Raw genomic sequence first — 57,671 nt, forward strand, 5'->3', positions numbered from 1 at the left:
GCGCGGGCGGCAGCCCGAACCGGGACGGCACGCCCAGGAGGGTGCGGGCCGCCCGCACCCGGACGGGCCGCAGACCCCGGTAGGAAAGGAGCGCCGCGGCGGTAACGGCGGGGTGTCCGCGGGGGATCAGGATCGTAGGCCGTGCGGCCGAGGGGACCACCCAGTAGTCCTCGGCGTCCTCCCATCCGCTGTCCGGTCCGGGATCGAGGACAATCCGGACGGATCCGGTGGCGACGGGCTCCCGCCACAGCTGCTCCACGAGGGAGTCGAGCGGGGAGTCCCCCCGCCCGGTGATGATGCGGCCGCTGGCGCCCTTCCCCATAAGTCCCCTCTGCGTTGGGTTTCCTGCCGATGTCGGCAGCCGGTGCTCCGGTAGTGCCATTGTGCCGGAAGTTGAAGCCGAGCGGGGGGATCCGCGGAAAAGATGCGGGAGCTTCACTGCTCCGAAGGTCCGGTGGGCAGTGCGCGCCCCTTCCCGGCGGCCGCGTCCGGGCCGGAGACCGGACAGATCGGAGTGCTCCAGCTGTGGACAAAGGCGGAGAAGGCAACTACATAATGGAGTCCGATTCCCGGCCACCGGGAACCCTTTGCCTGGGGAAGGGAAAGTGCATGCTCTCACGACTACGCCCGACGCGAGGGCGCACGGTCCGTCACCTGACTCCCATCGCTTTGGTCGCCGGCAGCGCCGTCCTCGCAGCGGACCTGCTGCTGGTCGCGGCGAGCGTCCTCCGCAACTACGTCGACGCCGGCGGAGCCTTTGGGTTCCTCCACCTTGAGCTCTTCGACGGCAACAAGGACCGGACCCTGGCTGAGCTCTTCGGCGATCTCCAGCTCCTCTTCGCCTCCGTCCTGCTGCTGTGCATCGCTGCGGCTCCGGCGCGCAAGGCGGAACAGTTCCGGGACACGGCCGTATACGGGGCGTGGGCGCTGGTGCTGCTTGCCATGAGCGCCGATGACTTCTTCCGCATCCACGAGGAGGTCGGCCGCGCCATCGACACCCGGCTCGAGCTTCCCGCGCTGTTCGGGCTGCGCTCGCAGGACCTCGGAGAGCTCCTGGTCTGGGCGGGAGTCGCCGCGGCGCTGGGCGCCCCGCTGCTCATCGCCCACCTGATCAGCCGCGGACGGCCCCGCCGGGACTCCTACGTCTTCATCGGCCTGGCCGTCCTCCTCGCCCTCTTCGCAGTCGGGATGGACATGCTTCACTTCATCCTGGGTGACCTCCTGCCCAGCCTGGCGCTGAGCGCAATGAACCAACTGGAGATCGCCGGGGAGCTGGGAGCGATGACGCTGATGATGATCTGGGCGGTCCACATCTTCACCCGGCCCGCCAACCCTGCCGGGGACGATGGGTGGCTCTGAGGCCCCGCGCAGCGCCGGCGGTGGCGCCGTGCGAGAATTAGGATAGATCCGTGTGATCTAACTGGCCCATGCCGGGCCGGCGCCTGCCGTTCCTAAGGAGCTTCCGCTTTGGCCGTGGTTTCCCCGCCCGTCACCCTGCTGCCCGCCGAGGCGCCGCTCGCCAACGCCGAAGTGCTGCGCATCCGCAATGACTTCCCGATCCTCGGCACCGAGGTCAACGGCCGGCCCCTGGTCTACCTCGACTCGGGAGCGACCTCCCAGAACCCCGTCTCCGTGCTCGAGGCGGAACAGGAGTTCTACGAACAGCGCAACGCCGCAGTGCACCGCGGGGCGCACACCCTCGCCGTCGAGGCGACCGACGCCTACGAGGCGGCACGCGCCGCCGTCGCCGGACTGATCAACGCGCGCCCGGACGAACTGGTCTGGACGTCGAACGCCACCGAGGCGATCAACCTTGTCGCCTACGCCATGTCCAACGCCGCCGCGGGGCGCGGGGGAGCGGAGGCCGAACGCTTCCGCGTGGGACCGGGCGACACCATCGTCGTCACCGAGATGGAACACCACGCCAACCTCATCCCCTGGCAGGAACTGGCGGCCCGCACCGGCGCCGAACTCCGGTTCCTCCCCGTGGACGACGACGGCGCCCTCCGGCTCGAGGACGCCGCCGGCGTGATCACTCCGGCGACGAAGATCCTCGCCTTCACCCACGCCTCGAACGTGCTCGGCACCATCAACCCCGTGGCGGACCTGGTGCGGCTGGCCCGGGAGGCCGGGGCGCTGACGCTGCTCGACGCGTGCCAGTCCGTACCCCACCTTCCCGTCGACGTGAAGGCACTCGACGTGGACTTCCTGGTGCTCTCCGGGCACAAGATGCTCGGCCCCACCGGCATCGGAGCGCTCTACGGCCGCTCGGAACTGCTCAATGCGATGCCGCCCTTCCTCACCGGCGGCTCGATGATCACCACCGTGACGATGGAGCGGGCCGAGTACCTCCCGGCCCCGAACCGCTTCGAGGCCGGAACCCAGCGCATCTCGCAGGCCATCGCCCTCGGCGCCGCGGCGAACTACCTCTCCGAGACCGGCATGCACCGCATCGACGCGTGGGAAAGCGAGCTCGGGGCGCGCCTGGTGGAGGGGCTGTCTGCCGTCGAGGGGATCCGCGTCCTCGGACCGCAGGCCGGCCAGCCCCGGATCGGCCTGGCCGCATTCGACGTCGCCGGTGTCCACGCCCACGACGTCGGGCAGTTCCTTGACGAGCAGGGCATCGCCGTCCGGGTGGGCCACCACTGCGCCCAGCCCCTGCACCGGCGCCTGGGGCTGACGGCCACCACCCGCGCCAGCACCTACCTTTACAACACCACGGACGAGGTTGACTTCTTCCTGGAGGCCGTCGCCGGCGTCCGTCCCTTCTTTGGAGCGCGCTGACATGGCAACCAACCTCGAACAGCTTTACCAGCAGATCATCCTCGACCACGCCCGCGAGCGTCACGGTTCGGGGCTGCTCGAGAAGACCGGCCCCGGGTCGGTCGGGGAGTCGCACCAGCTCAACCCCGTGTGCGGGGACGAGATCACCCTGCGCACCGTCGTCGACGGCGGCACGGTGGCCTCCCTCAGCTGGGACGGCGCCGGCTGCGCCATCTCCATGGCCTCCGCCTCGGTGCTGACCGACCTGATGGAGGGGCTCGAGCGGGATGAAGCGGTCCGGCTCATCGACGCCTTCCGGGAGGTGATGCGCTCGCGCGGGACCATCCCGGCCGACGAGGAGGTACTCGGCGATGCCGCGGCCTTCTCGGGCGTCTCCCGCTATCCGGCCCGGGTGAAGTGCGCGATGCTCGCCTGGGTCGCACTCGAGGAATCGCTCCTGGCGGCCAACAGCTAGCGGCCCGACGCCCCTGCGGAGCCCGGGTCGGCCGCTCAGCTGGGCTGCGGCAGGGCCATGGTGAAGGTGCTGCCCTGGCCGGGCTCGCTGACCGCGCTGATCGTGCCGCCGTGTTCGGTGACGATGCTCTTGGTGATCAGCAGGCCGAGGCCTACGCCCTGCACGGTCGAGACGCGCACTGCGGGGGACCGGAAGAACCGGTCGAACACCTGGCTGAGCTCTTCGGCCTCGATGCCGATGCCGGTGTCCTCGACCCCCAGCCGGAGCAGCCCATCGGTAAGTTCGGCGCCCACGGTGATCGTGCCGCCCCGGCGGTTGTACTTCACGGCGTTCGACACAAGGTTGTCGAGCGCCTGACCCAGCCGGACGGGGTCGGCGACGGCGGGCAGGGCGGCAGGGGCGGTGTTGATCAGCCGGACCCCCGCGGCGTTGGCCGCCGGCTGCGCCGAGGCGATGCACGCACCGATCAGCTCGCCGACATCGCACGGCACCGGCCTCACCCGGAAGGTGCCCGCGTTGATGGCGAGGAGGTCGTCCACCAGGGCCTCGAGCTGCAGCGCGTTGCGCCGCGCCACCGAGAGGTAGCGCACCACATCGGGCTCAAGGGAGTCCCTGCGGTCAAGGATCAGGTCGAGGAATCCCAGGACCGAGGTCAGCGGTGTGCGGAATTCATGGGAGACGTTCGAAAGGAAGTCATCCTTCGCATGCAGCGCCCTCAGCAGCGAGGTGATGTCCGTGAAGGACACGACCGTTCCGGCGAACGCGCCGTCGTCGTCGGTCATGGCGCGCGCCGACACCGACACCGCCTGCTGCGCACGGCCGCTGCCCAGCCAGATCTGGACATCGTCAAAGCTCTCGCCCTGCACCGCACGCCGCACCGGGCGATCCTCGGCCGGGATCGGGGTTTCCCGGTCGGGGCCGAAAATCAGCAGCTGCCCTTCGTTGGGGTCGTCATTGCCGGGCGGGGCGGCCAACCCGTGGGAGATCCGCTGGCGGGCGTTCATCAGCACGTCGTGCCCGTCCCGGTCCACCACCACCAGGCCGACCCCCGCCGTGTCGAGGACGGTGGCCAGGAGCCGTTCGCGTTCGACCCCCTCTGCCGCCGCCCTGCGCAGGGCGGCCTGGGACCGGCTGACCGCCTCCTGCTGGGCGCGGCGCTCCGTGGTGAGGATCGAAATGAATGCCGCAAGTCCCGTCAGCACCACCGGCAGCAGGAACGGCCCGAGGAATTCGGCCGGGCCGGGCCTGCCCTCGGCGAACAGCAGGGGCCCCCAGACGATGCACAGGGATCCGCCGGCGGTCAGGGCCGCCGCCGCGGCCGTCGGGATGCGGGAGGCGGCAATCCAGGCGGCCGGAAAGGCGGCGAGCAACCCTACCCCGGAGAGGTAGTCACCGGCCCCGGCCCGCAGTAGCCCCAGTGCGGCGAAATTCAGCAGCGGAACCGCGAGCGCCGCCGAGGCTGGCAGGCGCTGCCACGGCACGACAAAGCACAGCAGGAGCAGGCCCGCCTCAAGGAGGATGCCCGCCGGGAAGAGGGGATTGGCGAAGAGGGAATTCGGGTCGAGCAGCCACAGGACCGCCACGACAAGCACGACGACGATCGACAGGGCGCCCTGGCTGAGTATGACCTTCCGCCGCCGGTCACCGCGGCGCAGCAGCGGGACCTCGGGTCCGCGCGGTCCGGTGCCCGCCGTCCTGCCCGCCGTGCCTGTGCCTGCCGCCGCACCCGCCGCTGTCCCTGCCGTTTCGGCAGCTGTGCCCGTTGCCATGCCTGCCCCCATGTCTGTCATTGACGCTAGTGGTTCCGGTCCTCGAACACGTCGGGAATTCCGTCCCGGTCCCGATCGAGCTTCTCCTCCGCCTCGATGGCCCGGTAGCGTCGATTGCGCAGCCGCAGCACCACCGTGGCCAGCAGCGCCGAGGTGAGGGACGCCGTAAGGATCGCCACCTTGGCATGGTCATTGGACGGGCTGCCGGCGTCGAAGCTGAGGTCGTTCACCAGCAGGGAGACAGTGAAGCCCACCCCGGCGAGGATTCCGACCCCCAGGACGTCCCACCAGCTGAGCCCGGGATCGAGGCTCGCCTTCGTGGTTTTCGTGACCGCCCAGGTGGTGAGCAGGATCCCCGCAGGCTTTCCCAGCACGAGGGCTGCGAGGATGCCGAGAGTCACCGGGTCGCCCAGCGCCGAGACGAACCCCTCGGCGCCGCCGACCGCAACGCCTGCCGAGAAGAAGGCGAACAGGGGGATCGCCACCCCGGTGGACAGCGGCCGGAACCGGTGCTCGAAGATCTCGGCAAGGCCCGGCTTCCCCGGCCGGGGAGGCTTCACGGAGCCATCCCTGCGGCGTCGCAGGACCGGAACGAGGAAGCCCAGCAGGACGCCGGCCACCGTGGCATGGACGCCGGAGGCGTGCATCAGGGCCCAGGCGGCGATGCCCAGGGGCAGCAGGATCAGCCAGGCCGCTGTAACGCGCCGGCCGAAGAATTTCGGGTTGCGCTGGGCGAGGAAGCCGAAGAGGCCAAGCGGCAGCAGCATCCACAGCAGGTACTCAACGTGCACGTCGGTGGAGTAGAAGAAGGCGATGATGGCGATCGCGATGAGGTCGTCCACCACGGCGAGGGTGAGCAGGAAGATCCGCAGGGCGCCGGGAAGATGGGAACTGATCACCGCGAGCACGGCAAGGGCGAACGCGATGTCTGTCGCCGTCGGGATGGCCCAGCCGCGCAGGGTCTCGGGCGAGGAGAGGTTGATCGCCGTGTAGACCAGGGCCGGAACGACGACGCCGCCGGCGGCTGCGGCGACCGGGACGATGGCCCTGCTGGGCCGGCGCAGGTCGCCGGCGACAAACTCCCGTTTGAGTTCGAGGCCGGTGAGGAAGAAGAAGATGGCGAGGAGCCCGTCGGCGGCCCACTCACCGACGGTCAGCTTCAGGTGCCAGGGTTCATAGCCGAACTCGAAGTCGCGCAGCGCGAAGTAGCTGTCGGCGAAGGGTGAGTTGGCCCAGATGAGGGCGGCGACGGTGACGACGAGGAGGATGATTCCGCCGACAGTCTCTTTGCGCAGGATTTCGTGGATGCGCAGCCACTCGGGATAGCTTGAGCGCTGCAGCACCCGGTTCGCCGCAGTGCTTCCGCTGCGTTCGCTGCTCATGTGCTGCTCCTCTGGCGTTGACGCTGCCGGGATGCGGTTCTCCGCTGTCCGGACAATCGGAGTCGAAGGCTGAAAGGTTGGGCGCCGGCCCGGACCGGGCCGGCGCAACGGGACCGGCGGGCTTAGCCGGCCAGCGCCCGGACCCCGATGATCGCGGTGGCCAGGCCGAGGATCATCGAGGTGGAAATGAGCATGAAGTGAACCGTCAGGAAGCGGGTCGGCGCTCCCTTCTCATCCCGGGCGCGCGGATCCTTGAGGATGCGGCGCAGGAACGGCGGCCAGACGATGAGGGTCCAGACGCCGGCGAGGATCAGGACGAGGGCAAGTGGTGCAGGCAGTGACACGGAGAAGTCTTTCGGGGTGGGGGTGCGGGGGCTTAGTGGGTTTCCAGCCAGCGCTGGGCTTCGGCGGCCTGGATGTTCAGCGCCTTGCCGATCATGGGTTCGGCTGCGCCGGCGATCTTTCCGCCGAGGAAGGGAATCGATGAACTGACGGACCCCTGGAGGTCGACCCGGGTCTTCTCGCCGTCAACGACCAGGCGCTGGATGGCGGTGACGCTCAGCGGAACTCCTGCCACGGCCATCTCGACCCGCGCCTCACGCGAACCGTCGGCCGCCGGAGCGGCCCAGCGCTCGGTCTGGGTGACCGTCAGCGTCTCCCCAACGAACTTGCGGGCCATCTCCGGCAGCCGCGTCGTGGGCATTGTCCGCACAGCGGTGAGGGTGAAGGGCCCGGTGATCTCGCCGTCGACGGTGAGCGATTCGAGCGCTCCCCCGACGTGGCGGCTCATGTGCTGAAGGAAGCCTTCGTCGGTGAACACGCGGGTCACCGCCGCGGCGTCGTAGGGCAGAGTGGTCGAGGCGTTCAGTGCCATAGTTCCTCCGGGTGTTGTAGGTCGGGGTTGCAGATCGGGGGTCGTGGGTCGCTTGTGCCATCCTACGTGCCCGCGGCCGGTCCAACCCGTCCCGGGAAGCGCCGGGCCCGGCCGGGGAAGCCGGTAAACTGGGGAACTGTCACCGGGATCCGCAGCGGATTCCGGCCTTTTGTGCTGTCCTGCGGCTCCAACCGGCCGCAGCCGACGCCGGATCCCCAGCGGCGGCCGCGGCACCAGAGGACGTCCAGCGCCGGACGGTCATCATCCAACGCGTCACCGATGTGAGGAACCAGATACCCATGAGCCTCAATGGACTGCGGGCCGCACTGGCCGAGGACCCGTCCTACGCGCGGGTGCGGGCAAACGCCGCGCGCCCGGTGGGCCAGCGCAGCACCGACCTGCAGATCGGCGCCCCGGCCGGAATGCGGGCGGCGCTGCTTGCCGAAATGGTCGACGGCCTGCGCCGGGACGGCGACGCCGGATCCGTTTCGGCCGTGCCGGTGGTCCTCGCGGTCACCGCCACCGGCAGGGAAACCGAGGATCTTGCGGCCGCGCTGCGCAGCTACCTTCCGGCGGCCGAGGTCGAGGAATTCCCCAGTTGGGAGACCCTCCCGCACGAACGCCTCTCCCCGCGCTCCGACACCGTGGGGCGCCGGCTCTCCGTCCTGCGCCGCCTCGCCCACCCCGAAGGCTCCCCGGTGCGCGTCATCGCGGCGCCGATCCGCGCCGTCGTGCAGCCGCTCGTGGCGGGCCTGGGGGAGCTGCAGCCGGTCTCGGTCAAGGTCGGCGACGAGGTGGCCTTCACCGAGGTGGTGAAGTCCCTGGCCGACGCCGCCTACGCCCGGGTGGACATGGTCACCCACCGCGGGGAGTTCGCGGTGCGCGGCGGCATCATCGACGTGTTCCCGCCCACGGAGGACCACCCGGTGCGCGTCGAGTTCTTCGGCGACGAGATCGACTCGATGCGCTGGTTCGCCGTGGCCGACCAGCGCTCCCTGAACGCCGATGAGCACCCCACGGTGCTGTACGCGCCGCCGTGCCGGGAGATCCTCATCACCCCCTCGGTGATGTCCCGTGCGGCGGAGCTGCTGCCCGAGCTGCCAGCCGCGGCCGGGATGCTCGAGAAGATCGCCGGCGGGATCGCCGTCGAGGGAATGGAGTCGCTGGCTCCGGTGCTCGTTGACGCCATGGTGCCCTTCGCCGGTGAGCTTCCGGCCGGTTCGATCGCCGTCGTGATCGAACCCGAGAAGGTTCGCACCCGCGCCCACGACCTGGCCGCCACCAACGAGGAGTTCCTTGCCGCGGCCTGGTCCACGGCCTCTGACGGCGGAGCCGCGCCCCTTGACCTCAGCGGTGGCCTCGGCACGGACCTGCAGGCCGCGAGCTTCCGCTCCCTCACCGACACCCGTGCCACGGCCCTGGGGCACGACGTCGCCTGGTGGGGCATCACCTCCCTCGGCGCCGGGGAGGACCTCCTCGCCGACGTCGACAGCTTCTCCCTGCACGCCCGCGAACCGCGCGGCTACCAGGGCGACGTCGCGGAGATGATGGACTTCATCGGCGGGCGGGTGCGCGACTCCTGGCGCGTCGTCGTCGCCACCGAGGGCCCCGGCCCGGCCAAGCGCCTGGCAGAACTGTTCTCCGACTCGAACATCCCGGCCCGGCGGGTCGACTCCCTGGACTCCGAGCCGCAGCCGGGCATCATCGAGATCACCACGGCCCGGGCCGGGCGCGGGTTCGTCCTCGACGGCCTGAAGCTGGGGCTGCTCACCGAGGCGGACCTGCTGGGGCGCACCAGCGCCCAGGGCACCCGGGACATGCGCAAGATGCCCTCCCGCCGGCGCAACGCCGTGGACCCCCTGCAGCTCAAAGAGGGCGACTTCGTGGTGCACGAGCAGCACGGCGTGGCCCGCTTCGTCGAACTGATGCAGCGCTCCACCGGTGCCGGGCCCACCCGGACCACCCGGGAATACCTTGTCCTCGAGTACGCCCCCTCCAAGCGCGGCGCCCCCGGGGACCGGCTCTTCGTGCCCACCGACCAGCTCGACCAGGTGACGCGCTATGTCGGCGGGGACACCCCGGCGCTGAGCAAGATGGGCGGCTCGGACTGGGCCAAGACCAAGAACTCCGCCCGGAAGGCCGTCAAGGAGATCGCCGGGGAACTGATCCGGCTGTACTCGGCGCGGATGGCATCGCGCGGGCACTCCTTCGCCCCGGATACGCCCTGGCAGCGCGAGCTCGAGGAGGCCTTCCCTTACGTGGAGACCCCCGACCAGCTCACCACGATCAACGAGGTCAAGGCCGATATGGAGCGCGAGGTCCCGATGGACCGCCTCGTCTCCGGCGACGTCGGCTACGGCAAGACCGAGATCGCCGTCCGCGCCGCCTTCAAGGCGGTCCAGGACGGCAAACAGGTCGCCGTGCTGGTGCCGACGACGCTGCTGGTGCAGCAGCACTTCGAGACCTTCTCCGAGCGCTTCTCCGGCTTCCCGGTCACGGTCCGGCCGATGTCCCGGTTCCAGACCGCCAAGGAGACCCGGGAGACGGCGGAGGGGCTTGCCTCCGGCGCCGTCGACGTCGTCATCGGCACGCACCGGCTGCTCTCCAAGGAGATCGCGTTCCGGGACCTCGGGCTGGTGATCGTCGACGAGGAGCAGCGCTTCGGCGTCGAGCACAAGGAGGCGCTCAAGAAGATGCGCACCAATGTCGACGTGCTCGCCATGAGCGCCACCCCGATCCCGCGGACCCTCGAGATGTCACTGACGGGCATCCGGGAAACCTCCACGCTGGCGACCCCGCCGGAGGAGCGCCACCCGGTGCTCACCTACGTCGGCCCGTACACGGACAAGCAGGCCTCCGCGGCGATCCGGCGGGAGCTCATGCGCGAGGGCCAGGTGTTCTTCGTGCACAACCGGGTCTCCTCCATCGACCGCACCGCCGCGCAGCTGCGCGAACTGGTGCCGGAGGCGCGGGTCGCCGTCGCGCACGGGCAGATGAGCGAGTCCCGCCTGGAGCAGATCATCGTTGACTTCTGGGAGAAGCGCTTCGACGTGCTGGTGTGCACCACGATCATCGAGACCGGCCTGGACATCTCCAACGCCAACACCCTCATCGTGGACCGCGCCGACAACTACGGGCTCTCGCAGCTGCACCAGCTGCGCGGGCGGGTCGGCCGCGGCCGGGAACGGGCCTACGCCTACTTCCTCTACCCCACGGAGAAGCCGCTGGGCGAGGTGGCCCTGGAACGCCTCAAGGCCGTGGCCTCACACAACGAGCTCGGCGCGGGCATGCAGCTGGCCCTGAAGGACCTCGAGATCCGCGGGGCGGGCAACATGCTCGGCGGGGAGCAGTCGGGCCACATCCAGGGCGTCGGCTTCGACCTGTACATCCGGCTGGTCGGCGAGGCGGTGGCCAGCTTCAGGGGCGAGGCCGAGGAGAAGGCCGCCGAAATGAAGATCGAGCTGCCGGTCAATGCGCACCTGCCGCACGACTACGTGCCGGGGGAGCGGCTGCGCCTCGAGGCGTACCGCAAGCTCGCCGGAGCGGCGACGACCGAGGCCATCGACGGCGTCGTCGAGGAGCTCACCGACCGCTACGGGGAGCTGCCGCCGCCGGTGGCGAACCTCATCGCCGTCGCCCGCTTCCGCGTCTCGGCCCGGGCGGCCGGACTGACCGACGTCGCGCTGCAGGGCAACTTCATCAAGTTCGCGCCGGCCGAGCTGCCGGAGTCGAAGCAGATGCGCCTGAACCGCATGTACCCGGGGGCCTCGGTCAAGCCGGCGCTGAACGCGGTGCTCGTGCCGAAGCCGAAGACCGCCCGGATCGGCGGACGGGACCTCGTCGACGCCGAGATTCTCGAGTGGGCCCAGAACGTCGTCGACGCGGTGTTCGCGGCCTAGGGGGAGCGCGCTCCGGGGCGGCCAGCGCGCCTCACAGCGACCAGCGCGCCTCACAGCGACCAGCGCGCCTCACAGCGACCAGCCGGCCACAAAACGACGAATGGACCCCGGAAATGCTGCGCGTTTGTCGTTTCCGGGTGCGTCGGTCGTGAAGTGGCGCGGGGAAGCTCGGCGGACTGCGCTGGGGCGGTAGGTAGCGTCGAGCGCACCCCGGACGCAGCAGAGGCCGCCCCGATCCGGGGGCGGCCTCTGAGGATACTGCGGGTGACCGGAGGCCCGGTCACGGGCGGACCTTAGGAGTCGACGGCCGCCGAGCGCTTCTTCGCCTTGGTGCGGTTGCCGGCGGCGAGGTCGGCGCCGGTATCCGAACGGCCGATCACTCCCTGCGGGATGAAGAACGCAATGAAGGCCAGGCCGATGCACACGGCGAAGGGCCAGACGTTGTCTCCATTGGAGAAGCTGATGGCCCACAGGCCGAGGAGGAACAGCACGAACATGATCGTGAAGACCAGGATGTTCTCGCCGAGGTGGCCGACGCCGGCGTGGGCCGGCTGCTTGCCGGCGGGGCGGTGCGCGCGGTCGCTGTCCGCCTGCTCGTGCTGCGCCTGCTCACGGTCGGACGGGAGGCTGCCCGGATCTACCGGATGTGACATTAGTACTCCTTCGAGAGGGAAATCGTGGGTGTCGCGCTGTCCGTCAGTACCCTGAGGCGCCCTGTTCACCCTTAAGGATAGCGACTCCGGAGCTGGCACCGATCCGGGTTGCTCCGGCGTCGATCATGGCGCGGGCGTCGGCCAGGGTGCGCACCCCGCCGGAGGCCTTCACGCCGATGTCCGGGCCGACGGTGCGGCGCATCAGGGCGATGTCCTCGACGGTGGCGCCGCCTCCGTTGAACCCGGTCGAGGTCTTCACGAAGTCGGCGCCGGCCTCGACCGAGGCCCTGCAGGCGAGGACCTTCTGGTCGTCGTTCAGCTGCGAGGTCTCAAGGATGACCTTCAGGATCGCCCCGCCCTCGTGGACGGCCTCGGCCACCGCACGGATATCGAGCACCAGCGCCTCGTAGTTCCCGGCACGGGCCGCGGCGAGGTCGATGACCATGTCGACCTCGTCGGCGCCGTCGGCCACGGCGCCCCGGGCCTCGAAGACCTTCACCTCGGTGGGGGTGGCGCCGAAGGGGAAGCCGACGACGGAGCAGGTCAGCACGCCGCTGTCCTTGACGGCGGTGTGGACGGTGCTGACCCAGATCGGGTTCACGCAGACCGACTTGAAGGAGTGTTCGACGGCCTCGGCGCAGACCGCGAGGATCTGCACGCGGCTGGCTTCGGGCTTCAGGAGGGTGTGGTCGATATAGGAGGCAAGGGAGACGTCGCTAGGCATAGGGCTATCTTTTCACGAGATGGGGAACGGGCGGCGCGGCCGGGGCCGGGGAGGGGCTTTCAGAGCCCGAGGGCGGCGCCGACGTCGGCCCGGACCGCCTGGAGGCGGACACGGGCCGTGGCCTTCGCGTCGGGGAGTCCCTCGGCGGAGGCGACCGGCTCGATCACCTCGAGGTAGCACTTGAGCTTGGGCTCGGTGCCGCTCGGACGGATGATCACCCGGGTCGAGTCCGCGGTGAGGTAGAGCAGGCCGTCGGTCGGCGGCAGGTTCTCGAAGCCCTGGGAGAGGTCGACGGCGGTGGCCACCGGCGACCCGGCGAACGCCTGCGGCGGGTTCGAGCGCAGCCGGGCCATCATCTCGCCCAGCAGCGGGAGGCTGGCGACCCGGACGGAAAGCTGGTCCGCGGCGTGCAGCCCGTGGGCGAGGAAGGCGTCATCGAGCAGGTCGAACAGCGTGCGGCCCGCGGCTTTGGTAGCCGCGGCGAGCTCGGCGAGCAGGAGCCCGGCGGAGATGCCGTCCTTGTCGCGGACCGCCGCGGGTGCGACGCAGTAGCCGAGGGCTTCCTCGTAACCGTAGCTGAGGCCGGGCACCCGGGCGATCCACTTGAACCCGGTGAGGGTCTGCACGTGGGCAATGCCCGCCGCGGCCGCCACCCGGCCCAGCAGGCGGGAGGAGACGATCGAGTTGGCGAATACCGCGCCGCCCGTCGACCCTCCGGCCGTGGCACGGGCGGCAAGGTGGGCTCCGAGGAGGGTTCCCACCTCGTCGCCGCGCAGCATCCGCCAGGCGCCGGTGGCGGGGTCCTTGGCAGCCAGCGCGACGCGGTCGGCGTCGGGGTCGTTGGCGATCACCAGGTCCGCGTCGGTCTCCTGCGCCGTTTCCAGGGCGAGGTCAAGGGCTCCCGGCTCCTCCGGGTTGGGGAAGGCGACGGTTGGAAAGTCGGGGTCCGGTTCGGCCTGGCGCTCCACCATCGTCACGCTGCCGAAACCGGCCGCCTCCAGCACCGCCCGCGCGGTGCGCCCGCCCACCCCGTGCATCGGGGTGAGGACGATGTTTAGGTCCCGGTCCGTGAACGCGGGGTCGGCGAGGGCCGCCACGGCGGTGACGTAGTCCTTTTCGATGCTTTCGGGCAGGACAGTCCATCCCTCCGCGGCCAGCGGGATTGAATCGACGCTGCCCACCGCCGCGATGTGCGCGGCGATCCCGGCGTCGTGGGGTGCGACGATCTGCACCCCGCGGGCCTCCGGGGCGACCGCGCGGCCGCCGAGGTAGACCTTGTACCCGTTGTCCTGCGGCGGATTGTGGCTGGCGGTCACCATGATGCCCACCTCACACTCGAGGGCGCGCACGGCGTAGGCGAGGACCGGGGTGGGAAGCTCCGAGGGCATCAGGAAGGTTTGAAGGCCCGCCGCGGTGAAGATGGCGGCGGTTTCCTCGGCGAAGACCCGCGAGTTGTGGCGTGCGTCGTAGCCGATGACGGCGCGCGGCACATAGGCGCCGCCGGCCCCTGCCGCGGCCAGGTCGAGGGCGTGCGCCGCGACGCCGGCGGCGGCGCGCCGGACCACGACCCGGTTCATGCGGTTCGGCCCGGCGCCGAGTGCGGCCCGCAGCCCGGCGGTGCCGAACAGCAGCGGCCCGGAGAACCGGTCGCGCAGCTCCGCTTCGGCCGCGGCATCGCCCTGCCGCACGGCGTCGAGAAGGGCCTCAAGTTCGGCGGCGGTCTGAGGATCCGGGTCGGCCTGCGCCCAGGCCGCGGCCGAGGACAGAAGGAGCTGCTGTTCGGGGGAAGTCATGGGGAGAACCTGCCTGGGTGAGTCGGGAGGGGGGTGTTTAGAGCTTCGCGACGATGTCGGCAAGCAGGCGGGAGATGCGCGGTCCGGCCGCCTGTCCGGCCTCAAGGACTTCGGTGTGGCTCAGCGGGACCGGGCTGATGCCGGCGGCGAGGTTGGTCACCAGGGACAGCCCGAAGACCTCCATGCCGGCGTGGCGGGCGGCGATCGCCTCAAGTGCGGTGGACATGCCCACGAGGTCGGCGCCGATCCGCTTGGCGTACTGCACCTCGGCGGGGGTCTCGTAGTGCGGGCCGGTGAACTGGGCGTAGACGCCCTCATCCAGGGTCGGGTCGACCTCAAGGGCGATCTTGCGGATCCGGGCCGAGTACAGGTCGGTGAGGTCGACGAAGGTCGCCCCCTCGAGGGGGGAGGTGGCGGTGAGGTTGATGTGGTCGCTGATGAGCACCGGGGTGCCCGGAGTCCACCGCTCCTGCAGCCCGCCGCAGCCGTTGGTCAGCACCAGGGTCTTCGCGCCGGTGGCCGCCGCGGTGCGGACCCCGTGGACGACGGCGCGGACGCCCTTGCCCTCGTAGAAGTGGGTGCGCGCGCCAAGGACCAGGGCACGCTTCCCCGCCGGGGTCAGCACCGAAGTGATTGTGCCCACGTGTCCGACGACGGCGGGTGCCGAGAAGCCGGGGATGTCGGAGGCGTCGACGGAGGCTGTCGTTTCCCCGATCAGGCCGGCGGCGCCGCCCCACCCGGAGCCCAGGACGAGGGCGGTGTCATGCCGCTCCACCCCGGTCTTTTCGGCGATGTAGTCGGCGGCACTGCGGGCAAGGTCAAAAGGATCATTCGTCACCGCACAAACCTACCGCGTGGATTGGGGCCGTTCCAGCGGGCAGCCCTCTGCGGGCCGAGCACCGCGGGGAGTCCCAGTGTGCGGGGCGGTGAAGGGCGGCGCCGGGCCCGAAGGCGTCCTGTGGAACCGAAAGCGACTGGTTTGCCCGCTTTATCCGGTCCGCCCGTCGTTTTGTGGCCCGCTCGTCGTGTTGTGGTGCCGCCGTCGGCGTCTGGTGTGCTGGTCGCGGGCGTCCGTGCCGCTTGTGGTGTGCGGCCGTCCCGGCGTGCGGGGATGGCTGCGCCGGACCCGAAGGCGTCCTGTGGACCCGAAAGCGACGGATGTGCCCGCTTTATCCGGTCCGCACGTCGTTTTGTGGCCCGCTCGTCGTGTTGTGGTGCCGCCGTCGGCGGGCTGCACCGCGGTGTTGGGTGGAGATCCTGCCGTCCGACGCGCGCCGGCTGAAGCCCGCCAAATCGTTTGGGCCGCCGCCCGGGATGGGGGACAATAAGGTGCTGTGACCAATCAACTTGATTTCAGCTCCCTGCGTATTGCCATCCTCGGCGGCGGCCCGGGCGGATACGAGGCGGCGATGGTCGCTTCCTCCCTCGGCGCCAACGTCACGATCGTCGAACGGCAGGGGCTGGGCGGCTCGGCGGTGCTGACAGATGTGGTGCCATCAAAGACCCTCATCGCCACCGCGGACACCATGACCCGCTTCACCGACGCCCACAGCCTCGGCGTCAACTTCACGGACACCTCCGTCGCGGCCGACCTGCACAAGGTCAACCAGCGGCTCCTGAACCTCGCGGTCGAGCAGTCGGCCGACATCCGCGCCACCCTTGAGCGCAACGGCGTGCAGATCATCATCGGCACCGGCAAGCTTCTGGACAACCGCCGCATCGAGGTCGTGTCCGAGGGGGAAACCTCAGTGATCGAGGCCGACGCCCTGCTGATCGCCGTCGGATCCCACCCCCGCGAGCTCTCCACCGCAGTGCCGGACGGGGAGCGGATCTTCAACTGGACCCAGGTCTACAACCTCACGGAGGTCCCCGAGCACCTGATCGTCGTGGGCTCCGGCGTCACCGGCGCCGAGTTCGCCTCCGCCTACAACGGCCTGGGTGCCAAGGTCACGCTCGTCTCCAGCCGCGACCAGGTGCTTCCCGGTGAGGACGCCGACGCCGCCGCCGTCCTTGAGGACGTCTTCCTCAACCGGGGCATGACGGTCCTCTCGAAGACCCGCGCCGACAAGGTCAAGCGCACCTCGACCGGCGTCGAGGTCCACCTCTCCGACGGTAAGGTCATCGAGGGCAGCCACTGCCTCATGGCCGTCGGCGCGGTGCCGAACACCGCCGACATCGGACTTGAAGAGGCCGGGGTGGCCGTCACCGAGTCGGGCCACATCGTCGTGGACGGGGTCTCCCGCACGACGGCACCGAACGTTTACGCGGCCGGCGACTGCACCGGGGTGTTCGCCCTCGCCTCGGTCGCCGCCATGCAGGGCCGGATCGCCATCGCGCACCTGCTGGGGGACACCGTCACCCCGCTCAAGCTCAAGCAGGTCGCCTCGAACATCTTCACTACGCCGGAGATCGCCACGGTCGGTGTCACCGAGGCCGACATCGCCTCGGGCAAGTACCAGGGCGACGTCATCAAACTTTCCCTCCACACCAACGCGCGGGCGAAGATGATGAACGTCAAGGACGGCTTCGTGAAGGTCATCTCCCGCGCCGGCTCGGGCACGGTGATCGGCGGGGTGGTCGTCGGTCCACGCGCCTCCGAGCTGATCTTCCCGCTGGCGATCGCGGTGACCAAGAAGCTCCACGTCGACGACGTCGCCAACACTTTCACCGTGTACCCCTCGCTGACCGGATCGATCTCCGAGGCGGCCCGCCGGCTCCACGTGCGGCTGTAACGGCGGCGGTCGGGGCCGCGGAGGAGGACACAGCAGCGGGTTGGCGGGAGATCGACACCGGATACCGTGTCCACGGATTGGACACGGCTCTCCACGGGGTGGACGCAAGTGGTCCAATATGTGGATTCACCGAACGGATCGGCCGCCGGGATCGTTTAGGAGCCCCGGCCGGTCCTGAAGCCCCGCAAGAGAAAGCCGATCTCATGTCCTCTTCGTCACCCGCAGCACTGGGCGGGGCCACCAAGCCGCTGAATCCGCGCGGCCGCGTCATCTTCGCAAGCCTCATCGGCACCACCATCGAGTTCTACGACTTCTATATCTACGCCACGGCGTCGGTGCTGGTGTTCCCGGCCCTGTTCTTCCCCAACGCCACCCCGGCGAACCAGCTCCTGAGCTCCTTCGCCGTCTTCGGCGTCGCCTTCGTCGCCCGCCCGCTCGGCTCGATCATCTTCGGCCACTACGGCGACAAGATCGGCCGCAAGGCCACCCTGGTGGCCTCCCTGCTCACCATGGGCATCGCCACCTTCCTGATCGGGCTGCTCCCGACGGCGGAAAACGCCGGCTGGATCATCCTCGCCCCGCTGCTCCTCGTCGTGCTGCGCTTCTTCCAGGGCCTCGCACTTGGCGGCGAGTGGAGCGGTGCTGCCCTGCTGGCCACCGAGAACGCCCCCGAGGGCAAGCGTGCCGTCTTCGGGACCTTCCCGCAGCTTGGCGCACCCATCGGTTTCATCCTCGCCAACCTCCTGTTCGTCGTCCTCAACACCACGCTGACCGATGAGCAGTTCCTGAGCTGGGGCTGGCGCGTGCCGTTCCTGCTCAGCGCCGTCCTGGTGATCGTCGGGCTGTACGTGCGCCTGAAGCTCATCGAGAGCTCGTCCTTCCAGAAGGTCCAGGAGGAGGGCAAGGTCGTCAAGCTTCCCCTCGGCGAGGTCGTCCGCCGGCACTGGCGCCCGCTGTTGCTGGGCACCTTCATCATGTTCGCCACCTACGTGCTGTTCTACCTGATGACCTCCTTCACCCTCACGTTCGGGACCAGCCCTGCGACGGTTGAGCAGGCCCAGGCCGCCGCCGAGACGGCGGGCAAGCCGTTCAGCGCGGAAGGATTCGTGCCGGGACTCGGCATTGCCCGCGGCGACTTCCTCTGGATGCTCATCCTGGGCGTCGTGTTCTTCGGGATCTTCACCCTGGTTTCGGGTCCGCTGGCCGAACGGTTCGGCCGCCGCAAGATGCTCCTGGCAGTGACGGCGGGTATCGCCGTCTTCGGCTTCACCTGGGTTCCGCTGTTCGGTGCCGGCGGCACCGGTGCCATGGCGCTGCTGATCATAGGGTTCATCCTCATGGGCCTGACCTTCGGGCCGATGGCCGCCGTCCTGCCTGAACTCTTTCCGGCAAACGTCCGGTACACCGGGTCCGCCGTGGCCTACAACCTTTCAAGCGTGATCGGTGCGGCGCCGGCGTCCTTCGTGGCCATTGCGCTGTGGAAGGTCGCCGACGGAAGCACCTTCCTGGTGGGGCTCTACCTCAGCATTGCGGCGGTCCTGACCTTCATCGCACTGTGGATCTCCCGCGAGACCCGCGACCGGGACTACGAAAACCACACCGCCTGATTCCTGCCCAACCAACGACGCCGGCGCGGTTCCCCTCGGGGGCCGCGCCGGCGTCGTTTAATCCCCGGCGGGCCGTTCTCCGGGTGGTATCAGCGTTCCCGCAGGTGCCGCGCCGGCGCCGGGTTGCCCGTACAATCGACTAAACGAAGCGTACTTACGATTACTGGATGCGGAGCGATGGCGGTTTCTACACTTGCGGGCGGGCGCTACGCGCTGGGCCGGCGCGTGGGCGCCGGCGGCATGGCCGAGGTGTATCTGAGCCGGGATACCCGGCTCGAGCGCGACGTCGCCATTAAGGTATTCCGGCCGGGCACCGCCGACGGCATCGAACGCGGATCCGTCGAGGCGCGGCTCCTCGCAGGGCTCGACCACCCCGGGCTGGTCCGGGTGCTCGACATGGACACCGAACACGCCTCCGGCGACGGCGCCTACCTCGTGATGGAGTACATCCCGGGGCCCGACCTGGGAGCTGTGCTCCGCACCGGCCCGCTCACTCCCGCCGGTGCCCGCCACGCGGGCCTCGACCTCTCGCGTGCGCTCCACCATATCCACCACCGCGGCGTCATCCACCGCGACATCAAACCCTCGAACATCCTCACCCGCGACGCCGAGCCCGGAAGCGGTGTGTTCACCTACCTGCTGACCGACTTCGGCATTGCCCGGTTCTTCGACGGCGGCGGCATGACGGCCACCGGGCAGGTCATCGGCAGCGCCGCCTACTTCAGCCCCGAGCAGGCCCGCGGCGAAATGGTGGGAACGCCCACCGACATTTACTCCCTGGGCCTGGTCCTGATCGAGTGCCTGACCGGTGAACGGGCCTTCCCCGGGACCGGGGTCGAAAGCGCCCTGGCCCGGCTGCACCGCAGCCCCTCCATCCCGGCACGCGCCGGCGCCCGAATGGGCGAACTCCTGGCCGCCATGACCCTCGACGATCCCGGTGCCCGCCCCGACGCCCGTGCCGTCGCGACGGCGCTGGCCGAGCTCGACGGCGGCGCGCCGGGTGCCGCTGTGAACGCCGCCCCGGCGCCCCTCGAACCCACGCAGGCAGTGCCCACGGCAGAAGGCCCGGTTTCGGGCCCGGGCGCGGCGCCCGATGCTGCGGCGGAGAGCCCGACGGCGCCGGTGCCGCGGGTGGATGCGCCCACGGCTGCCGTGCCGGTAGCGGCGGCACACACGGTGGCCCTGCCTGCGGCAGCAGCCACGGCGGCGACAGCCTCCACGACGGCGACACCTGCGGCGGTATCGACCGCGGCAGCTGCCCCGACGAGGGCCATCCCCGCCGGTGCCGCCCCGGCGGCCCCGCCCACCACCGGGGGTCCCGGCCGGGACCCGGAGCCCGCAGAGGTTCCCGGACCGGTGGGCGCCTCCCCGGTCGTCGATCCGGACCGGCCTCCTCTGCCCGGCGGCAACCGCGGAACGCGGCGCAGGCGCGTTCCGGGCTGGCTGATCGTTGGAGCGGTGGTCCTGGCGGCGCTGGCGGTGCTGGCCGCGGTGCTGCTGAACCGGCCCGCAGGATCGGGTGTCGACCCTGAACCCCTCCCGTCGGTGGGGGGAACCACCGGCGAACGGCTTGAGGAACTCTACGAAAGCGTGAACCCATGATGCTGAGTCTGCGGCGGGCCGTATCCCGCCCGGTCCTGGTGGCCGCCGTCGTCGGGTCGCTGGCCCTGGCCGGCTGCGGAGCGCCCGGCGCGCTGGACGCGGAGGCCGCCCGGGAGCTTTCGGCCTCGGTGCGCGAAATCGCAAGTCTCACCGCCGCGGGGAACACACAGGCGGCCCTGGATCGCGCCGAGGCCCTGCGGCAGGAGGTTGAGGCGGCGGCCGCCGACGGCGCGATGTCCGAGGACCGCGCGGCGCTGATCTCGGCGAGGATCGACGCCGTCGTTGACTCCCTCCAGGAGGCCGGGGAGGAGCCGACCCCTTCGGCGTCGACGACGCCCCCGGCCGGAACGGCCCCCGCGCCGGCGACCTCCGCCGCTCCGCCCGCGCCGGTGGTTCCGGCTCCGGTCGAGCCCGCACCGGTCGAGCCCGCACCGGTTGAACCCGCACCGGCCGCGCCGGAACCGGAGACGGAGGCACCCGCGGAGCCCGCCCCCGAGGAGCCGAAGCCGGAGGAACCAGCGTCCGAGGCGCCGAAGGACCCCGAGGATCCGGGCAAGGGCAATGACAAGGAAGACGACGACAAGGACGACAAGGACGACGACCCCGGCAAGGGCAACGACGACCCCGGTAAGGGGAAGTCGGAGGGGTCACAGAAGGACGGCTGACCCCGCCGCTCAGGAGCGGATGGCTGCGATGACCGATCCGGCCGACACGGTGTCCCCCGGAGCGGCGGAGAGGCCAGACAGGGTGCCCGACTTGTGGGCGGTGAGCGGCTGTTCCATCTTCATCGCCTCGAGGACCACGATGAGGTCGCCCTCGGCCACCTTGTCCCCGTCGGAGACGGCGACCTTCACGATGGTGCCCTGCATGGGCGAGGTCAGGTCGTCACCGTTGGCAACGGCCGTACCCGCCCGGGGGCGCTGGGACTTCTTGGGCTTGCCTGCTGCGGGCGGCCGGCCGTTGCCCGCGCCGAGCCCGGCCGGGAACACGACCTCGAGGCGGCGTCCGCCCACCTCGACGGTGACCCGCTGCCGGGATTCCTCGGGAGCCGGGTCGGCGCCGGTGGGCACCCACGGCTCGATCCGGTTGTCGAACTCAGTCTCGATCCACCGGGTATGGATCGCGAAGGTCCCCTCCGCCGGGGCGAAGGCCGGGTCGGCGACCACCGCGGCGTGGAAGGGAAGCACGGTGGGCATCCCGCCGACCTCCATTTCGGCAATGGCGCGCCGTGCCCGCTGCAGGGCCTGTTCCCGGGTTGCGCCGGTGACGATGAGCTTGGCCAGCATCGAGTCGAAGTTTCCTCCGATCACCTCGCCCTGCTCCACGCCGGAGTCGACGCGGACGCCGGGGCCGGTGGGCAGCTTCAGCGTCTCGACCGTGCCGGGGGAGGGAAGGAAGCCCCGGCCGGCGTCCTCGCCGTTGATGCGGAACTCGAACGAGTGGCCGCGCACCTCGGGGTCGCCGTAGCCGAGGGCTTCACCGCGGGCGATGCGGAACTGTTCGCGCACCAGGTCGATGCCGGTGACCTCCTCGGAGACCGGGTGCTCAACCTGGAGCCGGGTGTTGACCTCGAGGAAGGAGATGGTGCCGTCCTTGCCGACGAGGAACTCGCAGGTGCCGGCGCCCTGGTAGCTTGCCTCGCGCAGGATCGCCTTGGAGGCCTCGTAGAGGCGCTCGTTCTGGTCCGGCGTCAGGAACGGCGCCGGCGCCTCCTCGACCAGCTTCTGGTTGCGGCGCTGCAGCGAGCAGTCGCGGGTGGACACGACGACGACGTTGCCGTGCGCATCGGCCAGGCACTGGGTCTCGACGTGGCGCGGGGCGTCGAGGAAGCGCTCGACGAAGCACTCGCCGCGCCCGAAGGCGGCCGTCGCCTCGCGGACCGCCGAATCGTACAGCTCGGGGATCTCCTCCCGTTCGCGCACCACCTTAATGCCGCGGCCACCGCCGCCGAAGGCGGCCTTGATGGCGATGGGCAGGCCGAACTCGTCGGCGAAGTCGAGTACCTCCTGGACGGAGGCGACGGGGTCCTTCGTGCCGGGGACCAGCGGGGCGCCGACCCTGTCCGCGATGTGGCGGGCCTGCACCTTGTCGCCGAGCTTGGAGATGGCGTCCGGGGACGGGCCGATCCAGGTCAGTCCGGCCTCCTGCACGCGCCGGGCGAAGTCGGCGTTCTCGGAGAGGAAACCGTAGCCGGGGTGGATGGCGTCGGCGCCGCTGCGCCGGGCGGCATCGAGGATGCGGTCCATCACCAGGTAGGACTCGGCGGCGGTGGTGCCGCCCAGGGCGAAGGCCTCATCGGCGAGGCGCACGTGGAGGGCTTCCCGGTCCGAATCCGCGTACACAGCGACCGAGGCGATGCCCTCATCGCGTGCGGCCCGGATGACGCGGACGGCGATTTCGCCGCGGTTCGCGACGAGCACCTTCGTCACCGAGGTGGACACGGCGTCGGGGGTGGCGGCGGGCGGCAGGGGCGCGGGGACAGCGCCTGGCGGTGGTGTGCTCATGGGGTGGAATGCTCCTTCGGGTCTGATCGGAGCCTAGCGTCTAATTGTTGATTCCGCCCATAAACGGTGCCGTCGTTGCGTGTTGCTGGCCCTTCCTTTGTAGGGGTCCTACAAATCGCTCAGGCGGGGTCCGAAGATTCCCACAGGTCGGTCACCGGGACGCCCGCCGAGGCCAGCAGGGCGCGGAGCGTGGAGATGCTCAGCCCGACCACGGTGTGCGGATCGCCCTCGATCCGTTCGATGAAGGCCCCGCCCAGCCCGTCGATGGTGAAGGACCCGGCGCAGTGAAGGGGCTCTCCGCTGGCGACGTAGGCGTCCACCTCCTGCTCGGACATCACCCCGAAGTGGACGGTGGCGGAGTTGACTCCGCCGATGGTCGCACCGGAACCGTCCTCCCGGTTGTCGACCAGCCAGTGCCCGGTGTGAAGCACCCCGGAGGACCCGCTCATGCGCCGGATCCGGGCGCGGGCGACGTCGGGCTCGTACGGCTTTCCGTGCGCCTCACCGTCGAATTCGAAGATGGAGTCGCACCCCACCACGAGGGCGTCCTCGGCCTCGGGCAGGGAGGCGACCGCTTCGGCCTTGGCCCGCGCGAGCAGCAGGGAGGTGTCGTAGGCGTCGAGCTCACCGTACCCGGCCGCGACGGCGGCCTCGTCGACGTCCGAGACGAGGGTGGTGTGCCGGATGCCGGCCTCCCGAAGGAGCTTGGTGCGGGCGGGGGAGGCCGAGGCGAGGATGAGGTGCGGAGTCATCTCCCTACCCTATGCAGGCGGCGGGCCGGCCGGGAACCGGGGCGGGCGGAGGCCCGCCCCGGAGTATTAGCTCAGCAGCGCCCGGCGGAGCGTGTCCAGCCCCACCGAGCCGAGGTTGAGCGCGCGGGTGTGGAAGGCCCGCAGGTCGAAGGCCGCGCCCTCGCGTTCCTTGACCTCGTCGCGGATCTGCTCCCAGAGCCGCTGCCCCACCTTGTAGGAGGGGGCCTGTCCGGGCCAGCCGAGGTACCGGTTGAACTCGAAGTTCAGCTGCCCCTCGCTGATGGCGATGTTGCTGCGGAGGAACTCGTAGCCCTTCTCCGGGGTCCAGGTGCCCGAGCCCCACCGCTGCGGCACCTCGAGTTCGAGGTGGACGCCGATGTCGAAGACCACCCGGGCGGCACGCATCCGCTGGGCGTCGAGCATCCCGAGGCGGTCGCCCGGATCGTCGAGGAAGCCGAGCTCCTGCATCAGGCGTTCGGCGTACAGCGCCCATCCCTCGCCCTGCCCGGAGACCCAGACGGCGTTGCGCCGCCAGGAGTTCAGCAGCCGCCGCTGGTAGACGGCGGTGGCGACCTGGAGGTGGTGGCCCGGGACGCCTTCGTGGTAGACGGTCGTCGTCTCCTTCCAGGTGGTGAAGGAGTCCTCGCCTTCGGGCACGGACCACCACATGCGTCCGGGCCGGGAGAAATCGTCGCTCGGGCCGGTGTAGTAGATGCCGCCCTCGTGGGTGGGGGCGATCCGGCATTCGAGGGTGCGCATGATCTCGGGGATGTCGAAGTGCACGCCGGCGAGGGCCTGCACCGCGCCGTCGGACAGTTCCTGCATCCACTCGCGCAGCGCGTCGGTGCCGTGGAGCTGGCGGGCCGGATCGGCGTCGAGGACCGCGATGGCCTCCGCGATGGAGGCGCCGGGCTGGATCTCCGAGGCGACCGCCTCCTGCTCGGCGATGATGCGGTCGAGTTCCTCGACGCCCCACCGGTACGTCTCCTCGAGGTCGACGGCTGACCCGAGGAACAGGCGCGACATCAGGGCGTAGCGTTCACGGCCGACGGCGTCCTTGGTGGGGGCGCCGGGCAGCAGCTCCTCCTGAAGGAACGCGGCGAGCCCGCGGTAGGCCCGGCGGGCGGCCTCGGCTCCGTTGCGCAGCTCGGCGGCGAGCGGCCCGGTCACCGGCCCGTCGTCCGTCGCCGCGCCGGCGGCGAAGCTGTCGAAGAAGCCGCCGTCCTCGGCGTACCGGGTGACCTGCTCGATGACGATGCCGATCTGGCGGGCGGCGGCGACCAGGCCCAGCTCCCGTCCGCGGCGCAGGGAGGTGATGTAGCCCGAGAGGGCGGCGGTGACGTTCGACAGGCGGCCGGCGATGTGCGTCCAGTGCTCTTCCGTGGCCGTCGGCATGAGGTCGAAGATGGCCCGGATGCTCTGGGCGGGGCTTTCGAGGTTGTTGAGCTCGGAGAGGTTCGCCCCGGTCTCATGGATCTCAAGTTCAAGCCCGAGGCGTTCGCGCATCGCGTCGAGGGTGACGGCGTCGACGTCGTCGACCGGCTCGAGTCCGGAGAGGTCGGCCAGGGCGGAGCGGGCCGCTTCGGCGAAGGCTTCGATGCCGGCGGGGGAGTAGTCCCGGAACTCGGTCTCCCGGCCGGGCACGCCGAGGACCGTGGCGAATCCGGGGTCTAACCGGGTCAGGGTGGCGGTGTAGGTCTCCGCGACGGCGTCAATGGCCGTTGGCTGCCGGGCGGCACCGTCGGCGCCGGAGCCGGAGGACGGGGTGGAAGGGGTGGAGGCAGGGGGAGTCTCGTTGGTCACAGCCCGAGCCTAGCGCCGTCCGTTGCCCCGGGCTACGGTTCGGCCGAAATATCCGCGGCAGGTCCGGCGCCCCAGCGCGGCGGCGCGCGAAAAGCCCCTTCCCTTCCGCCGGGCACCTAGGGTGAGGGCATGAATACGGCGGCGGGGGACCCGCGGAGGAATTTTCAGGACCAGGACCAGGACCAGGACCAGGACCCGGACCCGGGACAGAGACAGAGACAGGACCCGGGACAGAGACGGAGACAGGACCCGGGACAGAGACAGGACCTGGCTCAGGACCGGCGCCCTGGATGGGATGACCGGCCGGAGTCGGTTTCCGAGGCCCTGCGCCGGAGTGCCTACCGGCTCGGCGCGGCGCTGCTGGCCGGAGCGCCCGGAAAGAACCCCGTCACGAGCCCGGTCAGTGCCCTGTGCGCCCTGCTGATGCTGCGGGCCGGGGCCGGCTCCACTACGGCCGCCGAACTCGACGGCGTCCTCGGTCTGCCGGCGGAGGGCGGCGACACGGCCCTCGAGGCCCTGCTGGCCCGGCTCGCGCCGTACGACGGCGATCCCGGGGCGGTGAACGCCCAGGAGCCGCCGGCCGTCCCGGTGCTGCACCTGGCCAACGGCGTATTCGTGGACCGGCGGACGCCCACCGGGGACGCCTTCCTGGCGACGCTGGCCCGCCATTCCGGCGCCGGCGTGTATCCCGTTGACTTCGCCGATCCCGCAACGGAGGCGGTGCTGAACCGCTGGGTGTCGGAGGCCACCGGCGGGCGCATGACGGAGGCGCCCCTTGAGTACAATCCGGATACGACCCTGTCGCTGCTCAACACCGCGTACTTCGCGGCCGCCTGGGCGGAGCCCTTCGACCCGTCCGGCACCTGCCCCGAGGACTTCCGGCTGCCCGACGGCACCACCGTGGCGGTTGATCGAATGCACACCCGCACCCCGGCCCGGTACGCCGCCGGGCCCCGGTGGGTGGCGGTCGACGTCCCCTACACCGAGGGGTTCGTGCTGCGGATCGTGCTCGCCGACGGCGACGCCCGGTCCGACGCCGGGTCCGACGCCGGCCCCGCGCTGCCTGCGTGCTCGGAGGAGGCGCTGCTTGAGGTCTCAGGGGTGATGGAGGAGGCCGGTGAGGTCTTCCTGGGGCTTGGCCTGCCGCGCTGGGAGTCCGACAGCGCCTTCGACCTGCTGCCGCTGCTGCGCAGGCTCGGCCTGCGAGAAACCCTTGGCAGCGCACCTGACCTTTCCGCAATCCAGCCCGACGCGGCCGTCGCGGCGGCGGCGCAGGCCGCCTCGATCACCGTGGGGGAGAAGGGGACGGTCGCCGCGGCGGTGACCCAGTTCGACCTGATGGCCACCTCGGCACCGGTCGATCCGGAACTGGTGTTCGAGATCGACCGGCCGTTCCTCTACGCCGTGCTCCACGAAGCCACCGGCCTGCCCCTGTTTCTCGGAACCGTCACCGACCCGCGCTGACAGGCCCGCGCTGACCGGCCCGGCGACCCGGGCCTGGCGCCGGGCACCGCCGGAGGTGGAAGCGACCCGGCGGGAGCGACCCGCGGCGGACAGTGAGCGGGCACGCAGCGGCGTGCCCCAGGCCTACCTGCCGCTGCGCCGCCAGGAGCCTGGCCCGGGCAGAGGGTGCAGGCGCAGCAGGGTCCGGCGCAGCCACGCCCGGCCCGGGTGGCGCCGGTCGTTGAACTCCGCTGAGTCCGCCATCGCCAGGACGACGGCGGTCAGCGCGGCCACTTCCTCGTCCGTGGGGTTCCCCGCCACCACGCGCAGCAGGGGTTCCTCCTCCGGGGCGCCGGTGCTCACAGCGGGATGTTCCCGTGCTTCTTGGCGGGCAGGGTGGCCCGCTTGTCACGCAGCGCCCGCAGCGCCCGCACCACCTGGACCCGGGTGTCGGAGGGGGCAATGACGGCGTCGACATAGCCAAGCTGCGCCGCCTGGTAGGGGTTGAGCAGCTCCTCCTCGTACTGTGCGACGACCTCGGCGCGTGCCGCCTCGACGTCGCCGCCGGCCTCCGCGACGGACTTCAGGTGGCCGCGGTAGAGGATGTTCACGGCGCCCTGGGCGCCCATGACGCCGATCTGCGCCGTCGGCCAGGCCAGGTTGAGGTCCGCGCCGAGCTTCTTGGAGCCCATCACGATGTATGCCCCGCCGTAGGCCTTGCGCGTGATCACCGTTACCTTGGGCACGGTCGCCTCGGCGTAGGCGTAGAGCAGCTTCGCGCCGCGGCGGATGATGCCGTTGAACTCCTGGTCCTTGCCGGGCAGGAACCCCGGCACGTCGACGAGGGTCAGGATGGGGATGTTGAAGGCGTCGCAGTGGCGCACGAAGCGGGCGGCCTTCTCTGAGGCGTTGATGTCGAGGGTCCCGGCGAACTGCATCGGCTGGTTGGCGACGATGCCGATGGTGTGGCCCTCCACCCGGGCGTACCCGATGAGCACGTTCGGCGCGTAGAGCGCCTGCATCTCCAGGAAGTGGCCGTCGTCGACGATCGCGGCGATGACGGCGTGCATGTCGTAGGGCTGGTTCGCGGAGTCCGGGATCAGCGTGTCGAGCGCCTCGTCCTCGAGCGTCGTCTCGAGCATCTCGGTGAATTCCCCGAGCGGGGCCTCGGCGAGGTTGTTCGAGGGGAGGTAGTCGAGCAGTTCCCGCACGAAGCCGACGGCGTCCTGTTCGTCGGCCGCGAGGTAGGTCGAGGTGCCGGTGGTGGTGTTGTGCTGGCGTGCGCCGCCGAGGGTCTCCATGTCGACGTCCTCGCCGGTCACGGTCTTGATGACGTCCGGGCCGGTGATGAACATGTGGGAGGTCTTGTCCACCATCACCACGTAGTCGGTCAGGGCCGGCGAGTAGGCGGCCCCGCCCGCGCAGGGTCCGAGGATCAGGGAGATCTGCGGCACGACGCCGGAGGCATGGACGTTGTTGCGGAAGATGTCGGCGAACATGGCCAGGGAGGCGACGCCCTCCTGGATGCGGGCCCCGCCGCCGTCGTTGATGCCCACCACCGGGCAGCCGTTGCGCAGCGCGAACTCCTGGACCTTGACGATCTTTTCACCGTTGACCTGGCTGAGGGAGCCGCCGAAAACGGTGAAGTCCTGGCTGTAGATCCCGATGAGGCGCCCGTCGACGGTGGCGTAGCCGGAGACCACGCCGTCCCCGAGGGGCCGCTTCTTGTCCATGCCGAACGCGTTCGAGCGGTGGACGGCCAGGGCGTCGAACTCGACGAAGGACCCGGGATCGACGAGGAGGTCGATGCGCTCGCGGGCGGTGTTCTTGCCGCGGGCGTGCTGGCGTTCGACGGCCTCGGGGCCGGAAGGCAGCAGCGACTGGCTCTGCCGGCGACGGAAATCGGCGAGCTTGCCGGCGGTCGTCTTGAGGTCGGGTTCCACGTCTTGCTTCATTGAATCTCCGAGTGCAGGGGGTAGGGCGGGCGTCTGGCGCGGCCGCCTCCGGAGGGCTCCTTGTGAGGAATCCTCCAAAAAAACGAGCGACCGTCCCAGTCTAGTGAGCCAAGGGGCCCCTCCGACTGTAGGACTCCTACAGGTTCCGGCGCGAACAGTTAGTCCGACCCCTTGGGTTACCGGTCGGTAACATTCGGTGCGTCGAAGGCGTTGCGGCGCTCCCGCCTGCGTATTCTTGCCGCATGACCGCCAGCAACGCAGCAGAGAATCCAGTCCCGACGACGGCCGCAGACCCGCCGGAGGCCCCCCTGCGCGGGCGCACCCTTTTGATGTCGGGCGGGAGCCGGGGCATCGGCCTGGCAATCGCCCTGCGCGCCGCCGGGGACGGAGCGAATATCGTGCTCCTGGCCAAGACCGGCGAGCCGCACCCGAAGCTTGAGGGAACCGTCTCCAGCGCCGCGCGCCTTATCGAGGAGGCCGGGGGAACGGCCCTGCCCCTCGTCGGTGACGTCCGCCGCGACGAGGACGTGCGCGGCGCTGTCGACGCCGCGCTCGAGCGCTTCGGCCGGATCGACGCCGTCATCAACAACGCCTCGGCCATCGACCTCTCGCGCACCCCCGAGGTCGACATGAAGCGCTACGACCTGATGGCCGACGTCAACGTCCGCGGCACCTTTATGCTCAGCAAGTTTTCGCTCGACGCGCTGCGCCGCTCCGACAACCCGCACATCCTGACCCTCTCGCCGCCGCTGAACCTTGACCCGAAGTGGGCCGGCGCCCACCTCGCCTACACTCTGGCCAAGTACGGGATGAGCCTGACCACGCTCGGCCTGGCGGAGGAACTGCGCGGGGAGGGCATCGCCGTGAACTCCCTGTGGCCGAAGACCCTGATCGACACCGCGGCGATCCGCAATATGCCAGGCGGCGGCACCCTGGTGCAGGCCGCCCGCCGCCCGGAGATCGTCGCCGACGCGGCGCACGCGGTGCTTTCGCGCAGCTCACGCAGCTGCACCGGCAACTTTTTCACCGACGAGGAGGTGCTCCGGGAGGAGGGAGTGAGCGACTTCACCCCCTACAGCCTGGGCGCACCGGAGGACCGGCTCGTCCAGGACATTTTCCTGTGAGCCGGTGGGGGCTGCCCGGCTGGGTAGAATCGGAGGCATGACCAACCGCTACTCAAACCTGGAGCGACCCGGTTTGGACGCGGCGGCGCTGTCGGTGGCCCTGTGCGCGCCGGCCGGACCGTATGCGCGCTTGGAGCTGGTGCAGGAGACCGGCTCCACCAACGACGATCTGGCCGGGCTGGCCGAACTGGAACCCGCGCAGTGGCCGGACCTTTCGGTGCTGACGGCGGAGATGCAGCGCGCCGGGCGCGGGCGGCTCGGCCGCAGCTGGGTGGCCCCCGAGCGGTCCTCCCTGATTGTGAGCCTGCTGCTGCGGCCCGTCAACGCCGGCGGCCGGCCCCTCCCAACGGAGAGCTACTCCTGGCTCTCGCTGCTCGCCGCCCTGGCCCTGGCCGAGAGCGTCGAGGACCGCACCGAGGTGAGCCCGCAGCTGAAGTGGCCCAACGATGTCATCGTCGATTCCCGCAAGCTGGCCGGGGTGCTCGCACGGTTCGTTCCCGGAGCCAACGGCTCGCCGCCGGCCCTGGTGGTGGGGGTCGGGCTCAATGTCAGCCTCACCGATTCGGAACTGCCGGTGCCCACCGCCACCTCCCTGCTCCTTGAGTATGCGGGCACCACGGACCGCAATATCCTCCTGAAGTCCTTCCTGCGCACTTTCGCCGCCCGCTACGCGGCCTTCTGCGCCGTCGACGGCGACGCCTCCGCTCCCCTCGCCGACGGGAGCACCTTCGCCGGCGCGGTCTCCGGGCGCATGCACACCCTGGGCCGGGCCGTCCGGGCGGAGCTTCCCGGCGGCCGCGAACTGACCGGCCACGCGCTGGCGCTCGATGAGCGCGGCGGTCTCGTGATGCGCGACGACGACGGCGGGCGGCACACCGTCTCCGTCGGCGACATCGTGCACCTGCGGCCCGCGGGTCAGGACGCCGGATGACGGCGGCAGCCAGAGCCGGACGGCCACCGCGCGGCCCGGGTGGGAACGTCCCGGCCGCCGCGCAGGCCCCCGGCGCGCGCACCGCCCCGGGGTCGTCGCGATGAAGGTGAAACTCGCCCCCGGCGAGCAGGTCCTCACCCGGACTCGGGCGACGCCGCGGAGCCTTGTCTGGCCGTCGATTGGAGCCCTGGCCGTACTCACCGCCGGCGGCTACGCCCTGGGCTGGCTCAGCCGCGCCGCGCTGCCGCCGGACCTGCAGCAGTGGCAGCCCCTGCTCGTCGCGGTGGCGGCCGTCGGCGGCGCCCTGCTGCTGCTGAGGATGTTCCTCCGTCCGCTGCTGCGCTGGCTGGCCGGCCGCTATATCCTCACCAGCCAGCGGCTCATCCACCGCCGCGGGATGACCCGGCGCAGCCTGTACGAAGTGCCGCTGGCCTCCGTCCACCAGGTGGGGGTGACACAGTCCCTGGTGCAGCGGCCTTTCGGCAGCGGAACGCTCACCCTCGACCTGGGTTTCGGCCGCTCCGTCAGCTACCGCGACGTGCCCTGCGCCGCCGTGTTCCGGGACCACGTCGCCGAAGCGATCGGACAGCTCCCGCAGTCGGCACTCTTCAATTGCCGTGCCATGATGGGTCAGCCCGGCCCGGACCAGTGGCCGGACCAGTGGCCGGACCAGTGGCCGGACCAGGGTCAGCCCGCGCCCCCGGAAGCGCGGCAGGAGGGCCCCGGCGGGGCCTGGAGGGGGACGGTATGACCACCGCAAGCCGTCCCGACGCCGCCGTGCCCCCGCCGCCCAAGGCCGTGTGGCAGCCGCAGGAACTGCCGGGATCAAACGGGCACCCCGGCGAACGCCCGGACCCTGTTCCCGCACGCGCGCCCGTGCCTGCCCCCGCGCCCGCCACCGCCGACCCGCACCGCGAAGCGATCCGGGCGCTGGAGATTGAACTCCTCGGGGCGGAACGCACCCTGCGCCGGCGCGAGGTGGCCGCCCGCGCCGGGGTCTCCCTCCTGTCGGCCCGCAAGCTCTGGCGGGCCATGGGCTTCCCCAACATCGGGGACGAGGATGTCGCGTTCACCGAGAAGGACAAGGAAGCGCTGACGACCATCATCGAGCTGGTCCGGCAGGAACAGCTCACCGAGGACGCCGCCATCTCCATCACCCGGGCGGTCGGCCAGATGACCGACCGCATGGTGGTGTGGCAGATTGAGGCCATCGTCGAGGAGATGGTCGTCCAGCGCGGCATCCCCGACGCCGTCGCCCGCAAGGCGCTCGTCTCGGAGCTCCCCGACCTGATCGCGCCCCTCGAGAAGATGCTGGTGTACGCGTGGCGCCGCCAGATGAACGCCGCCGTCCAGCGCCTGGCCCTGCGGGCCGAGTCGGGCCTGCGGGCGAGCGAGGAGGGCCGGGACGGCCACGAGGACGACGCACCCCTGCCGCTGGCGCGCGCCGTTGGCTTCGCGGACCTGGTGTCCTACACCAGCCTGTCCCGGCAGATGAACGAGCGCACCCTCGCCCAGCTGGTGCAGCGGTTTGAGAACAAGTGCGCCGAGATCATCTCGGTCGGCGGCGGGCGGCTGGTGAAAACCATCGGCGATGAAGTCCTTTACATCGCCGAATCGCCCGAGGCCGGCGCGGAGATCTCCCTGGCCCTGGCCAAGGCCTTCACCGAGGACGACCTGCTGCCCTCGGCCCGGGTCTCGATGGTCTGGGGGAGGATCCTGTCCCGGCTTGGGGATATCTACGGCCCGACGGTGAACCTCGCCGCGCGCCTGACCGCCCTGGCCGAGCCCGGCACGGTGCTGATCGACGCCACCACCGCCGCCACGCTCAGCGGCAATGAGAAGTTCGTCCTGATCCCGCAGCAGGCACGCACCGTGCGCGGTTTCGGGGAGGTCCACCCGGTGACCCTGGCGCGGGGGACCGGCAGCGGGCTGGTGCTCGACTGAGCCCCCGCCCGACCGCACGACGGCGCCCGGCACAGCCGCCGCTGGTGGCCTACCGCACTCCAGTGCAGAATGGACAGATGACCGACCAGCTGAACATCCCCGCAGGCAGGAACCCGCTCCCCGCTCCCCGCACCGGTCGGATCCTGGCCGGGGCGGCTCGATGAGCGGTTCGATCGAGGTTCCCGCGGACGCCGGCCAGGGCCTGCGGGTGGTGTGCGGGTACGCCACGCACACCGGGCTGCGCCGTGACAACAACGAGGATTCGCTGATCGCGGCGGACCCGATCTTCGCCGTCGCCGATGGAATGGGCGGCCACGAGGCGGGGGAGGTGGCCAGCGGCCTGTGCGTGCAGACCCTCGGTATGAGCGCGGTCGCCGGCACCCGGCTGCCCCGGCTCACCGCGGAGGACCTTGACGAGCTGGTGCAGGAGGCCGACGCCCGCATCCGGCAGGAGACCAGCGGGCGCGCCGGCACCACCCTCAGCGGCGTGGTGCTCGTCGAGGCGGCCGGCACCCCCCACTGGCTGTTCTTCAATGTCGGAGACTCGCGCACCTACCGCCTGAGCCAGGGACAGTTCGGCCAGATCACCGTCGACCACTCCGAGGTCCAGGAGCTGGTCGACACCGGGCAGATCACCGAGGAACAGGCCCGCACCCACCCGCGCCGGCATGTGGTCACCCGCGCCCTGGGCACGGGCGACGACGCCGAGCCTGACTTCTGGCTGCTGCCGGTGGAGGAGGGGGACCGGATCCTCGTGTGCTCCGACGGGCTCAGTGGTGAACTGACCGACGAGGAGATCTATGGGATCCTCGCCACCGTCGCGGACCCCCAGGAGGCGGCCGACACCCTCATCGAGGCCACCCTGCGCTCCGGTGCGCGGGACAACGTCTCGGTCATCGTCATCGACGCCACGGGAGTCCCGGCGGCGCCCTGAGCCGTGCTAGAACGCCCGGCGGCCTTAGGGCAAGATGGGACGGTGACCTCAGGAACAGAACACGCTCTCAGCACCTCCGGCCCCGCGGACGGCACTCCCAGCGAGGACCTCCGCGAGGAATACCGGAACCTTGCCGACGCCATCCGGGCCCACCGGTACGCGTACTACCAGGAGAACGCCCCGACCGTCTCCGACGCCGAGTTCGACGAACTGTTCCGCCGGCTCGAAACCATCGAGGCCCTGCACCCCGAGCTGGTCGCCAACGACTCCCCGACCCAGGAGGTCGGCGGGGACGTCTCCTCGGCCTTCGCGCCCGTGGAGCACCTCCAGCGCATGTACAGCATCGAGGACGTCTTCTCGCTCGAGGAGCTCACCGTCTGGCTCCGGCGCGCCCAGGCCGGTATCGAGCAGCGCAGCCCGGGCAGCAGCGTCCGCTGGCTTACCGAGCTGAAGATCGACGGCCTGGCCGTCAACTTGCTCTACCGCAACGGGGAACTGGTGCGCGCGGCCACCCGCGGGGACGGCGTCACCGGTGAGGACATCACCCACAACGTGCTCACCATCGCCTCCATCCCGCGGCAGCTCACCGGGGACGACGTCCCCGAAGAGGTCGAGGTCCGCGGCGAGGTGTTCATCCCCTCCAAGGACTTCGCCGCGCTCAACGAGCGCATGGTCGCCGCCGGCAAGGCACCCTTCGCGAACCCGCGGAACGCCGCCGCCGGATCCCTGCGGCAGAAGGACCCGGCCCTGACGGCCGAGCGCCCCCTCGACGCCTACATGCACGGCATCGGTGCGCGCACCGGCCTCGCCGCCGAAGCCCAGTCCGAGACCTACGAGCTGCTGCGCCGCTGGGGCCTGCCGGTCTCGCCCTATTCCGAGGTGCTCGACGACGAGGAAGCGATCGTCGGGTTCATCGAACGCTACGGCGACAAGCGGCACTCGCTGCGCCACGAGATCGACGGGATCGTGGTGAAGGTTGACAGCTTCGCCCTGCAGCGGGCCCTCGGGCACACCTCGCGGGTGCCCCGGTGGTGCGTCGCCTACAAGTACCCGCCCGAGGAGGTCAACACCAAGCTGCTCGACATCCTCGTCAACGTCGGCCGGACCGGGCGGGTGACGCCCTTCGGGCTGATGGAACCGGTCAAGGTGGCCGGCTCGACGGTCAGCATGGCCACCCTCCACAACCAGGAGGTGGTCAAGGCCAAGGGCGTGAAGATCGGCGACATCGTGGTCCTGCGGAAGGCCGGTGACGTCATCCCCGAGATCGTCGGGCCGGTCATCGCGCTGCGCGACAGCCAAGACCCGCCGGTCCGGGACTTTGTCATGCCCACGGAGTGCCCCTCCTGCGGCACGCCCCTGCAGCCGGCGAAGGAGGGCGACGTCGACATCCGCTGCCCCAACGCCCGGTCCTGCCCCTCGCAGCTGCGCGAGCGCGTCTTCCACCTCGCCGGCCGCGGAGCGTTCGACATCGAGGCCCTCGGCTGGGAGGCGGCCATCGCCCTGACCCGGCCCGCCGAGCCGGCGGTGCCGCCGATCACCACCGAGGCACAGATTTTCGACCTGACCCCGGAGATGCTCGCCGATGTGAAGATCGAGAGGGACAAGAAGGTCAAGGGGGAGGTGGTGGGACGCGAACTCGTTCCCTACTTCTACTCCAAGGGAACGGCGAAGAAACCCTCCGAGCCCAGCGTCACCACCCGCAAGCTGTTCGTGGAGCTCGAAAAGGCGAAGAAGCAGCCGCTGTGGCGGGTCCTCGTGGCCCTGTCCATCCGGCACGTCGGGCCCACCGCCTCGCGGGCGCTCGCCACGGCCTTCGGGTCGATGGACCGCATCCGCGCCGCGAGCGAGGAGGAGCTGGCCCACGTCGACGGCGTCGGCCCGACCATCGCGGCCGCGCTGAAGGAGTGGTTCGAGGAGGACTGGCACCGCGAGATCGTCGATTCCTGGGCCGCGGCGGGGGTGCGCATGGAGGACGAGCAGGACGAGTCGGTGCCGCGCACCCTCGAGGGCCTCACCGTCGTCGTCACCGGTTCCCTGGAGCGGTACAACCGGGACGAGGCGAAGGAGGCGATTATCACGCGCGGCGGCAAGGCCTCGGGGTCGGTGTCGAAGAACACGAGCTATGTGGTCGCCGGGGAGAACGCCGGCACCAAGCTGGACAAGGCCGAACAGCTGGGCGTTCCGGTGCTGGACGAGGAGGGCTTCGACCGGCTGCTGGCCGAGGGTCCCGCGGGCCTGGCCGGCGCCGACGCGGGTGCTCAGGACGCCGGCGGTCCGGGTGCAGATGGCCCGGAAGCAGATGGCCCGGAAGCAGATGGCCCGGAAGCAGAAGGTCAGAAAGAAGAAGGTCAAAGCGCGGGTGATCCGGCCGCCGACGCCGTGCACGTGCCCCTGGAGCCGGCTGAAGACTAGACGTCGAGTGTGCGGCACACCCCGCTTCGGGCGGATGGAAGCGTGGTGAGCTGCAGTTTCGGCGGATGCGCGGGGCTACCGATCCCTGGCGAGTTGGCAGCTCACCACCCTTTCGACGCGGGGAAGCGTGGTGAGCTGCAGTTTCGGCGGTGGGATCCCCGAGGGAGGTGGGCGCCCGCCCTCAGCCGAGCAGCCGGTCCGCGAGCGCCTCGGCGCTGGCCCGCGAGGTGCCGTGGGTGTAAACGGCCGGGAGGTCCTGTCCGCCGGCCGGCACGGTTCCGGTGTGGACCCAGGCCGCCCCGGGCAGCAGGGAGTGAACCGCCCGGGCAGCCGCGAGTTGCACGCCGCCGGGGGAGAGATCGTCGGTCAGCACCACCACCCGGCTCTCTGGCGTCAGGCCGAGCGAGCCGATGAGGTCCGCTGTCCCGGCCGGGTCCGGAAGGGCAGACCGCCGGACGGCGGTGCGCCGGGCGAGGGCCGCGGAAAACACGTCGCTGAGCGGGCCCGCGGCGATATTGGCTCGGCCTCGCCCGTCCAGGAGCTGGACCGGGTCCGCCGTCTTACCGTTCCGCGACCAGGACGGCAAGACGCCGGTGAGAGCGCGCCCTGCGGCCTCCACCCAGTCCCGCCCGGAGGGCGTGGGAGCGCCGGTCGAATCCGGTGCCCCGGCGCGGGCTCGCCGCGCCGCCTCCGCGAAGCGCCGGATGCGCCGGGAGGCCGCCTCGATGGAGGCGGGTGTCAGGGTGCCGTCGTCGAGGGCGGCCAGGAGCGCGTCACGCACCTCGAGGTAGTCGTCCTCGTCCGAGGTGCTGCCGGCCTTGGGGCCGAGGTTCGACGGATTGCCGACGCACAGCAGGTCGGCCCCGGCCTTCAGCGCCAGCACCGCGCCGGGGCCGGAGCCGACACCGGCCCGGACCGCCGCCATGTCGAGGGCGTCGGTGACCAGGAGCCCGTCGTGGCCGAGTTCCCTAAGCAGGGCGACGGCGGCGGGGTTGAGGGTCGCAGGCAGTTCGCCGAGCTCCGGGATCACGATGTGGGCGCTCATCACCGCAGCCACACCCTGCTCCACCGCGGCGGCGAAGGGCGGAAGGTGGTCCCGGCGCATCTCCTCGAGGCTCAGCTCCACCCGCGGCAGTTCGAGGTGGGAGTCGGTGCTGGTGTCGCCGTGGCCGGGGAAGTGCTTGGCGCAGGCCCCGACGCCGGCTGACTGCAGGCCGCGGACCAACGCCGCCGTGTGCGCGGAGACGCGGGCGGTGTCGGCCCCGAAGGACCGCACCCCGATGATGGGGTTGAGCGGATTGGTGTTCACATCCGCTACCGGAGCCAGCACCAGGTTCACCCCGGCGGCGCGCGCGAGGACGCCGATGTCGCGGCCGGCGTCCTCGGTCAGCCCGGTGTCGTCCAGGACACCGAGGACGGCGGCGCCGGGGATGCCGGAGCCGGCGGCGGACTGAAGGCGGGTCACATTGCCGCCCTCCTCGTCGATGCCGATGACCGCGTCCGGGTTGGCGGCCAGGACCGCCTCCGAGAGCCGGCCCACCGCGCCCGGTGAACCCGGGTCGATGTTCTGGCTGAAGTACACGACGCCGCCCAGCCCGTTCCGCAGCGCCTCCTCCAGCCAGGCGGGCAGGGCAGTGCCCAGGAACCCGGGAAGGATGACGCTGTTGACCAGGCGGAGGCGGTCGGCGGCGTTCACCCCTTCACCGCCCCGGACACCAGTCCGCCGCTGAGCCGGCGCTGCACGAGGATGAAGAAGATCATCACCGGCAGGGTGATCAGGGTCGAGCCGGCCATCACGTAGCCCCACTCGTTGGAGTTCTCCCCGAAGAACTGCTGGAGGCCCACGGCGACCGTGTAGGTGGAGGGGCTGTCCATGAAGGTCAGGGCGAAGATGAACTCGTTCCACGCGATGATGAAGGCGAACACGCTGGTGGCCACGAGCCCGGGCGCGACCAGGGGCAGCAGCACCGACCAGAACATGCGCCCCCAACTGGCGCCGTCGATGTACGCGGCCTCCTCGAGCTCAACGGGCACCGCCGCCACGAAGCCGCGGAGCATCCAGATGGCGAAGGGGAGGGAGAACGCCACGTAGACGATGATCAGGCCCAGGAAGGAGTTGAGCAGCTGCAGGTCCCGTACCTGGATGAACAGCGGGATGACCAGGGCCTCCAGCGGCACCATCTGGATGATCAGGATCAGCATGAGGATGCCGGTGCGGAACCGGAACCGGAACCGGGCGACGGCGACGGCGGCGAAGAGGGCGAGGATCCCGGAGAGCACCACCGTTGACACCGCCACGATGGCGGAGTTGCGCAGGAAGGTGCCAAAGCCCGCCTCGGAGAGAACGTAGCTGAAGTTCTCAAGCGTCGGCTCGGCCGGGAACAGCGACTGGGCCCCGCCCGTGGCGCGCCCGTCGAAGGCGCTGCTGATCATCCAGTAGGTCGGGAAGAGGGTGAACAGCAGCAGTGCAGCGACGGCGGCCGCCTTCCAGGCGAGCAGCCACCGTGCCCGGCGGCTGCGTGGCCGGCGGGCCGGGATGCGCACGGCGTCCGGCGTCGAGGGTGCCGACGGTGCTTTCACTTTTCCTCCTTGAACAGCGTGCGGACGTAGACGACGCTGATGGCCAGCAGCAGCACGGTGAGCAGGACGGCGATGGCCGAGCCGAACCCGTACCGGTTCTGGGCGAACGACTCCACGTAGGACCACACGCCGAGGTTGAACACGGAACGGTTCGAGCCCGATCCGCCGGGCTGGAGGTAGATCTGCGCGAACACCTTGAAATCCCAGATGGTGGAGAGGATCACCACGACCGCGAAGACGGGCCGAAGGGTGGGGAAGGTGATCGAAAAGAAGCGGCGGACGGCGCCGGCGCCGTCGACGGTTGCCGCCTCGAGCATCTCCTTGGAGACCCCGAGCAGGCCGGCCAGCACGGTGATCGCCACGAAGGGGAACCCGTGGTGGATGATGTTGACCAGGACCACGGCGTAGAAGGACCAGCGGTCGGTGAACCAGTTGTGCGGCTCATCAAGCAGGCCCACGCCCTGCAGGAACTGGCTGACGATGCCGCGGTCGGCGTCGAAGATCCAGATCCACACATAGGTGCCGGTCACGGCGGGCATCGCCCACGCCACCATGACGGCGCTGCTGACGACGGTGCGCCAGAGGCGGTCCAGGCTGGCCAGCAGCAGGGCCACCAGGGTGCCGAGGATCACGGTTCCGCCCACGGCGGCCACCGCGAATCCCACGGTGTTGGGAAGGACGACCGTCCAGAGGGCCGGGTCCGCGAAGACCTCGGCGTAGTTGGCGAAGCCGATGTAGTTCGAGCGTCCGCTGACGATTTCGCGCAGCCCGTAGTCCTGGAAGGAGATGAGCACAACCCGGGCGAGCGGCCAGAGCAGCAGCACGGCGAGCACCGCGAGGGCAGGGGCCAGGAGCAGCCACGGCCGGACCGTTGACAGGCGCAGCCTGCCCGGCCGGCGGCGCTGGGGCGGGGTCGGGCCGGTGGCCGCACGCGGTGCCGGGCGTGCGGCTCCAGCCTTGGTGGGGGTGGTCAAAGAACTACTTTCCGTTCAGCAGTTCTTCGATCTCGGTGGCGGCGTCCTCGGTCGCCTGGTCGACGCTCTTGTCGCCCGAGAGGATTGACTGGATCATCGCCGGAACCGTCTTCTTCGCTTCCACGGCGCCCCAGCCCGGAGCGACGGGAACCGAGGTTCCGGCTTCGACCATCTGGGTGGCGAACGGCTTGACCAGCGGGTCGTCGGACTTGGCCGCTTCCTCGAGCAGGGAGGCCTGGCCGGGGAAGTAGTTGGTCTGTTCGGCCCACTCGGCCGCCGTCTCACCGGTGGTCATCATCTCGACGAACTTCCAGGCCAGTTCCTGCTTCTCGGATCCCTCGAACACGCTCAGGTGGGAGCCGCCCAGGAAGGAGGGGCTGTAGCCGGACTCGGGGCCGGGAATCGGGAAGGCGCCGATCTTGCCCTCGAGGTCGGGGTTCTGCTCAAGGATCGCCGGCATCGCCCAGGACCCCATGGTGGCCATTGAGAGGTTGCCCTTGACGAAGTTGTCGAGCACGTCCTTCTCGTTCCAGGTGGTGGCCCCGGCGGAGGACAGGCCGTCCTTCAGGGCGAGGTCGGTGTAGAACTTCACGCCCTCACGGGCTTCGGGGGAGTCAAGGCCGGAGGACCAGGTATCACCCTCCTGTTCGGCGAGCTCGGCACCCGCCCCCCAGATGAAGGGGTAGGCCAGGTAGGCGGAGTCTCCGGGAACGGCGAACGGCGTCATCTCGGGCTCGGCCTCCTTCAGGGCAAGGCCGGCCTCGCGCAGCTCGTCCCACGAGGTGGGAGGGGTCAGGCCGTGCTTTTCGAAGATGTCCGTGCGGTACACGACGGAGCGGACTCCGGCGTACCACGGCATGCCGTAGAGACTGTCCTCGAGGGTGCCGGCTTCCACCAGGCCTTCGACGAGGTCGTCCTTCAGCCCGGCCTTCTCGATCTGCTCGTCGAGCGGGGCCAGGGCGCCGGCTTCGGCGAACTCCGCGGTCCACGTGCTTCCGGTTTCGGCGACGTCCGGGGTCGTGTTCCCGGCGATGGACGTGACGAACTTGTCGTGGGCCTCGGCCCATTGAACGAACTGCACCTCGAGGGTGGCGCCGGTTTCTTCCTTGAACTCGGATTTCACTCCCTCGAAGAAGCTTTCGGCGTCGGGATTTGTCCCCTCCATGATCCAGACGCTGAGCGTCTCGCCCTCGGCGTCGGAACCGCCGCCGTTTCCACATGCTGTCAGCGCCAGTGCTGCCACTGCAGTCACGGCCATTGAACACTTGAGCTTTCTCACTTGCTGTCCCCTCCATCGCGGCGAAGGCGGCGGCATCGGAATCTGCCACGGCCCATAGAGTGAAAGTAATCTCCGTCACAGGCTAAGTCAACGTAACTGAATTCCAGACACGCCGGGCCGGGAACCGTGCCTGAAAACACACCGCGGTCCGGCGTGGTGCAGTGGCGCCGGGAGTAAAATCGACTTTTTATTCTCGATGAAGGACACCGTGGAAACCGCACGCACCGACTCCTCCCGCCCCGCCGACACCCTCTCGATCCGCCCGGTCCTGCCCAGCGACTACGACGAGGTGGCGCGCATCACCCGCACGGCCTACCTCGAGGCCGGCTACTTCGCCGACGAGGACCACCCCTACATGGCGGTGCTCTCGGACGTCGCCCACCGGGCCGAGCACGCCCAGATCTGGGTCGCCGAGCGCGACGGCCGGGTGGTGGGCTCGGTGGCGCTGACCTTCGAAGGGCAGCGGTACACCGACATCGCCATCGCCGGGGAGCTCGAGTTCCGCATGCTCGCCGTCGACCCCGCCGTGCAGCGCGGCGGCATCGGCCGGGCCATGGTCGAGGCGATCATCGCCCACGCCCGGACCCTGCCCGGCATCAACGCCGTCAGCCTCACCAGCGGATCCAACATGGTGCGCGCGCACCGGCTCTACGAGTCCATGGGCTTCCACCGCGTCCCCGAGCGCGACTGGCTCGTGCCCAACGAAGACATCCTGCTCTGGGTCTTCCGCCTGGAGCTCTAGGGCCGGTCTCCTGAGAGCCCTTCGGGCGGCTTCCGCGGTGCCCGCCCAGGCCCTGTCCGCCCGTAGACTAGAGGCAGACACCCATCCACTTCCAGGGGAGATCCATGGCTGAGATTAACCGTGAGGACGTCGCGCATCTGGCGCGGCTGGCGCACATCGACATGAGTTCCGAGGAACTCGACCGCATGGCCGGCGAGCTGGCCGTCATCGTGGATTCGATCAAGAGCGTCAGCGAGGTGGCCGGCGACGACGTCCCCGCCACCAGCCACCCGATTCCGCTGAGCAACGTCTACCGCGACGACGTCGTGGGGGAGACGCTCAGCAACGAGGAGGCCCTCGCCGGCGCCCCCGACAACGCCGACGGACGCTTTCGGGTCCCTGCAATCCTGGACGGGGAGTAACCCAATGAGTGAAATCATCCGACTGAGCGCCGCCGCGCTCGCGCAGAAGCTGCAGTCGCGCGAGGTCTCCGCCGTCGACGCCACGCAGGCGCACCTCGACCGGATCGCCGCCGTGGACGGCTCGATCAACGCGTTCCTCCACGTCAACACCGAGGAGGCGCTCCTCGTGGCCGCCGAGGTCGACAAGGCCCGGGCCGACGGCGACACCCTGCACCCGCTGGCCGGTGTGCCGATCGCGGTCAAGGACCTCATCGTCACCAAGGGCCAGCCCACCACGGCGGGTTCGAAAATCCTCGAGGGCTGGCACAGCCCCTACGACGCCACGGTGATCCGCCGGCTGCGCGAGGCGCGGATGCCGATCCTGGGCAAGACCAACCTCGACGAGTTCGCCATGGGTTCCTCCACCGAGCACTCAGCGTTCGGGCCCACCCGCAACCCCTGGGACCTCGACCGCATCCCGGGCGGCTCCGGCGGAGGCTCCGCCGCCGCCGTCGCCGCCTTCGAGGCGCCGCTGGCCCTGGGCACCGATACCGGCGGCTCGATCCGCCAGCCCGGCGCCGTCACCGGCACCGTCGGCGTCAAGCCGACCTACGGCGGCGTCTCGCGCTACGGTGCGATCGCCATGGCGTCCTCCCTGGACCAGATCGGCCCGGTCTCGCGCACTGTGCTCGACTCCGCGCTGCTGCACGAGATCATCGGCGGCCATGACCCGCACGACTCCACCTCCCTCACCGACCCCGTCGGCGCCCTCGTCGAGGCCGCCCGGCGCGGCGAGGTGAAGGGCCTGCGGGTCGGCGTCATCAGGGAACTCTCGGGCGAGGGCTACCAGACCGGCGTCCTGAACCGCTTCGCGGAATCCCTTGAGCTGCTCCGCGGCGCCGGCGCCGAGATCGTCGAGGTCTCCTGCCCGAACTTCAAGTACGCCCTGGGCGCCTACTACCTGATCATGCCCTCGGAGGCCTCGAGCAACCTCGCCAAGTACGACGGCGTGCGCTTCGGGCTGCGCGTGGTGCCCGAGGGTGCCCCGACGATCGAGCGCGTCATGGGCGCCACCCGCGCCGCCGGCTTCGGCGACGAGGTCAAGCGCCGCATCATCCTGGGCACCTACGCCCTGAGCGCCGGCTACTACGACGCCTACTACGGTTCCGCCCAGAAGGTGCGCACCCTGATCCAGCGCGACTTCAACGCCGCCTTCACCCAGGCCGACGTCCTGATCTCCCCGACGGCGCCCACCACGGCGTTCCGCCTGGGCGAGAAGCTCGACGATCCGCTGGCGATGTACCTCAACGACGTCGCCACCATCCCCGCGAACATGGCCGGCATCCCGGGGCTGTCCCTGCCCAACGGGCTCGCCGACGAGGACAACCTGCCGGTCGGCATCCAGCTGTTGGCCCCTGCGCGCCAGGACGCCCGGCTCTACCGGGTCGGCGCCGTGCTCGAATCACTGCTTGAAGACAAGTGGGGCGGACCGCTGCTCGCGCAGGCCCCCGAGATTGCGGGAGTGAAGTAAATGACTGCTGTACACGACGAGGTCCTGTCCTTCGACGAGGCCATGGAGAAGTACGACCCGGCGCTCGGCTTCGAGGTGCACGTCGAGCTGAACACTCGGACCAAGATGTTCTCCTCGGCCCCCAACGGCTTCGGGGACACCCCGAACACCAACATCACCCCGGTGGACCTCGGCCTGCCCGGGGTGCTTCCGGTGGTCAACCGCGTCGCCGTGGAGTCCTCGATCAAGATCGGGCTGGCCCTGGGCTGCAAGATCGCCGAGCGCAGCCACTTCGCCCGGAAGAACTACTTCTACCCGGACACCCCGAAGAACTTCCAGACCTCCCAGTACGACGAGCCGATCGCCTACGACGGCGCGATCGACATCGAACTGGCCGACGGCACCGTGTTCACCGTGGAGATCGAGCGGGCGCACATGGAGGAGGACGCCGGGAAGCTGACCCACATGGGCGGGGCCACCGGCCGCATCCAGGGCGCCGAGTTCTCCCTCGTCGACTACAACCGGGCGGGCGTGCCGCTGGTGGAGATCGTCACCAAGCCCATCCTGGGCGCGGGCCGGCGCGCACCGGAGCTGGCGAAGGCGTACGTGGCCGCCATCCGGGAGATCGTCAAGAACCTCGGGGTCTCCGACGCCCGCATGGAGCGCGGCAACGTGCGCTGCGACGCGAACGTCTCCCTGATGCCCAAGGGCAGCACCACCCTGGGGACCCGCACCGAGACCAAGAACGTGAACTCCCTGCGGTCGGTCGAGCACGCGGTGACCTATGAGATCCAGCGGCACGCCGCGGTCCTGGACTCCGGTGCGGTGATCGTGCAGGAGACCCGCCACTGGCACGAGGACACCCGCTCCACCACCGCCGGCAGGCCCAAGTCCGACGCCGACGACTACCGGTACTTCCCGGAGCCGGACCTGGTTCCCGTCGTCACCAACGACGCGTGGATCGAGAAGCTGCGCTCGGAGCTGCCCGAACCGCCCGCCGAGCGCCGCAAGCGCCTTCAGGCCGACTGGGGTTACTCCGACGCCGAGTTCCGCGACGTCGTCAACGCCGGCGTGATGTCCTCGGTCGAGGACACGGTCGCCGCCGGCGTCAGCCCCGCCGTCGCCCGCAAGTGGTGGATGGGCGAGATTTCCCGCCGCGCCAAGATCGCCGACGTCGAGCCCGCTGAACTGGGCGTCACCCCCGAGCTGATCGTCGAACTGAACGCACTGATCGAATCGGGCAAGATCAACGACAAGCTCTCCCGCGAGGTGCTCGACGGCGTCCTGGCCGGCGAGGGCACCCCGGCCGAGGTCGTTGAGGCGCGCGGCCTCGCGGTTGTCTCCGACGACGGCCCCCTCCTCGAGGCCATCGACGGCGCCCTGGCGGCCCAGCCGGACGTCGCGGAGAAGATCCGCGGCGGCAAGGTCCAGGCCGTGGGCGCCATCGTGGGCGGCGTCATGAAGGCCACCCGCGGCCAGGCCGACGCCGGCCGGGTGCGCGAGCTGATCCTGCAGCGCCTGGGCGTCGAAGGCTGACGCACGGCGTCCCTGTGCACCGGCAACTGCCCACCGACAGCACCCTGTCGGTGGGCAGTCGGCTTTCCGGGAGGCCGCCGCCACCGGCGGCCCGCCTCGGGGCCGGTGACCACTGATAATCTTGCGGTGGTTGTCACAACAGCCACCCGAGTTGCACCAGCTCGCCGCCGGCGGATCCAGCCGGCTGTGCGGAATTGGCGCGGAAGGAAGATGGAGTGAAGGCGCTGTACAAGTCCGGGGCGCATCCCGGGTTCGAACTGGTCGACCGTCCCGAGCCGACGGTGGGCCTCGGAGAAGTGAAGATCCGGGTCATGACCACCGGGATCTGCGGAACCGATCTCCACATCGAGTCCTGGGACTCCTGGGCGCAGGGCATGATCAATGCCCCACTGATCCCCGGCCATGAGTTCTACGGCGAGGTGGTCGAACTCGGCGGCGGCGTCCGCGACGTGAAGATCGGCGACCGGGTCTCCGGCGAGGGGCACATCGTCTGCGGCATCTGCCGGAACTGCCGCGCCGGGCGGCGCCAGATGTGCATCCGCACCTCAAGCGTGGGCGTCCAGCGCGACGGCGCCTTCGCCGAGTACGTCGTTCTCCCCGAAACGAACGTCTGGGTGCACCACGACGAAATCACCCCAGAGCTCGGGGCCGTCTTCGACCCCTTCGGCAACGCCGTCCACACGGCCCTGAGCTTCCCGCTGGTCGGCGAGGACGTCCTCATCACCGGGGCGGGCCCGATCGGACTCATGGCCGTCGCCGTCGCCCGCCATGCCGGGGCGAGGAAGATCGCCATCACCGACATCGCAGCGCCGCGCCTTGAGCTCGCCCGCGCCGTCGGGGCCGACATGGCCATCGACGTCAGCCGCATGCGCATCAGCGAAGCGCAGAAGGAACTCGGGATGAAGGAGGGCTTCGACATCGGCATGGAAATGTCGGGACACGCCTCCGCCCTCCCCGAAATGATCGACAACATGACCCATGGAGGGCGCATCGCCATGCTCGGCCTGCCGTCCGCGCCCATCACCATCGACTGGGCCAAGGTCGTCACCCACATGCTGACGATCAAGGGCATCTACGGCCGCGAAATGTTCGAGACCTGGCACGCCATGAGTGCAATGCTTCAGTCCAACCCCGTCCTGCGGGAGGCGGTTGCGGACATTGTCACCGACACCCTGCCGGCGTCGCAGTGGCAGGCAGGCTTCGACACCGCGCGCCGCGGAGCAAGCGGCAAGGTGGTCCTCGACTGGACCTCCCTCTAACCTCCGGCGCCTCCCGGACCTCCGCGGTCCCCGCCAACCCCAGCCGTTCCACCTCCAGCCGTCCCATCCTTCAAGGAGCAGCGACATGTACACCTCCATCCGCGACCAGCTCACCGGTGAGCTTGAGGAGATCCGCAGCGCGGGGCTGTTCAAGCACGAGCGCACCATCTCCTCGCCCCAGTCAAGCCACATCCGGGCCGGGCTGCGCACCGGAGGGTCCGCCGAGGTCCTGAACTTCTGCGCCAACAACTACCTGGGCCTTGCGGACCACCCGCAGATCATCGAGGCCGCGAAGAGCGCCCTCGACGAGCGCGGGTTCGGCATGGCCTCGGTGCGCTTCATCTGCGGCACCCAGGATCTCCACCTTGAGCTGGAGCGGCGGGTGTCGCAGTTCCTCGGAACCGACGACACCATCCTCTTCTCCTCCTGCTTCGACGCCAACGGGGGAGTCTTCGAATCCCTGCTCTCGGCGGAGGACGCCGTCATCTCCGATGCGCTGAACCACGCCTCGATCATCGACGGCATCCGCCTGAGCAAGGCACAGCGCTTCCGGTACGCCAACCGGGACATGGCCGACCTCGAGGCGAAGCTCAAGGAGGCGTCCTCGGCACGGCGCCGCCTGATCGTCACCGACGGGATCTTCTCGATGGACGGCTACCTCGCCCCGCTCAAAGCCATCTGCGACCTTGCCGACCGGTACGACGCGATGGTCATGGTCGATGACTCGCACGCCGTCGGCTTCATGGGCCCGACCGGCGCCGGCACCCCCGAACACGCAGGTGTCGGGGACCGCGTCGACATCTACACCGGAACGTTCGGCAAGGCCCTGGGCGGGGCGTCGGGCGGCTACGTCGCCGCCCGCCGCGAGATCGTCGAGGTACTCCGTCAGCGCGCCCGGCCCTACCTGTTCTCGAACTCCCTGGCACCCTCGATCGTGGCCGCGACCCTGACCGCCCTGGACCTGGTCCAGAACAGCGCCGAGCTGCGCGCCACCCTCGTCGAAAACGCGGCCCACTTCCGCCGCCGGATGACGGAGGAGGGCTTCGAGCTGCTCGAGGGCGAGCACGCGATCATCCCGGTGATGTTCGGCGACGCGGTCCTCGCGGCGAAGACCGCCGACGCCATGCTGGCCCACGGGGTCTTCGTCACCGCCTTCAGCTACCCGGTGGTGCCCAAGGGCGCCGCGCGCATCCGCGTCCAGCTCTCCGCCGCGCACAGCAGCGAGGACATCGAGGCCTGCGTCCGGGCGTTCGTCGCAGCCCGCTCCGAAACCGCAGCCGGCTAGGGTCCCGAAGGGCGGCGCGTTCCGGCCGGGACCCCTGGGGGCCCGGCCGGGCCCACCGGAACTGAAGCGCCCGGCGTCAGGTCCTGCCTGACACCTGGCGGACCCACCGTGCCCGGCGCAGCGGATGTGCCTACGATGGCGCCATGAACCTTAGCTGCGATGTCCTCATTGTCGGCGGCGGCATCGCCGGCCTGTCGCTGGCCTCGGAACTCGCGTCCCGCGGGGGCCCGACAGTGGCACTCGTCGAGGCCGAACCGACCCTCGGGTACCACACGTCGTCACGGTCCGCCCGGCAGCTGAACCCCAGCTACGGCCCGCCGGTGGTGCGCCGGCTCACCGCCCGCACCCTCGGCCTCCTTGCCGGAGTGCAGGAGCGGACCCGCCTCGTGCTCACCACGCCGCGGAGCTACCTGCTGATCGGCAGCGAGGCCGACGTCGCGGCAAGGGCTGCCGGCTCGATGCGCCGGGTGACCCACTCCGAGGCCCTTCGGCTGTGTCCGCAGCTGCTTCCGGATACCTTTGAGGCGGCCGGGCTCGACACCACCTGCGTCGGCACCGACACCGACGCGCTGCTCGAACACCACCGGGCGGTGGCAGCGGCGTCCGGGGCTGCGATCCTGACCGGCGCCCGGGTCACGGCCGCCGAGCGCGGCGGGAGCCGGTGGCGCGTGCGGGCAGGAGAACAGGAGATCGATGCAGGCGTGGTGGTCAACGCCGCCGGTGCCTGGGCCGACCGGCTCGCGGAGCTGTGCGGGGCGGCACCCCGGAACCTGGTGCCCTACCGGCGCACCGCCGCCGTCGTCCGGGTCGGGTCGCAGCCGGTCCCGGGCACACCGATGGTCGCCTCCGCCGATGACTCCTTCTACTTCCGCCGCGATGACGCGGGCGTCCTGATCTCGCCGTGCGAGAGCGTGCCCAGCGCCGCCGAGGACGCCCGCCCCAACCCCGGGGACGTCGAGGCGCTGATCATCCGGCTCAACACACTCACCACCCTCGGCATCACCGGAGTCCTCCGGTCGTGGACCGGGCTTCGGACCTCCCCGCCCAGCGGGATCCCGATCGTCGGCTTCGATCCGGACGCCGAAGGCTTCTTCTGGCTGGCGGGCCAGGGCGGCTACGGCTTCCAGACGTCCTCGGCCATCGCCGAGCTCGCCGCGGCGCAGCTGAGCGGGCAGGAGCCGGGGGACACGCAGGCCGCGGCAGAACTCGCCCCCGCCGCCGCATCCTCCGGCCGATGATCCGCCTCGGGCTGCACCTGGAGGTTCCGCCGCAGTCCGCGCGGAGCAGCCCGTTCGAGGGGTCGGCAGCGGCACCGCGGGACAGGCATAGGATTGTGGAATGAACGTTGATGAAGTCCCACTGCCCGGGATCGGGGTCCGCAGGGATATCGAAACCTCGTCAGGCCGCCGGATCGGCATCGTTGCGCACCGCGAGGGGAGCCTTGACCTCATTATCTCGGCGGCCAACGACCCCGACGCCTGTGTCGCCTCGATCCCCCTGACCCCCGATGAGGCCGCGACGATCGGGAACCTGCTGGGCGCACGGCACCTCGTGGCCCGGCTGACCGAGGAACACCGCGACCTGCCCGGGGTGACCACCCGCCAGTTCCTGGTGGAGCGTGGCTCTCCCTTCGACGGACGTTCCCTCGGCGAGACGCGCATGCGCTCGAGGTCGGGCGCGTCGGTGGTGGCGGTGCTCAGCTCCGGTGAGGTCCAGGCCTCGCCGACTCCGGATTTCGTCCTCGCCGCCGGCGACCTCCTGGTCGTTGTCGGCACCTCCGAAGGTTTGGACACCGCCGCGAAGATTCTCCGGCACGGCTGATCGGTGCACACAACCGCAGTAACGCTGATTGAACTCGGCGCTGTCCTGTTGTGCCTTGGCGCCCTTGGCCGCCTGGCCGGACGTTTTGGACTGTCGCCGATCCCGCTGTACCTGGTCGGGGGGCTCTTCTTCGGCCAGGGCGGGTTCCTCGAACTTGAGGGCCTCGAACGCTTCAGTGAGGTGGCCAGCGAGATCGGAGTCGTGCTCCTGCTGCTGATGCTGGGCCTCGAGTATTCGGCCAAGGAACTCGTCACCGGGATGCGGCAGTCCTGGATGGCCGGCATCCTCGATATTGTCCTGAACTCCCTTCCCGGCGCTGCCGTCGCGCTCCTGCTCGGCTGGGGGCCCGTCGGCGCCCTGGTCATGGCGGGGGTCACCTACATCTCCTCATCGGGCATCGCCGCGAAGGTGATCTCCGACCTCGGGCGCCTGGGCAACAGGGAAACCCCGACGGTGCTGGCGATCCTCGTGTTCGAGGACCTCGCCATGGCCATCTACCTGCCGGTGCTGACGGCGGTGCTCGCCGGGCTCAGCTTCGTCGGAGGTTTCCAGGCCGTGGGCGTCTCCCTCGTCGTGGTGACGCTCGTCCTGGTCGTCGCCCTGCGCTGGGGCAATGTGGTCTCGGCCATCGTGGACAGCAAGGACCGCGAGGTTTTCCTGCTGACGCTCATCGGGGCCGCACTGCTGGTGGCAGGGCTCGCCTCGACCCTTCAGGTCTCGGCCGCCGTGGGCGCCTTCCTGCTGGGCATCGCGATCTCCGGCGCGACGGCGGAGAACGCGACCCGGGTGCTTGAACCGCTGCGGGACCTTTTCGCTGCGATCTTCTTCGTGGTCTTCGGCCTGAACACCGATCCGGCGTCCATCCCGCCCGTCCTGGGCTGGGCCGTGGTGCTCGCAGTGGTCACGGCCGCCACCAAGATCGCCACCGGCTGGTGGGCCGCGGCCCGCCAGGGGATCAAGCCCCGCGGCCGGGCGCGGGCCGGGGCCGCGCTGGTGGCCCGCGGCGAGTTCTCGATTGTCATTGCCGGGCTTGCTGTGGCCTCGGGTGCTGTGGTCCCGGAGATTGCAGCGCTGGCGACGACGTACGTGCTGATCATGGCGATCCTCGGACCGATCCTGGCCCGGATCGCCGAGCCTGTCATGGACCTGCTGATGCGCCGCACCGGTCCGACGACCGGCCGTGCCGATGGGATCCCCGCGGGCCGCTGATCTGGACGGCCGGGCGGCCCGCGGCTGGGCCGCCGGCCGGGCGGTGAGCCCCGCTGGCCCGGCAGCCGGGCCCGCGGTCAGTCGAGGATCTTGCCGATCGGCTCCCGTTTCTCGGCCTGGAACCGGTCCTCGGCCCGGCCGTAGGCCCAGTAGCCGGAGAGGGAGACCTGTGCGCGTTCGAGCCCGCGCTGGCCGAACAGGACATCGCGCAGCGCCTTCATGGCCCCCCGCTCGCCGTGGACGAACGCCTCGACCCGGCCCCCGGGCCACTGCGCGGCGGCGACGGCGTCGGCGAGCAGCGTCGTCGTGCCGGCCGGCCGGCCGCGCCGGAACAGCCAGCGGAGCTCGACGCCGGCCGGGGCCTGAAGCGGGAGGACATCCGCCTCGTCGTCCACCTCGAGCCAGGCGGTGCCGGTGGCGTCCTCCGGGAGCGCTTCAAGGCCTGCGGAGATGGCGGGAAGGGCGGCCTCGTCCCCGGCGAAGAGATACCAGCCGGCGTCGGGCCTCGGCGTCCACGCGCCCGACGGGCCCATCAGCACGAGCGGGTCCCCGGGCCGGGCGCCGGCAGCCCACGGGCCGGCGATTCCTTCGTCGCCGTGGACCACGAAGTCGATCGCGAGCAGCTGCCGTTCCCGGTCCATCCACCGCACCGTGTAGGTCCGTTTGATGGGCAGGTCTCCGGGCGGAAGCTGCTCCGCGAGGGCCTCGAGGTCATAGGGGGGAACGAGCCCGAGTTCCGGCCGTGCGAAGAGCAGCTTGACGTACCGGCCGGTGTGCTCGTTCTCGAGGAGCTTGGGAAAGGCCTCGCCGCCGGCGACGACACGGACCATGTGCGGGCTGAGCCGAATCGTCTCGAGGACACTGAGCACCACCTGGGGGCGGGGCTTTCGAATGGCGGGTGCGCTCATGGGGGTACGGCTCACTTCCGGAAGAGGTTGGTAAGCCAACCCTAACAAACCCCCGCGCGCGGCCATTTCCTGGACCTACAGCAGTACGACCCCGAGGGTATCCTCGGCGGCGGCAATCACCGAGCCGTTGTCGACAAGCACCCGGGCGGCCTCGATCTCCGGCGCGAGGTACCGGTCGGTGCCCGGGCCCTGGATGTGCGCGCGCAGCACCCGGCGCACCGCGGTGATGGGCTCCGAGCTGCGCGCCGTGGCGAGGCCGCCGTCCCGCATATCGAGGGCCCGGGCAGCGGTGAGGATCTCGATGGCGAGGACCCGGGTCAGCCCGTCGAGGGAGCGGCGCAGCTTCAGTCCGGCCGCCCAGCCCATGGACACGTGGTCCTCCTGCATGGCGGAGGACGGAATGGAGTCGACCGAGGCCGGGTTGGCGAGCCGCTTGAGTTCCGAGACAATCCCGGCCGAGGTGTACTGGGCGATCATGTGCCCCGAATCGACCCCCGGATCGTCGGCCAGGAAGGGGTTGAGGCCGTGGTTGCGTGCCTTGTCGAGGAACCGGTCGGTGCGGCGTTCACTCATCGAAGCGACGTCGGCGACGGCGATGGCGAGGAAGTCGAGCACGTAGCCGACGGGGGCGCCGTGGAAGTTGCCGTTGGATTCGATCCTGCCGTCGGGGGTGATCACCGGGTTGTCGATGGCCGAACCGAGTTCGATGGCCGCCACCGAGTTGCCGTGGGCGAGGGTGGCCCTGGCCGCCCCATGGACCTGCGGGGCGCACCGCAGCGAGTAAGCGTCCTGGACCCGGGTGAAGCGGTGGCGTCCGGTCTCGGCGGTCAGCTCCGCGGCGATGAGCGGGGAATCCTTGAGGAGGGCACGGATGTTCGCGGCGGAGTCGTGCTGTCCGGGGTGCGGGCGCAGCTCGTGCAGGTCGGCGGCGAAGACGGCGTCGGTGCACAGGAGCCCCTCGACGCTCATGGCGGCGGCGAGGTCGGCCGTCTTCAGCAGCCGGTGGAGGTCCTCGGCGGCCAGCACCAGCATGCCGAGCATGCCGTCGGTGCCGTTGATCAGCGCCAGTCCCTCCTTTTCGCGCAGCTCGACCGGAGCGATGCCGGCGGCCGCCAGGGCATCCGCGGCGGAGGCGGTGGAGCCGTCGGAGGTGCGCACCGTGCCCTCACCCATGAGGGCCAGTGCCACGTGGGAGAGCGGGGCGAGGTCTCCGGAGCACCCGAGGGAGCCGTACTCGCCGATCACCGGGGTGATTCCGGCATTGAGCATCGCCGCGTAGGTCTCGGCGACCACGGGCCGGACGCCGGTGCGGCCCGTGGCCATGGTCGAGAGCCGCCCGAGCATCAGCCCGCGCACCACCTCACGGTCCACTTCCGCCCCCGAGGAAGCCGCGTGGCTGCGGATCAGGCTGCGCTGGAGCTGGGTGCGCTGGGCGGGCGGGATGTGCTTCGTGGCCAGGGCTCCGAAACCGGTCGAGACTCCGTAGTGGGGGGTGGTGTCCCCGGCGAGCTGATCCACGACCCGGCGGGAGGCGGCCATCGCCTCGAGGGCGTCCCCGCCGAGCTCCACCTGCGCGCCGTGGCGGGCGATCGCCACCACATCGGCCGGAGCGAGGGGGCCGGTGCCGATCCGGATGGGTCCGCCGCCGCTGCCGGCGGCGGACCCGGGTGCCGGGACGGCCGGAAGGGTGCCGGTGGTGCCCGGGGCTGTGTGCTCTGCAGTCATGGGGAGCCTCGCTTCGCATGGCCTCCGGGGTTCCACCGGACTATTGCCATTGAGTGAAAATGGAGTTTCAATAAGTGAAATACAAATCCGACCGAGACGCAAGGGGATACGCGTGGCAGATACCTCGACCCGCTCAGTGGAGCGGGCGCTGCTGCTCCTGGGCGCGGTGTGCGAGCGGGGCACGGTCACCCTGGCCGAGGCCGCCCGGGACGCGGGCCTTTCCGCCTCGACGGCGCTGCGGCTCCTGCGCACCCTCGAATCCACGGGCTTCGTCCGCCGGGACGGCGCCGGCGGCTACCGGCCGGGGCTGCGGGTCGTCCAGCTGGGCGCCCAGGCGCTGAGCTCCGAATCCCTGGTCTCCCTCGCCGAGGGGGCCCTTGACCGGCTGGTGGGCCTGACCGGGGAATCGGCCTACCTCAGCGTGCCCTCCCACGACGGCCACGGGGTCTACCTCGCCGTGCGCGAAGGGACCCACTCGGTGCGCCACGCGAGCTGGGTCGGCCGCAGTATCCCCCTTGAGGGGACGGCGGTCGGCGCCGTCCTTTCGGGCGCGACGCCCTCCACGGGATACGTCGTGGTGCGCGACGGCGTCGAAGCCGATGTCACCGCCATCGCCGCCCCCGTCCGCGCCGGAGGGCGCATCGCCGCGGCGCTCAGCGTCGTCGTGCCCAGCTACCGCATTAGTGAAAACGAATCCGCGGGGATCGGGATGCATGTGGCCCGCGAGGCCGCAGCCATCCTGCCCGTCACCTCAGCAACCCCTGAAGGAGAATCAGCATGAGCACACCCGAGGCCACTGCCCCGACTCCCCGCGCCACCACGTCCGATCCGTCCCGGCAGATCCGGGCCGCACGCGGCACGGCCCGGACGGCCAAGAGCTGGCAGACCGAGGCTCCGCTGCGGATGCTGATGAACAACCTCGACCCCGAGGTCGCCGAACGCCCCGAGGACCTCGTGGTGTACGGCGGGACCGGCCGGGCCGCCCGCAGCTGGGAGGCCTACGACGCCATCGTGCGCTCCCTTGAGGACCTCGAGGACGACGAGACCCTGCTGGTGCAGTCGGGCAAGCCTGTCGGCATCTTCCGCACCAACCCGTGGGCTCCGCGGGTGCTGCTGGCCAACTCAAACCTCGTGGGTGACTGGGCCACCTGGCCGGAGTTCCGCCGGCTCGAGGCCGAGGGCCTGATGATGTACGGGCAGATGACCGCCGGGTCCTGGATCTACATCGGCACCCAGGGCATCCTGCAGGGCACCTTCGAGACCTTCGCCGCGATCGCCGCTCGGCGTTTCGGCGGCACCCTCGCCGGGACCCTGACCCTGACCGCCGGCTGCGGCGGCATGGGCGGGGCACAGCCGCTGGCCGTCACCCTCAACGGGGGAGCGGTGCTGATCGTCGACGTCGACTCCTCGCGCCTGCGCCGCCGCGTCGCCAAGCGCTACCTCGACACCGTCGCCGACTCCCTCGACGATGCCGTCGCCTCCGTCCTCGCGGCGAAGGCGGACCGGAAAGCCCTGTCGGTGGGCGTCGTTGGCAACGCCGCGGAGGTCTTCCCGGAGCTGCTCCGGCGCGGAATCGACATCGACATCGTCACCGACCAGACCTCCGCGCACGACCCGCTGAGTTACCTCCCCGAAGGCGTCGCCCTGGAGGACTGGGCGCGGGAGGCCGCGGCGGACCCGGTGGGCTTCACCAAGAAGGCGCAGGCTTCGATGGCCCGCCACGTCGAGGCGATGGTCGGGTTCCTCGACGCCGGCGCCGAGGTCTTCGACTACGGCAACTCCATCCGCGACGAAGCACGCTCCGGCGGCTATGCGCGGGCCTTCGACTTCCCCGGCTTCGTCCCTGCCTACATCCGCCCGCTGTTCTGCGAGGGACTCGGGCCGTTCCGCTGGGTCGCCCTCTCCGGGGACCCGGCCGACATTGCAGTTACCGACGCCGCCCTCAAGGAGCTGTTCCCGGAGAACACGCACCTCCACCGCTGGCTCGAGGCCGCCGCCGAGCACGTCGAGTTCGAAGGCCTGCCGGCACGCATCTGCTGGCTCGGCTACGGCGACCGCGCCAAGGCAGGCCTCCTCTTCAACCGCCTCGTCGCCGAGGGGAAGGTGTCGGCGCCGATCGTCATCGGCCGGGACCACCTCGATTCGGGCTCGGTCGCCTCGCCCTACCGGGAGACCGAAGCCATGGCCGACGGCTCGGACGCCGTCGCCGACTGGCCGCTGCTCAACGCCCTGCTCAACACCTCCTCCGGAGCCACCTGGGTCTCCATCCACCACGGCGGCGGGGTCGGCATCGGCCGCTCCATCCACGCCGGGCAGGTTTCGGTGGCCGACGGCACCGAGCTGGCCGCCTCGAAGCTGGAGCGGCTGCTGACCAACGACCCCGGCATGGGCGTGATCCGCCACGTCGACGCCGGCTACCCCCGGGCCGCCGAGGTCGCCGCCGAACGCGGCGTGCGCATCCCCATGCAGGAGTAATGGTCAGGGTCCACCCGCGGCATGCCGCGGCCCGCCCCCGCCCGCACCGCACCACACCCACTGCACCACACCCACTGCACCGCACCACTGCACCGCACCGCACCGCACCGCACCCACCGGTGCCATTACCGGTACCGCCCGCAGCCGTTCTGCCCGGAGGCTCCATGGAATCCGTCTCAACCCTTCTCGACTCGATCGACGGTGTCGGCCGCGACGCCCGCCGCGGCGGGTACTCCCGGCCGGTGTACTCCGCCGCGGAGAGCGAACTGCGCGAGTGGTTCGCCGCCGAGGCCGGCCGGCGTGGGCTGGCCGTCGAAACCGACCGCAACGGCATCCTGTGGGCATGGTGGGACGTCCCGGGGACAGGGCGGAAGGGATCGCTGGTCACCGGCAGCCACCTCGACTCCGTGCCGGGCGGCGGAGCCTTCGACGGGCCTCTCGGGGTCGCCTCGGCGCTGGCCGCGGTCGACCTCCTGCGCGGGCGCGGCGTGCAGCCGAACCGCTCCCTCGCGGTCGCGGTCTTCCCCGAGGAGGAGGGCTCGCGCTTCGGAGTGGCGTGCCTGGGCTCGCGCCTGCTCACCGGAACCCTCGACGCCGACCGGGCCCGCAGCCTCACCGACGCCGACGGCACCACCTTCGCCGAGGCCTCCCGTGCAGCAGGCCTTGACCCGGCCGGGCTGGGGCGGGACGAGGAGGCGCTGGGAAACATCGGCGACTTTCTCGAACTCCACGTGGAGCAGGGGCGGGGACTGATCGACCTCGACTCCGCCGTCGCCGTCGGCTCCTTCGTCCTCGGCCACGGGCGGTGGAGGCTGTCGGTGCGGGGGCAGGGCAACCACGCCGGGACCACCCTGATGGCCGACCGCGCCGACCCGATGGTCGCTGCCGCGCAGGTCGTGCTTGCGGTGCGCGAGGCCGCCCGGCGCCAGGACGGCGCCCGCGCCACCGTCGGCCGCCTGACCCCGGTGCCCGGCGGCACCAATGTGATCGCCTCCCGGGTCGACCTCTGGCTCGACGTGCGCCATCCCGACGACGCCGTCACCGCCGCCCTCGTCGAAACCATCCACGGCAAGGCGCAGAAGGCCGCCGCCTTCGAGGGCTGTTCGGTCATCCTCACCGAGGAATCCTTCAGCGGCACCGTGGCCTTCGACCCCGCCCTGCAGCGGGGACTCGCCAACTCGCTCGGCGGGGTGCCGTCCCTGCCCACCGGTGCCGGCCACGACGCCGCGGTGCTCGCCGGCGTCGTGCCCTCGGCCATGCTGTACGTGCGGAACCCCACCGGGGTCAGCCACTCCCCGGAGGAGTATGTCGAACGGGAAGACGCAGACGCCGGCGCCGCCGCGCTCGCCGACGTGCTCGAGGACCTGCTGTGAGCGGCGGCGGCGGGACGGACGGGTCCGGCGCCCGGACGTCGGCACCGGCGCCTCTCTGGTGCGCGGCGGCCTGGCTCGGGGACCGCGGCGTCGTCGGGGGCGTCCGTGTGGTGCCCGCCGGCGACGGGACGGTGGCGTCCCTCGAGGCGGGGGTCGCCGCGCGGGCAGGGGACACCGTGCTTCCCGGCGTGGTCTTCCCGGCCGCCGCCAACGCCCACTCCCATGCCTTCCACCGGGTGCTGCGCGGCCGCACCCACAACGGAGCCTCCGGCAGCTTCTGGACCTGGCGCGAATCGATGTACGCTGCGGCGCGGCAGCTGACCCCGGAGCTGTACGAGGAGCTCGCCACCGCGGTCTTTGCCGAAATGGTCGTCACCGGCTGGAGCAGCGTCGCCGAATTCCACTACGTGCACCACCGGCCCGACGGCTCACCCTACGGATCGGGAACGACGGGGACGACGGGTCAGACGGGGGCCCCGGCTCCGGCGGGTTCCGGAACGGCCGGAAGCGCCGACGGCCCGGACGGGCCCCACGCGATGG

General features: G+C 70.6%; 48 protein-coding genes (2 of these 48 only partly in view). 28 read left to right on the plus strand and 20 right to left on the minus strand.

Annotated features, from left to right (window positions below; translation table 11 throughout):
* Nucleotides 1-322, minus strand: partial view of a hypothetical protein gene (locus GVV77_RS01760; RefSeq protein ID WP_159615785.1) — the start only. Its footprint begins 974 nt before the window's first position; the window shows 322 of its 1,296 coding nt (coding positions 1-322); it begins with the start codon at nt 320-322; its stop codon lies beyond the left edge, outside the window.
* Between the two features lie 287 nt (nt 323-609).
* On the opposite strand from GVV77_RS01760, the gene GVV77_RS01765 reads away from it, so the two are divergent.
* The 3 genes from GVV77_RS01765 (at nt 610) to sufU (ending at nt 3,238) form a co-directional block, all read left to right on the plus strand.
* A complete protein-coding gene (locus GVV77_RS01765; protein ID WP_159615787.1) occupies nt 610-1,359 on the plus strand; it encodes a hypothetical protein in 750 nt (249 codons plus the stop codon).
* A 108-nt stretch (nt 1,360-1,467) separates the two neighbouring features.
* Complete coding sequence (locus GVV77_RS01770; RefSeq protein ID WP_159615789.1) at nt 1,468-2,784, plus strand: SufS family cysteine desulfurase; 1,317 nt, start codon at nt 1,468-1,470, stop codon at nt 2,782-2,784.
* A 1-nt stretch (nt 2,785) separates the two neighbouring features.
* A complete protein-coding gene (sufU, locus tag GVV77_RS01775) occupies nt 2,786-3,238 on the plus strand; it encodes a Fe-S cluster assembly sulfur transfer protein SufU (RefSeq protein ID WP_133403191.1) in 453 nt (150 codons plus the stop codon).
* Nucleotides 3,239-3,273: 35 nt separating this feature from the next.
* On the opposite strand, the gene GVV77_RS01780 is transcribed toward sufU, so the two are convergent.
* From GVV77_RS01780 to GVV77_RS01795, 4 genes are all read right to left on the minus strand, one after another.
* Nucleotides 3,274-5,007 (minus strand): sensor histidine kinase, encoded by a 1,734-nt coding sequence (locus tag GVV77_RS01780; protein ID WP_159615791.1) that lies wholly within the window; start codon nt 5,005-5,007, stop codon nt 3,274-3,276.
* 26 nt (nt 5,008-5,033) lie between these two features.
* Complete coding sequence (gene nhaA, locus GVV77_RS01785; RefSeq protein ID WP_159615793.1) at nt 5,034-6,389, minus strand: Na+/H+ antiporter NhaA; 1,356 nt, start codon at nt 6,387-6,389, stop codon at nt 5,034-5,036.
* A 122-nt stretch (nt 6,390-6,511) separates the two neighbouring features.
* Nucleotides 6,512-6,733, minus strand: a complete 222-nt coding sequence (locus GVV77_RS01790; RefSeq protein ID WP_120166842.1) for an SCO4848 family membrane protein — start codon at nt 6,731-6,733, stop codon at nt 6,512-6,514.
* A gap of 32 nt (nt 6,734-6,765) precedes the next feature.
* A complete protein-coding gene (locus GVV77_RS01795) occupies nt 6,766-7,263 on the minus strand; it encodes a DUF2505 domain-containing protein (protein WP_159615795.1) in 498 nt (165 codons plus the stop codon).
* A gap of 299 nt (nt 7,264-7,562) precedes the next feature.
* Here GVV77_RS01795 and mfd point away from each other — a divergent pair, with 299 nt between their 5' ends.
* On the plus strand, nt 7,563-11,162 hold the full coding sequence (gene mfd / locus GVV77_RS01800; RefSeq protein ID WP_159615797.1) for a transcription-repair coupling factor: 3,600 nt from the start codon (nt 7,563-7,565) through the stop codon (nt 11,160-11,162).
* Between the two features lie 293 nt (nt 11,163-11,455).
* On the opposite strand, the gene GVV77_RS01805 is transcribed toward mfd, so the two are convergent.
* Genes GVV77_RS01805 through GVV77_RS01820 form a run of 4 tightly spaced genes read right to left on the minus strand, consistent with a single transcriptional unit; the run spans nt 11,456 to nt 15,170 of the window.
* Entirely contained in the window at nt 11,456-11,815 is a 360-nt protein-coding gene (locus GVV77_RS01805; RefSeq protein WP_159615799.1) for a hypothetical protein, read from the minus strand.
* A 43-nt stretch (nt 11,816-11,858) separates the two neighbouring features.
* The gene (gene deoC / locus GVV77_RS01810) at nt 11,859-12,539 is read right to left on the minus strand and encodes a deoxyribose-phosphate aldolase (RefSeq protein WP_159615801.1); all 681 of its coding nucleotides are present in this window, start codon (nt 12,537-12,539) and stop codon (nt 11,859-11,861) included.
* Nucleotides 12,540-12,598: 59 nt separating this feature from the next.
* A complete protein-coding gene (locus GVV77_RS01815) occupies nt 12,599-14,332 on the minus strand; it encodes a phospho-sugar mutase (protein WP_159615803.1) in 1,734 nt (577 codons plus the stop codon).
* A 37-nt stretch (nt 14,333-14,369) separates the two neighbouring features.
* Nucleotides 14,370-15,170, minus strand: coding sequence for a purine-nucleoside phosphorylase (locus GVV77_RS01820; protein WP_159615805.1), 801 nt, complete (start codon nt 15,168-15,170; stop codon nt 14,370-14,372).
* Nucleotides 15,171-15,666: 496 nt separating this feature from the next.
* Here GVV77_RS01820 and GVV77_RS01825 point away from each other — a divergent pair, with 496 nt between their 5' ends.
* From GVV77_RS01825 to GVV77_RS01840, 4 genes are all read left to right on the plus strand, one after another.
* Nucleotides 15,667-17,064, plus strand: coding sequence for an NAD(P)H-quinone dehydrogenase (locus GVV77_RS01825; protein ID WP_159615807.1), 1,398 nt, complete (start codon nt 15,667-15,669; stop codon nt 17,062-17,064).
* Between the two features lie 203 nt (nt 17,065-17,267).
* The gene (locus GVV77_RS01830; RefSeq protein WP_159615809.1) at nt 17,268-18,671 is read left to right on the plus strand and encodes an MFS transporter; all 1,404 of its coding nucleotides are present in this window, start codon (nt 17,268-17,270) and stop codon (nt 18,669-18,671) included.
* A 177-nt stretch (nt 18,672-18,848) separates the two neighbouring features.
* Entirely contained in the window at nt 18,849-20,273 is a 1,425-nt protein-coding gene (locus tag GVV77_RS01835) for a serine/threonine-protein kinase (RefSeq protein WP_159615811.1), read from the plus strand.
* Nucleotides 20,270-20,938, plus strand: a complete 669-nt coding sequence (locus tag GVV77_RS01840; protein ID WP_159615813.1) for a hypothetical protein — start codon at nt 20,270-20,272, stop codon at nt 20,936-20,938. Before GVV77_RS01835 ends, GVV77_RS01840 begins: the two co-directional genes overlap by 4 nt.
* Before the next feature lie 9 nt (nt 20,939-20,947).
* Here the strand turns inward: GVV77_RS01840 and GVV77_RS01845 are convergent, their stop codons facing one another.
* The 3 genes from GVV77_RS01845 to GVV77_RS01855 all read right to left on the minus strand — a co-directional run bounded on the left by GVV77_RS01845 (nt 20,948) and on the right by GVV77_RS01855 (nt 25,245).
* Entirely contained in the window at nt 20,948-22,777 is a 1,830-nt protein-coding gene (locus tag GVV77_RS01845; protein ID WP_159615815.1) for an acetyl/propionyl/methylcrotonyl-CoA carboxylase subunit alpha, read from the minus strand.
* Nucleotides 22,778-22,896: 119 nt separating this feature from the next.
* Entirely contained in the window at nt 22,897-23,529 is a 633-nt protein-coding gene (locus GVV77_RS01850) for a Maf family protein (protein ID WP_159615817.1), read from the minus strand.
* Nucleotides 23,530-23,595: 66 nt separating this feature from the next.
* On the minus strand, nt 23,596-25,245 hold the full coding sequence (locus GVV77_RS01855) for a DUF885 domain-containing protein (protein WP_246199601.1): 1,650 nt from the start codon (nt 25,243-25,245) through the stop codon (nt 23,596-23,598).
* 216 nt (nt 25,246-25,461) lie between these two features.
* Here GVV77_RS01855 and GVV77_RS01860 point away from each other — a divergent pair, with 216 nt between their 5' ends.
* Nucleotides 25,462-26,796, plus strand: coding sequence for a serpin family protein (locus tag GVV77_RS01860; RefSeq protein ID WP_159615821.1), 1,335 nt, complete (start codon nt 25,462-25,464; stop codon nt 26,794-26,796).
* A gap of 123 nt (nt 26,797-26,919) precedes the next feature.
* Here GVV77_RS01860 and GVV77_RS01865 read toward each other — a convergent pair whose 3' ends face one another.
* A complete protein-coding gene (locus GVV77_RS01865) occupies nt 26,920-27,138 on the minus strand; it encodes an acyl-CoA carboxylase subunit epsilon (RefSeq protein WP_159615823.1) in 219 nt (72 codons plus the stop codon).
* On the minus strand, nt 27,135-28,718 hold the full coding sequence (locus tag GVV77_RS01870; RefSeq protein WP_159616173.1) for an acyl-CoA carboxylase subunit beta: 1,584 nt from the start codon (nt 28,716-28,718) through the stop codon (nt 27,135-27,137). Before GVV77_RS01870 ends, GVV77_RS01865 begins: the two co-directional genes overlap by 4 nt.
* Before the next feature lie 254 nt (nt 28,719-28,972).
* On the opposite strand from GVV77_RS01870, the gene GVV77_RS01875 reads away from it, so the two are divergent.
* The 6 genes from GVV77_RS01875 (at nt 28,973) to ligA (ending at nt 36,075) form a co-directional block, all read left to right on the plus strand.
* On the plus strand, nt 28,973-29,854 hold the full coding sequence (locus GVV77_RS01875; protein ID WP_159615825.1) for an SDR family oxidoreductase: 882 nt from the start codon (nt 28,973-28,975) through the stop codon (nt 29,852-29,854).
* A gap of 37 nt (nt 29,855-29,891) precedes the next feature.
* A complete protein-coding gene (locus GVV77_RS01880) occupies nt 29,892-30,785 on the plus strand; it encodes a biotin--[acetyl-CoA-carboxylase] ligase (protein ID WP_159615827.1) in 894 nt (297 codons plus the stop codon).
* A 100-nt stretch (nt 30,786-30,885) separates the two neighbouring features.
* Nucleotides 30,886-31,536, plus strand: coding sequence for a PH domain-containing protein (locus GVV77_RS01885; protein WP_159615829.1), 651 nt, complete (start codon nt 30,886-30,888; stop codon nt 31,534-31,536).
* Nucleotides 31,533-32,729: an adenylate/guanylate cyclase domain-containing protein gene (locus GVV77_RS01890; protein ID WP_159615831.1), complete on the plus strand. Its 1,197-nt coding sequence runs from the start codon at nt 31,533-31,535 to the stop codon at nt 32,727-32,729. The genes GVV77_RS01885 and GVV77_RS01890 overlap by 4 nt, the downstream gene beginning before the upstream one ends.
* 160 nt (nt 32,730-32,889) lie before the next feature.
* The gene (locus GVV77_RS01895) at nt 32,890-33,663 is read left to right on the plus strand and encodes a PP2C family protein-serine/threonine phosphatase (RefSeq protein ID WP_159615833.1); all 774 of its coding nucleotides are present in this window, start codon (nt 32,890-32,892) and stop codon (nt 33,661-33,663) included.
* A 42-nt stretch (nt 33,664-33,705) separates the two neighbouring features.
* Entirely contained in the window at nt 33,706-36,075 is a 2,370-nt protein-coding gene (ligA, locus tag GVV77_RS01900) for an NAD-dependent DNA ligase LigA (RefSeq protein WP_159615835.1), read from the plus strand.
* Between the two features lie 181 nt (nt 36,076-36,256).
* On the opposite strand, the gene GVV77_RS01905 is transcribed toward ligA, so the two are convergent.
* The 4 genes from GVV77_RS01905 to GVV77_RS01920 form a co-directional block, all read right to left on the minus strand.
* Nucleotides 36,257-37,771 carry a glycoside hydrolase family 3 protein gene (locus GVV77_RS01905; protein WP_159615837.1) on the minus strand — a complete coding sequence of 505 codons (1,515 nt, stop codon included), beginning with the start codon at nt 37,769-37,771 and terminating at the stop codon, nt 36,257-36,259.
* Complete coding sequence (locus GVV77_RS01910) at nt 37,768-38,613, minus strand: carbohydrate ABC transporter permease (RefSeq protein WP_425483331.1); 846 nt, start codon at nt 38,611-38,613, stop codon at nt 37,768-37,770. The genes GVV77_RS01905 and GVV77_RS01910 overlap by 4 nt, the downstream gene beginning before the upstream one ends.
* Before the next feature lie 38 nt (nt 38,614-38,651).
* Nucleotides 38,652-39,539 (minus strand): carbohydrate ABC transporter permease, encoded by an 888-nt coding sequence (locus GVV77_RS01915; protein WP_201291398.1) that lies wholly within the window; start codon nt 39,537-39,539, stop codon nt 38,652-38,654.
* A gap of 94 nt (nt 39,540-39,633) precedes the next feature.
* The gene (locus GVV77_RS01920) at nt 39,634-40,908 is read right to left on the minus strand and encodes a sugar ABC transporter substrate-binding protein (RefSeq protein ID WP_246199567.1); all 1,275 of its coding nucleotides are present in this window, start codon (nt 40,906-40,908) and stop codon (nt 39,634-39,636) included.
* A 208-nt stretch (nt 40,909-41,116) separates the two neighbouring features.
* Here GVV77_RS01920 and GVV77_RS01925 point away from each other — a divergent pair, with 208 nt between their 5' ends.
* The 9 genes from GVV77_RS01925 to GVV77_RS01965 all read left to right on the plus strand — a co-directional run bounded on the left by GVV77_RS01925 (nt 41,117) and on the right by GVV77_RS01965 (nt 50,650).
* The gene (locus tag GVV77_RS01925) at nt 41,117-41,650 is read left to right on the plus strand and encodes a GNAT family N-acetyltransferase (protein ID WP_246199568.1); all 534 of its coding nucleotides are present in this window, start codon (nt 41,117-41,119) and stop codon (nt 41,648-41,650) included.
* Nucleotides 41,651-41,754: 104 nt separating this feature from the next.
* Complete coding sequence (gene gatC, locus GVV77_RS01930; RefSeq protein WP_120166793.1) at nt 41,755-42,051, plus strand: Asp-tRNA(Asn)/Glu-tRNA(Gln) amidotransferase subunit GatC; 297 nt, start codon at nt 41,755-41,757, stop codon at nt 42,049-42,051.
* A gap of 4 nt (nt 42,052-42,055) precedes the next feature.
* Entirely contained in the window at nt 42,056-43,561 is a 1,506-nt protein-coding gene (gene gatA / locus GVV77_RS01935) for an Asp-tRNA(Asn)/Glu-tRNA(Gln) amidotransferase subunit GatA (RefSeq protein ID WP_159615845.1), read from the plus strand.
* Nucleotides 43,562-45,076, plus strand: coding sequence for an Asp-tRNA(Asn)/Glu-tRNA(Gln) amidotransferase subunit GatB (gene gatB, locus GVV77_RS01940; protein ID WP_159615847.1), 1,515 nt, complete (start codon nt 43,562-43,564; stop codon nt 45,074-45,076).
* 215 nt (nt 45,077-45,291) lie between these two features.
* Nucleotides 45,292-46,335 carry an L-threonine 3-dehydrogenase gene (tdh, locus tag GVV77_RS01945; protein WP_159615849.1) on the plus strand — a complete coding sequence of 348 codons (1,044 nt, stop codon included), beginning with the start codon at nt 45,292-45,294 and terminating at the stop codon, nt 46,333-46,335.
* Nucleotides 46,336-46,420: 85 nt separating this feature from the next.
* Nucleotides 46,421-47,620 (plus strand): glycine C-acetyltransferase, encoded by a 1,200-nt coding sequence (locus GVV77_RS01950; RefSeq protein ID WP_159615851.1) that lies wholly within the window; start codon nt 46,421-46,423, stop codon nt 47,618-47,620.
* A gap of 143 nt (nt 47,621-47,763) precedes the next feature.
* Nucleotides 47,764-48,858, plus strand: coding sequence for an NAD(P)/FAD-dependent oxidoreductase (locus tag GVV77_RS01955; protein ID WP_159615853.1), 1,095 nt, complete (start codon nt 47,764-47,766; stop codon nt 48,856-48,858).
* Nucleotides 48,859-48,958: 100 nt separating this feature from the next.
* Nucleotides 48,959-49,441: a cation:proton antiporter regulatory subunit gene (locus GVV77_RS01960; protein WP_159615855.1), complete on the plus strand. Its 483-nt coding sequence runs from the start codon at nt 48,959-48,961 to the stop codon at nt 49,439-49,441.
* Nucleotides 49,442-49,444: 3 nt separating this feature from the next.
* Nucleotides 49,445-50,650: a cation:proton antiporter gene (locus GVV77_RS01965; RefSeq protein ID WP_159615857.1), complete on the plus strand. Its 1,206-nt coding sequence runs from the start codon at nt 49,445-49,447 to the stop codon at nt 50,648-50,650.
* Nucleotides 50,651-50,727: 77 nt separating this feature from the next.
* On the opposite strand, the gene GVV77_RS01970 is transcribed toward GVV77_RS01965, so the two are convergent.
* Nucleotides 50,728-51,573: a siderophore-interacting protein gene (locus tag GVV77_RS01970; RefSeq protein WP_425483325.1), complete on the minus strand. Its 846-nt coding sequence runs from the start codon at nt 51,571-51,573 to the stop codon at nt 50,728-50,730.
* 60 nt (nt 51,574-51,633) lie between these two features.
* A complete protein-coding gene (hutH, locus tag GVV77_RS01975; RefSeq protein WP_159615861.1) occupies nt 51,634-53,283 on the minus strand; it encodes a histidine ammonia-lyase in 1,650 nt (549 codons plus the stop codon).
* 112 nt (nt 53,284-53,395) lie between these two features.
* On the opposite strand from hutH, the gene GVV77_RS01980 reads away from it, so the two are divergent.
* The 4 genes from GVV77_RS01980 to GVV77_RS01995 all read left to right on the plus strand — a co-directional run.
* The gene (locus GVV77_RS01980; RefSeq protein ID WP_159615863.1) at nt 53,396-54,064 is read left to right on the plus strand and encodes an IclR family transcriptional regulator; all 669 of its coding nucleotides are present in this window, start codon (nt 53,396-53,398) and stop codon (nt 54,062-54,064) included.
* Nucleotides 54,061-55,758: a urocanate hydratase gene (gene hutU, locus GVV77_RS01985; RefSeq protein WP_159615865.1), complete on the plus strand. Its 1,698-nt coding sequence runs from the start codon at nt 54,061-54,063 to the stop codon at nt 55,756-55,758. The genes GVV77_RS01980 and hutU overlap by 4 nt, the downstream gene beginning before the upstream one ends.
* A 164-nt stretch (nt 55,759-55,922) precedes the next feature.
* Entirely contained in the window at nt 55,923-57,131 is a 1,209-nt protein-coding gene (locus GVV77_RS01990; RefSeq protein ID WP_159615867.1) for an allantoate amidohydrolase, read from the plus strand.
* Nucleotides 57,128-57,671, plus strand: partial view of an amidohydrolase family protein gene (locus GVV77_RS01995; RefSeq protein WP_159615869.1) — the 5' portion only. It continues 989 nt past the right edge of the window; 544 of the gene's 1,533 nt are visible here — the first part of the coding sequence; it begins with the start codon at nt 57,128-57,130; the stop codon falls past the right edge of the window. Before GVV77_RS01990 ends, GVV77_RS01995 begins: the two co-directional genes overlap by 4 nt.

The sequence above is a fragment of the Arthrobacter zhaoguopingii genome (assembly GCF_009828605.1).
GTDB classification, from domain to species: domain Bacteria; phylum Actinomycetota; class Actinomycetes; order Actinomycetales; family Micrococcaceae; genus Arthrobacter_D; species Arthrobacter_D zhaoguopingii.

Coding starts and splice junctions, on each gene's coding strand:
- nhaA (WP_159615793.1), bottom strand. CDS start 6,389: ATGAGCAGCGAACGCAGCGGAAGCACTGCGGCGAACCGGGTGCTGCAG.
- GVV77_RS01815 (WP_159615803.1), bottom strand. CDS start 14,332: ATGACTTCCCCCGAACAGCAGCTCCTTCTGTCCTCGGCCGCGGCCTGG.
- gatB (WP_159615847.1), top strand. CDS start 43,562: ATGACTGCTGTACACGACGAGGTCCTGTCCTTCGACGAGGCCATGGAG.
- gatC (WP_120166793.1), top strand. CDS start 41,755: ATGGCTGAGATTAACCGTGAGGACGTCGCGCATCTGGCGCGGCTGGCG.
- GVV77_RS01805 (WP_159615799.1), bottom strand. CDS start 11,815: ATGTCACATCCGGTAGATCCGGGCAGCCTCCCGTCCGACCGTGAGCAG.
- GVV77_RS01990 (WP_159615867.1), top strand. CDS start 55,923: ATGGAATCCGTCTCAACCCTTCTCGACTCGATCGACGGTGTCGGCCGC.
- GVV77_RS01795 (WP_159615795.1), bottom strand. CDS start 7,263: ATGGCACTGAACGCCTCGACCACTCTGCCCTACGACGCCGCGGCGGTG.
- GVV77_RS01885 (WP_159615829.1), top strand. CDS start 30,886: ATGAAGGTGAAACTCGCCCCCGGCGAGCAGGTCCTCACCCGGACTCGG.
- GVV77_RS01835 (WP_159615811.1), top strand. CDS start 18,849: ATGGCGGTTTCTACACTTGCGGGCGGGCGCTACGCGCTGGGCCGGCGC.
- hutU (WP_159615865.1), top strand. CDS start 54,061: ATGAGCACACCCGAGGCCACTGCCCCGACTCCCCGCGCCACCACGTCC.
- GVV77_RS01830 (WP_159615809.1), top strand. CDS start 17,268: ATGTCCTCTTCGTCACCCGCAGCACTGGGCGGGGCCACCAAGCCGCTG.
- deoC (WP_159615801.1), bottom strand. CDS start 12,539: ATGCCTAGCGACGTCTCCCTTGCCTCCTATATCGACCACACCCTCCTG.
- GVV77_RS01850 (WP_159615817.1), bottom strand. CDS start 23,529: ATGACTCCGCACCTCATCCTCGCCTCGGCCTCCCCCGCCCGCACCAAG.
- mfd (WP_159615797.1), top strand. CDS start 7,563: ATGAGCCTCAATGGACTGCGGGCCGCACTGGCCGAGGACCCGTCCTAC.
- GVV77_RS01765 (WP_159615787.1), top strand. CDS start 610: ATGCTCTCACGACTACGCCCGACGCGAGGGCGCACGGTCCGTCACCTG.
- gatA (WP_159615845.1), top strand. CDS start 42,056: ATGAGTGAAATCATCCGACTGAGCGCCGCCGCGCTCGCGCAGAAGCTG.
- hutH (WP_159615861.1), bottom strand. CDS start 53,283: ATGACTGCAGAGCACACAGCCCCGGGCACCACCGGCACCCTTCCGGCC.
- GVV77_RS01780 (WP_159615791.1), bottom strand. CDS start 5,007: ATGGCAACGGGCACAGCTGCCGAAACGGCAGGGACAGCGGCGGGTGCG.
- sufU (WP_133403191.1), top strand. CDS start 2,786: ATGGCAACCAACCTCGAACAGCTTTACCAGCAGATCATCCTCGACCAC.
- GVV77_RS01840 (WP_159615813.1), top strand. CDS start 20,270: ATGATGCTGAGTCTGCGGCGGGCCGTATCCCGCCCGGTCCTGGTGGCC.
- GVV77_RS01955 (WP_159615853.1), top strand. CDS start 47,764: ATGAACCTTAGCTGCGATGTCCTCATTGTCGGCGGCGGCATCGCCGGC.
- GVV77_RS01890 (WP_159615831.1), top strand. CDS start 31,533: ATGACCACCGCAAGCCGTCCCGACGCCGCCGTGCCCCCGCCGCCCAAG.
- GVV77_RS01860 (WP_159615821.1), top strand. CDS start 25,462: ATGAATACGGCGGCGGGGGACCCGCGGAGGAATTTTCAGGACCAGGAC.
- GVV77_RS01895 (WP_159615833.1), top strand. CDS start 32,890: ATGAGCGGTTCGATCGAGGTTCCCGCGGACGCCGGCCAGGGCCTGCGG.
- GVV77_RS01875 (WP_159615825.1), top strand. CDS start 28,973: ATGACCGCCAGCAACGCAGCAGAGAATCCAGTCCCGACGACGGCCGCA.
- GVV77_RS01960 (WP_159615855.1), top strand. CDS start 48,959: ATGAACGTTGATGAAGTCCCACTGCCCGGGATCGGGGTCCGCAGGGAT.
- GVV77_RS01845 (WP_159615815.1), bottom strand. CDS start 22,777: ATGAGCACACCACCGCCAGGCGCTGTCCCCGCGCCCCTGCCGCCCGCC.
- GVV77_RS01950 (WP_159615851.1), top strand. CDS start 46,421: ATGTACACCTCCATCCGCGACCAGCTCACCGGTGAGCTTGAGGAGATC.
- GVV77_RS01880 (WP_159615827.1), top strand. CDS start 29,892: ATGACCAACCGCTACTCAAACCTGGAGCGACCCGGTTTGGACGCGGCG.